Here is a 55,370-nt window from a genome sequence, read left to right as displayed (position 1 = left end):
TATCCTCAACCTGGTTGGTCGCCCGTCGTCAATTGACGCGGTGGCGGATATGGTGGGTAACGCCCAGCAAAAACTGCAGCAGGTACAGATGCTGCCGGTGTTTATCGGCATCGGCCTGGGCGTGCTGCTGGGCTCCATTCCACTGTACGTGCCGGGCTTCCCGGTGGCGCTTAAGCTGGGCCTGGCAGGCGGGCCGCTGATTATGGCGCTGATCCTCGGGCGCATCGGCTGTATTGGTAAGCTCTACTGGTTTATGCCGCCGAGTGCCAACCTGGCGCTGCGCGAGCTGGGCATCGTGCTGTTTCTGGCTGTGGTCGGGCTGAAATCCGGCGGGGATTTTGTCGATACCCTGATCAAGGGCGAAGGGATGAGCTGGGTGGGTTACGGCATATTTATCACGGCAATCCCGCTGCTGACGGTAGGCATTCTGGCGCGGATGTTCGCCAAAATGAACTACCTGACGCTGTGCGGCATGCTGGCGGGCTCCATGACCGATCCCCCTGCGCTCGCGTTTGCCAATAACCTGCATGCCACCAGTGGTGCAGCGGCACTCTCCTATGCCACCGTCTACCCGCTGGTAATGTTCCTGCGCATCATCACGCCGCAGCTACTCGCGGTGCTGTTCTGGGGGATGAGCTAGCAGCACTTCCGGGTGGATGCGCCGCAGATGGTAGTCCACCTGGTAATCACTGGTATTACGGAACATCACGGAATAATTGAGGAACTCGCCGCTGTCGCTGTAGGAAAGTGACGTGATTCGCAGCAGTGGCGTCTGTTCCGGCAGGTTCAGGTAACCGGCCAGCTGTTTATCTGCCAGCACCGGCGTCAGGCTCTCATAGTTGCCGCTGATGGTGATCCCGCACTCTTTCTCGATGTAATCAAACTTTGACCCTTCCAGATGCGCCAGCGAGAGGTTGCGAAACAGCTTCACCGGCATAAAGCTGTCCTCCAGCATCAGCGGCTTCCCGTCCACGTAGCGTACCCGCCGGGAAAAGTAGATCCGCTCATCGACCTGAATCCGCAGCTGGCTGGCGATGGCGGGCGGCGCGGGCATCACTTCAAACTGCAACACTTTACTCTGCACCTCTTTTCCCTGCTGACGCAGCACCTCCACCAGCCCGGTCAGATTCGTGGTTTCGTGGTGAACGTCCTTACGCGAGACAAACGTGCCGCTGCCGTGCCGTCGCTCAACCAGCCCCCAGCTCACCAGCAGATCCAGCGCCTTGCGGATGGTCATGCGCGCCACGCCGAACTCCTGCGCCAGCGCTTTCTCACCCGGTAGCGGGCTGCCGATGTTGTAGTCCGACGAATTCAGCCGCAGCCGCAATCTGTCGGCAATAGATTTGTAGATCACCAGTAGACCTCTCTGCCCGCATCATGGCGTTGGTTACGTCTTCACATGTCCATATTTACAACGAAAAGTAGACCTCACTGGTCAAAATAAAACCATGAATGCGATCACGAATCGCAACGGCACGCCATGTTCGCGTATCAGTAAGTTCTTATGCTCACCTCAGGCCAGCAAAAAACCATAACGGCCTCTACCCCCTACAGGTTGTTACGTGAGGATTTAAAAATGCTCAGTCAAATACAACGTTTTGGCGGTGCCATGTTTACCCCGGTGTTGCTATTTCCGTTTGCCGGGATCGTGGTGGGAATCGCCATTATGCTTCGCAACCCGCTGTTTGTCGGCGAAGCCTTAACCGCCCCTGATAATCTTTTCGCGCAGATCGTTCACATTATTGAAGAGGGCGGCTGGGCGGTATTTCGCAATATGCCGCTGATTTTCGCCGTCGGTTTACCGATTGGCCTGGCAAAGCAGGCGCAGGGCCGCGCCTGTCTGGCGGTGCTGATTAGCTTCCTGACCTGGAACTACTTCATCAACGCGATGGGGATGACCTGGGGTCACTTCTTCGGCGTCGATTTCTCCGCCGAACCCACGGCGGGAAGCGGGCTGGCGATGATTGCCGGGATCAAAACGCTCGATACCAGCATCATCGGTGCCATTGTGATTTCTGGTATCGTGACCGCTATCCACAACCGCTATTTCGACAAGCCGCTGCCGGTTTTCCTGGGGATTTTCCAGGGCAGTTCGTTTGTCGTTATCCTCGCGTTTTTCGTCATGATCCCCTGCGCCTGGCTGACATTGCTGGGCTGGCCGAAAGTGCAGATGGGCATTGAGTCCCTACAGGCGTTCCTGCGCTCAGCCGGTGCGCTGGGCGTGTGGGTGTACACCTTCCTGGAACGCATTCTGATCCCAACCGGATTGCACCACTTCGTCTATGGCCCGTTCATTTTCGGCCCGGCGGCGGTGGAAGGCGGTATTCAGGTCTACTGGGCGCAGCATCTGCAGGAATTCAGCCAGAGTACCCTGCCGCTGAAAACCCTCTTCCCCGAAGGCGGGTTCGCGCTCCACGGCAACTCCAAGGTGTTTGGCTCGGTCGGGATTGCGCTGGCGATCTGGTACACCGCCTCAGCGGAAAACCGCGTCAAAGTGGCGGGGCTGCTGGTCCCGGCGACGCTGACCGCCGTGCTGGTGGGCATTACTGAACCGCTCGAATTTACCTTCCTGTTTATCTCGCCGCTGCTGTTTGCCGTTCACGCCGTGCTGGCGGCCACCATGGCAACGGTGATGTACACCTTTGGTGTGGTCGGCAACATGGGCGGCGGCCTGCTGGACCAGTTCCTGCCGCAAAACTGGATCCCGATGTTCCATAACCACGCCTCAACGGTCTTCACGCAAATTGGCATCGGCGTCTGCTTTACCGGCCTCTACTTCGTGGTCTTCAAAACGCTGATTGTGCGTCTGAACCTCAAAACGCCGGGCCGGGAAGAGAGCGAAATCAAACTGTACAGCAAGGCCGACTATAAGGCGGCACGCGGGCAAACCACTGCCACGGCGGCGGCCAGCCAGCAGGTCGGACAGGCCGCCGGATTCCTGCAGGCGCTCGGCGGTGCGGCCAATATCGAAAGCATCAACAACTGTGCCACCCGATTGCGTATCGCGCTGGTGGATATGGCGAAAACCCAAAGCGACGACGTCTTCAAAGCCCTGGGCGCACACGGTGTGGTGCGACGCGGCAACGGCATTCAGGTGATTGTCGGTCTGCACGTTCCTCAGGTGCGTGACCAGCTGGAATCGCTGATGAAAACCCCTTTAACGAATGAACAAACCACCCTGACAGAGGCTATATCATGAAAAAATTCTCAGTTGTCATTGCAGGCGGCGGCAGCACCTTTACGCCTGGTATCGTCCTGATGCTGTTAGCCAACCGTGATCGTTTCCCGCTGCGCGCCCTGAAGTTTTATGATAACGACGGCGCACGTCAGGAGACCATCGCCGAAGCGTGCAAAATCATCCTTAGAGAGCAGGCACCGGAGATTGAGTTTAGCTACACCACCGATCCTAAAGCGGCGTTTACCGATGTGGATTTCGTGATGGCGCATATCCGCGTCGGCAAATACCCGATGCGTGAAAAAGATGAGAAAATCCCGCTGCGCCACGGCGTGCTGGGCCAGGAAACCTGCGGGCCTGGTGGGATTTCCTACGGCATGCGCTCGATCGGCGGCGTGCTGGAGCTGGTAGATTACATGGAGCAGTACTCCCCGAATGCGTGGATGCTGAACTACTCCAACCCGGCGGCGATTGTCGCGGAAGCCACGCGCCGCCTGCGTCCGAATGCCAAAATCCTCAATATCTGCGATATGCCGATTGGCATCGAAGGACGCATGGCGCAGATCGTTGGCCTGAAAGACCGCAAAGAGATGCGCGTGCGCTACTACGGTCTGAACCACTTCGGCTGGTGGACCTCGATTGAAGATCTCAACGGTAACGATTTAATGCCGAAACTGCGCGAATACGTGGCGAAATACGGCTATGTTCCGCCTTCTGAAGATGCGCATACCGAAGCAAGCTGGAACGATACCTTTGCCAAAGCAAAAGATGTGCAGGCGCTGGATCCGGACACCATGCCGAACACCTATCTGAAATACTATCTGTTCCCGGACTACGTTGTTGCGCACTCTAACCCGGAACGGACCCGCGCCAATGAAGTCATGGATCACCGCGAGAAACATGTGTTCAGCTCCTGTCGGGCGATCATCGAAGCGGGTAATTCCGCCGCCGGGGAGCTGGAAATCGACGAACATGCGTCGTACATCGTCGATCTGGCGACCGCGATTGCCTTTAACACCCAGGAACGCATGTTGCTGATTGTGCCAAACAACGGTGCTATTCATAACTTTGATGCCGATGCGATGGTGGAAATTCCGTGTCTGGTGGGCCATAACGGACCGGAGCCGCTCACGGTTGGCGATATTCCACACTTCCAGAAAGGGTTGATGAGCCAGCAGGTGGCGGTGGAAAAACTGGTGGTGGATGCCTGGGAGCAGCGTTCGTATCAGAAACTCTGGCAGGCGATTACCCTGTCGAAAACCGTGCCGAGCGCGTCAGTCGCGAAAGCGATTCTGGATGACCTGATCGAAGCCAACAAAGAGTACTGGCCGGAACTGCACTAACCTTCCTGACCGGCATCCCCCGATGCCGGTCTCCTTGTCCTGGTCGATTTACGCTATGCTGAAGCCTGCCCGTAGCTCGACAAGGAACCTCCATGAAAATTTCCCGCCTCGGTGAAGCGCCGGATTATCGCTTCTCTCTGGCTAATGAACGCACGTACTTAGCGTGGATCCGCACGGCGCTGGGCTTTCTGGCTGCAGGTGTCGGCCTCGATCAGCTCGCACCTGATTTCGCCACGCCGTTGATCCGCGAAGTACTGGCGCTGCTTCTGTGCCTGTTCGCAGGCGTGCTGGCGATTTACGGCTATCTGCGCTGGTTGCGCAATGAGAAGGCGATGCGTCTGAAGCAGGATTTACCCTATACGCGCGGGCTACTCATCATCAGCGCGATCCTGCTGACGGTGGCAGGCGTGGTGATGGTGCTGGTGTTCTATGGCGGATAGCCGCAAAGCGCGACGCGAAGCGGACCCTGGCCTGCAGCCGGAGCGGACGTCGCTCGCATGGCTGCGCACGTTGCTGGGGTATGGCGCGCTGATTGCTCTGGCGATCAAGCACAACTGGCACCGGACCGGGGTGCCATTCTGGATCTCGATTGTTGTGCTGGCGCTGGTAGCCTTCATTTTGTGGCGCTATACCCGCAGCCGTAACCTGATGGACGTGGCGCAGGATGATTTTGTGCAGCCGAAAGCGGTGCGGGATAAGTTCCTGATCGCGCTCGCTGTGCTGTCTCTGTCTTTACTCTTTGCCGTTACTCATATTCAGCAAATGGTGAGCTTATAAGCCCGGTGGCGGCTCCGCCTTACCGGGCCTACGATTAACGGCTTTTTGCTAAATACTTCGCCATCTCGTCTTCCGGCACCATGCCGCCCCCGGTTGCCCATACCAGGTGGGTGACGTTGGCATCTGAATGCACACGCAGCGGCCCGGCCATGCCCGCCAGCGCGGACGGTTCCAGACGAATGTCTTCCTCCTGCGCCAGCCAGCCGAGCATGTCATACATGCTTTGATCGGAAAGCGTGTAGAACCCGTCCAGCAGGCGCTCCATCGCGCGGCCCACGAAGCCGGACGCGCGCCCGACCGCCAGGCCGTCTGCCGCCGTCACGTTGTCGATACCCAAGTCCTGCACCGCAATCTCGTCGTGCAGGCCGGTGTAAACGCCGAGCAGCATGCACGGCGAGTGCGTGGGTTCCGCAAAGAAGCAGTGGACGTTATCACCGAAGGCCAGCTTCAGGCCAAACGCCACGCCGCCAGGGCCGCCACCGACACCGCAGGGCAGGTAGACGTACAGGGGATGCGCCGCATCCACCACGCGGCCCTGTTCGGCAAACTGCGCCTTCAGCCGCTCGCCTGCCACCGCGTAGCCCAGGAACAAGGTGCGGGAGTTTTCATCATCAATGAAGAAGCAGTTCGGATCGCTTTCTGCCGCTTTGCGCCCCTGTTCCACCGCCACGCCGTAATCCTGCTCATACTCCACGACGATGACGCCGTGGCTGCGGAGCTTGGCTTTCTTCCACTCGCGGGCATCGGCGGACATGTGCACCGTCACCTTAAAGCCGATGCGTGCGCTCATAATGCCGATGGACATCCCCAGGTTGCCGGTTGAGCCCACCGCAATGCTGTACTGGCTGAAGAAGTCCTTAAAGCGCGGCTCCAGCAGGACGCTGTAGTCGTCTTCGATGCTCAGCAAGCCGGCGTCCAGCGCCAGTTTCTCCGCGTGGGTCAACACCTCGTAGATGCCGCCGCGTGCTTTAATCGAGCCGGAAATCGGAAGATGACTGTCTTTTTTCAGCAGCAGGGTGCCGGGAATGGTCTTGTCATATTCTTTCCCCAGTCGCGCCTGCATGGCCGGAATGGCGACCAGTTCGGATTCAATAATCCCCTTCGTGACGGCCGTTTCCGGAAAGGCTTTCGCCAGATACGGCGCGAAGCGGTTAAGGCGCGCGTGCGCGTCGTCCACGTCGGCTTTGGACAGCCCGACGTAAGGCAATCCTTCCGCCAGCGTGGTGGTACGTGGGTTAAGCCAGGTGGTTTCTTTCAGGGCAATCAGATCCTCAACCAGAGGAAACTGTGCGGTTAAAGTAGTGATAGTTGCGTTTTCCATAGTACGTCTCTTCGCGCTCAGATAATGAAAGAAAGCAGGAATGTGCCGCCAAGTGCAAGCACCGAGGCGATAAACGTCGCCGTCGTATAGTATTTGAAGGTCTCATTCAGGGTTGCGCCGCAGTATTGCTTCACCAGCCAGAAGAGAGAATCGGTGACGATCGTGCAGCCAATGGCGCCGGAACCGATAGCAATGGTGATGATCTCCGGACTCACGTTCGGATAGAGCGGCAGCATCGGCGCGACTATTGCCGTGGCGCCCATCATCGCGACCGTGGCGGAGCCTACGGCGGCATGCAGCACCAGCGCCACCAGCCAGGCGAGAAGGATAGGATGCATGTGCAGATTCGAGAGAATATGCGCCAGTGAGTCCGCCAGTCCGCTGGTTTTGAGGATGGCGTTGAACGCGCCGCCCGCGCCGATAATCAGCAAAATATTGGCGATAGAGCCAAAACCGTGCTCGGTGTGCGTCAGCATCGCCCCCATGCTCATATGCTGGCGGATCCCCAGCAGGTAGTAGGCGACAAACACGGCGATAAACATCGCGGTGATCGGGTTGCCGATAAATTCGAGGAGCGTATACAGCGAACCTTCTTTTGCCATATTCAGCTCGGCAATGGTCTTCACCAGCATGAGGCCAATTGGCAGCAGAACCGTAAACAGCGTGGCGCCCAGCGATGGGAGGGTGTGTTCTTCCCGCACCTTGAGGTCTGAAAATTCTGCCGGAACCGGTTTAAACGGCAGACGATTGCCGAGCAGTTTCAGGAACAGCGGGCCACCGACCAGAGACGCCACCAGTCCTACCATCAAACCATAAACAATTACCGTTCCGACATCCGCGCCTAACTTATTGGTCACAAACAGTGCGGCTGGATGCGGAGGCACCACGCAGTGGACCGCCATCAGCGCGGTACAGAGCGGAATGGCCAGCTTGAGCAGCGACGTGTTGGTCTTTTTGGCGATGGAAAACGCCAGCGGGATCAGCAGTACCACGCCCACTTCCACGAACAATGTAATGCCGCAGATCAGGCCCACCAGCACCATAATCACGTCTGCTGACAGCCAGCGGCAGCGCTGCAGCGTGATCCCGATGCGCTCTGCCGCGCCGGAGACTTCCATCATTTTGCCGAGAATGGTGCCCAGACCAATCACCGCCGCCAGGAAGCCCAGCGTACCGCCAATCCCGCTCTCAATGGCGTTCACCATATCCAGTGGGCTCATTCCCATCATCGCACCGACGAAAAAGCTCGCCAGCAGCAGCGCGAGGAACGGGTGAAACTTCAGCTTAACGATGGTTAAAACAATTAACACAATGCTGACCAGCAGCGTTGCCACAACCCAGACCTGAGATCCCATATCTCACCTCACCCTTATGTCATCTGTGGGTATTGGACGAAAAAACGGCGGGGGCTGACAAACGATATAAATTGGCATTCAGGTGAGCCAGATTGGATCAACTGAGTGACTATGCTCTAAAAAACGCACTTAACTTGCATTAGGTTCACATAAATTCACCCTTAAACGGTATGCTGAGCGCAGAAACCACGCGTGAGAATTGTGATGACCGATGCGAATGAAGCCAGAAACCGGCTGTTAAACGGCTGGCAGCTGTCGAAAATGTACACCTTTGAAGTGGCCGCCCGGCATGAGTCCTTCGCGCTGGCCGCGGAGGAGCTCTCGCTCAGCCCCAGCGCGGTGAGCCACCGCATTAATCTGCTGGAAGAGGAGCTGGGTATTCAGCTGTTCGTCCGCTCGCACCGTAAGGTTGAGCTGACGCAGGAGGGGAAGCGCGTTTACTGGACCCTTAAATCCTCCCTCGATACCCTGAATCAGGAGATCCTGGACATCAAAAACCAGGCGCTCTCCGGTACGCTAACGGTGTACTCCCGGCCATCGATAGCGCAGTGCTGGCTGGTTCCCATGCTGGGAGATTTTACCCGCCGCTATCCATCGATTTCACTCACCGTCCTGACCGGAAATGATTACGTCAATATGCAGCGAACGGGCATCGATCTGGCGCTCTATTTCGACGATACCCCGGCAAACCACCTTTCCCAACACTTCCTGATGGATGAGGAGATTTTGCCCGTTTGTTCGCCCGCGTACGCCCGCGAACATCAACTGGTTAAAAACCCCCATAACCTCAGCCACTGTACGTTGCTGCATGACCGTCAGGCCTGGAGCAATGATTCCGGTACGGATGAATGGCAAAGCTGGGCGCAGCATTTTGCGGTAAATATGCCGTCATCGTCGGGGATTGGTTTTGATCGTTCTGATTTAGCGATTATTGCGGCCATCAATGATGTGGGGGTGGCGATGGGCAGAAAGCGGCTGGTGCAGAAACGGCTCGAGAAGGGAGAGTTGATTGCACCGTTTGGTGAAAAGACCCTCAAATGCCATCAGCATTACTATATCTCAACGCTTCCGGGCCGCCAGTGGCCGAAAATTGACGCCTTTATTAGCTGGCTGAGAGAACGGGCAAGGTGAAGAATTATTACGCTTTGACGCTACACCAAATGTGAAAAAGCGTGCTAAATACAGGTAATGCTTTCGATTTATCCAGGGTAAACCGTGTTAAAGCCTTTTATTGCCTCTGCGTTACTGATCTCTTCCGGCTGGGCGATTGCCGCTGAGCCGGCGATGACGGCTGCCCGCTATGCTCAGCAGCTGGGTGTGGGGATGGATGTAGACTGGGCGCGTACCGAGCGCGGTATACGTGAATTTGACCCGCTGGTGGTACGCGATTTTCGTGCAAAAGGCATTAGCCATGTGCGCATCCGCGTCGCCGATGAGCCGACGGAAGCGCGGCTCATCCATCTGCGCAAGCTGGTGGAAGCCTGCGAGCAGTATGGTGTCATCCCGATTATTGCTTATCAGGCAGATGAATATAAAAACGACCCGAAAGCCGATAATGAGAAAGAGACAATCAACTGGTGGATTGCCGTCGCCCACTATTTCGGCCAGAGCTACCCGCAGTTGGGTTTTGACCTGATTTACGAGCCCGCCGACAAGCTCAACCACAACCTCGCGTCGTTAAATCGCGTGTATGAAAAAACCATAAAAGCGATCCATGACATTGACCCGCAGCGCATGATTTTCATCGCACCGCGCCTGCGCGCCGCGCCGGAGGATTTAACCAGCCTGAAGCTGCCTGCGCACAGCCAGAACTTCCTGCTGGCGGAGTGGCATATTTTCCCGTGGGGGCCGCTGAAAAATAACGGTAAATACCCGTGGACGTCCGGCACGGCGGTAGAGAAAGCGGCTATCCATAATCGCATCAATACCGCGCTGCGCTGGCAGCAAAAAACCGGGCACGTCAGCTGGGTCGGAGGCTGGGGCGTGGGGGAGTCAAACCACCTCACGCCAACCGCTTCGCAAATGGCCTTCGCCACCTTTATGGCCTGCGAGCTGCAAAAGGCGAAAATTCCGTATGCGCTTAACGCGGATTTCCAGTTTTACGACGGGGAAGAGGGCGCCTGGCGACCTGCGCCAGAGCCGTTATTACAGGCGATGATTGCTCCCGTCTGTGAAAAACCCGGCGACAAGCCGGGCCATCATGCGGTTAAACCGGCTGCTCGTGATGCGGGACACGCGACGCCAGCGGCAGCCAGCACAGTAAAATCAGCAGTCCCATCAGCGTCATCAGCAAACCCAAACTAGCCTGCCCGGTCTGCGGCATCATGGCCGAGAGCCAGGCGAGCGCGCCGGAGCCGATGTTTTGCAAACCGCCCACCAGCGCGCCCGCCGTGCCCGCGAGGAACGGGAACGGCTCCATCGCGCCGCTGGTGGCGAGAGGGAACAGCATCCCCGCGCCGAAGAAGAACAGCGCCGCCGGGATCAGCAGCGTCCAGACGGTCATCACGCCAAACAGCCCCGGGATCCACATCATCAGTCCCGCCAGCAGACAGCTAATCACTGCCTGCCACATCAGGGTGGAGAAACGCTTGTTCTGACGTCCGGCAAACCAGGCGCCGAAGAACGCCGCCGGGATAGGCAGAATAAACAGAATACTCACCACCATGCTGCTCAGGCCAAGCCCAGCGCCCAGCAGCACGCCGGAGCAGGCTTCGAACACCGCTATGCCTGCCAGGCCGCCGATCAGCATCAGCAGGTAACAGGTAAACGCACCGTTGCCGAACAGCGTTTTGTAGCTGGCGATAAGCTTCGTGCGCGGCGCGTCCTGCGGGCGCGTTTCCGGCATCCACCGTGCCATGCTGAAGGTCACTATCACGCAGAGCACCAGCAGGAAGGCGTAACAGGCGCGCCAGGACCACATTGTGTCTAGCAGGCCGCCAATCAGCGGTGCCAGCAGCGGGCTGACCAGAATCCCCATATTCAACAGGCTGTTGGCATGGCGGAGCTGGGTGCCCTGGTACATATCGCGCGGTAAGGTTCGCGCCATCACCCCGCCGACGCCGGTTCCGACGCCTTGTAGGGCGCTGGCGGCAATCAATACGGTCAGGCTATGGGTGGTGATGGCAATCACCGTCGCCACCATGAATATGCTCATGCCGACCAGGATCACCGGGCGACGCCCGACGCGGTCGGACAGCGGGCCATAGACGAGTTGTGAAACGCCGTAGGTTAGCAGGTAGGCGGCCATTACGCTTTGTACCGCGCCCTCGCGGACGTTTAATTCCTTTGCCATGTCGGCGATCGCCGGAATGTAGATGGTTTGCGCCATCTGACCGACGGCCACCAGTAACACCAGCATCAACAATAAGTTAACGTTCCTTTGTTTTTTCATGTCGCTGAATACTTTTGCCAAAAGAGAAAAATGAAGAATAAGTGACTGCGCATTCCCATAAATGCGCGAGGAATCTACCACAGTGAGATGACAATTTAATCATTGTGATGGTGAATGGATGAACGTAAAAAGGCAGGATTTGTAAACAAAAACGGCAACTAATGTTGCCAGTGATTTATGCGAGGCGCAGGAGAATAGCGCCGCCAGCAATACCCAGCGCCGCAGCGATGCGCAGGCCCGCAACCTTCTCTTTTAAAAGCACAAAGGCAATCAGCGCCCCGAAAAGAATCGAGGTTTCACGCAGCGCCGCGACTACGGCCAGCGGTGCCTGCGTCATCGCCCACAGTGCCAGGCCATACGAGCCCATGGTGCCGACGCCGCCGAGCAGCCCCTTTTTCCAGTGCAGACGCAGGTAGCCAAAGGCTTCACGCCGACGCGCCACCATCGCCCAGCTCAGCAGGCAAAAACCGTTCATAAAGAAGGTCCACAGCGTGTAGCCCAGCGCAGTGCCCGAGAGCCGCACCCCGGTGCCGTCCACCAGCGTATATCCGGCGATAAAACAGGCGTTCAGTAGCGCCAGCCAGATCCCTTTTCGGGACTGCATGCGCCCGTTCATCGCCATCGCCAGAATCGACAGGCAGATCACTCCGATGCCGGACCAGGCCAGCCAGGAGAGACGATCGCCAAGTGCCAGGACGCTGATCAGCGCCACCAGCAGTGGGGCGGTGCCGCGCATCAGCGGGTAGGTTTGACTCATATCGGAGACCTGATAGGTCTTCGCCACCAGCACGGTGTACACCACCTGTAAGGCGCAGGAGACGATTAAAAACGGCCAGCTTGCAGCAGAAGGCTGTGGAGAGAAGGGGAGCAACACCAGCGCAATCAGCGTAGCGGAGCCGCTGACGCTTATCGCAGAATAGAGCTTGTCCGTTCCGGCCTTAACGATAGCGTTCCAGCTGGCATGCAGCAGCGCGGCAAACAGCAAAATGCAGAATACGGTGATGGTCATGGCGTATCGGGTGGTGAATTGTCACTCAACTGTAACATTCACGTCCTGATGCTGCCAGTCGGTTACACCGCACAAAACAGGCGGTGCGTCACCCGCGGCTCATCCGAGACCAGCGTGAAACCCGCCCGGCGGTAGAACCCATACGCGGTATCCGGCGCGTGGGTATTCAGGAAATCAAACCAGATGCTGGCATCGGCCATCACCACGGTTAAAAGCTGTTTGCCGATGCCCAAGCCGCGACACTTCTCGCTAACATAGAGATGGCGAATGCGCCCGGCGCGCGGTTGCTGGCTGAAGGGATCGCGGTTGAGACCGCATACGCCTACCAGCTTACCGTTAAGAAACGCCCCCAGCAGCTTTTCGCCCGGCGCGTTAAAGCGGTTTTCACCCCGCTGCCAGTTCTCTTCCAGCCTGCGCAGCATGTTGAAATTCAATGCGATACTTTCCGCCTTCAGGGCGATATAGCCCGGTTCATCAGGCGTAACAGGCTCAATTAACAGACGCGACATAGCATTCCCTCGTTATTAAAGAGGGGCGGTTGCCCGCCCCTCTCAGGTGCGACTTGAACCTGACTTACCGAACGTATTTCAGGACAGCATCAAGCAGTTGCAATACTGCAACAATGAGTTTGAGGATAAGTATCACCATATCCACGATGCCCATACGCGTCTCCTTTTGGTAAAAAGGAGCACGATGCTGGCGTACCTTTCCGCCGCCTGTTGCCAGCACCTGGATTGACGTAACACAGTGTGCTCACTTCAGGGGTTAAGGCACTGACGGCACCACCCGTTTCAGCCAGGACTTCATTGCGCCGGTAGAACTGCGGCCCCCTCGCTCACTGCGAACACCCTCAGTATAGATAAATACTGTATGTATGAACAGTATTTTTTGGACAAAAATCAAAAGGCGACCCATACTCAAAAACGTCAAAATCCGTGCCGGAATTGCGCGTTCGTCCTCGATCGCGTATACTTTTTGCGTTGACGTAACACAGTGTGTTCTGCGGCGACCAACCGCAAAACCCTGATAAAAACCTCGCTCCGGCGGGGTTTTTTGTTTTCTGGCTGCGTCCAAAGCAAGTCCGTCGTTGACCAATTGGCAATATGTGATATTGTTGCCATAATGGCAACGGACGCGGCAGGTATGCAGTATGCATTTAATCTCAATGAAGGCAATTTTGGATGCGGTGATCCAATTTCCGCAACACAGAGAGGAGCTTCTCTTTCTGGGGCGAACCATCGAAAAGAGCCATTGCCCGACGCCTGTTGCGCTAAGTAAAATCTTTCCAACGCTAGATAATTTGAAGTATCTCGATAAGCATTATGTTATTGATATTGCTAACAACAACCTCAGAGTAGTGGCTCTCATATTCTTTGAAAGCCAAAAGTTTTATGTGCGCCATGTTTTTACTCATAAGGAATATGACCGTTTTACGGAGAAACATCGCACTAAGGGGAAGAAATGATGATCGTAGCTGATGCAATGAAAGCAACGCATGCCCTTGTCGCGGCGGTTCCTTTATTGGGTGAACATCCAAACGAGAAAGATTACCAGGACGCACTTGAGCTGGTTGAGTATTTACTGATGAACGAACCTGGCAGCCCTTTGCTGGATATCGTATGTGCAAGAATTCGTCGTTACGAAGCCAATCGGCCCGAAATTGTCGCCTTACGCCAGGAGATGGAATCTGTCCCAGTGGGCATTGCCGTTTTAAGAACCCTTATGGATCAATACAAACTGACTATTTCGGATTTTCAGGATGAAATTGGCAGTAAATCAATGGTTTCAAGGGTGTTGAACGGTCAACGTCAGCTGACGTTGAACCATATAAAAAAACTGGCTGCTCGCTTTAGGGTATCGCCTGCGCTGTTCATTGAATGAAATACTCACGTCCGACTACTGTTTTCATCACCCAACAAACGAAACGTGATCCCTGACGCATTTTTGCGCAGATGAAAATATTTCCATTGTCACGCCAGAAAACCTGTGTTTGTATAAATTCAATCAATGATTCCAAACACAGGTTCCTAATGACTCCATCTCTGTTCACCTCGACCCTACTAAAAACTGCGCAACCAGCCGCAGTGGTCGTCGTGCGTGTGGTGGTCGTCGTCGGCAATGCGCCGTAGGGACTGGATCAACACACGAATCCAAAACCCCGCCGGCGCAAACCGGGCGGGGTTTTTCGTTTAGGACCCTCCCCGGAAGGCTGGCTCAGAAGAAAAGGACTGGAGCATGGCAAGTTCGGGCACAACATCTACTAAGACGCGTTTTACGGGCGCGCAGCTGATCGTTCATTTGCTGGAACGACAGGGCATCACCACGGTTGCGGGCATCCCGGGCGGCACGGTGCTGCCGCTGTACGATGCGTTAAGCCAAAGCACAAAAATCCGCCACGTGCTGGCTCGCCACGAGCAGGGCGCGGGCTTTATCGCGCAGGGCATGGCGCGTACCCAGGGGAAACCGGCGGTTTGTATGGCGTGTAGCGGGCCGGGGGCAACCAACCTGGTAACGGCCATCGCCGACGCGCGCCTCGACTCCATTCCGCTGATCTGCATTACCGGCCAGGTGCCGTCTTCGATGATCGGTACCGATGCGTTCCAGGAAGTGGATACCTACGGCATCTCTATCCCCATCACCAAACATAACTATTTAGTTCGCGATATCAGCGAGCTTCCTCAGGTTATCAGCGATGCGTTTCGCATTGCGCAGTCTGGCCGCCCGGGCCCGGTGTGGATAGACATTCCTAAGGATGTCCAGACCGCAGAGATCGAGATTGACGTGCTGCCAGAGCCGGGCGACCGTGCCCCCGCGCCGGAATTCAGTGCTGAGAGCGTGCGTGACGCCGCGGCGATGATTAATGCCGCCAAACGCCCGGTGCTCTATCTGGGCGGTGGGGCGATTAACGCCGCGAATGAAATCCGCCAGTTCGCTGAAAAAGCCAGCCTGCCCACCACTATGACCCTGATGGCGCTCGGCATGCTGCCTAAAGCGCACCCGCTCTCTCTTGGCATGCTGGGCATGCACGGCGCGCGCAGCACCAACTACATCCTGCAAGAAGCGGATTTGCTGATTGTAATGGGCGCGCGTTTTGATGACCGGGCGATTGGCAAAACCGAGCAGTTCTGCCCGAACGCCAAAATCATTCACGTGGACATCGACCGCGCCGAGCTGGGTAAAATCAAGCAGCCGCACGTGGCGATTCAGGGCGACGTGGCTGAAGTGCTGGCGCAGCTGATCCCGCAGACGGACGCGACCGACCGCGCCGACTGGCGTCAGCTGGTCGCCGATTTGCAAAAAGAGTTCCCGGGCGCCATCCCAACCGAAGGTGACCCGCTGAGCCACTACGGCTTGATCAACGCTGTGGCCGCCTGCGTGGACGACAGCGCGATTATTACTACCGACGTGGGCCAGCATCAGATGTGGACCGCCCAGGCCTACCCGCTGAACCGTCCGCGCCAGTGGCTGACCTCCGGTGGCCTCGGCACCATGGGCTTTGGCCTGCCTGCTGCCGTGGGCGCGGCGCTGGCGAATCCGGACCGCAAAGTCATCTGCTTCTCCGGTGACGGCAGCCTGATGATGAACATTCAGGAAATGGCGACCGCGGCCGAAAACCAGTTAGACGTCAAAATCATTCTGATGAACAACGAGGCGCTGGGGCTGGTACACCAGCAGCAGAGCCTGTTCTACAAGCAGGGCGTATTTGCCGCGACCTATCCGGGAATGATTAACTTTATGCAGATTGCTGCCGGTTTTGGCCTTCACACCTGCGATCTGAACGCCGAAGAGGATGCCCACGCGGCGCTGCAGGCGGCGATTTCGCGTCCCGGCCCGGCGCTGATCCACGTGCGTATCGACCCTGAACAAAAAGTGTATCCGATGGTGCCGCCGGGTGCGGCAAATACTGAGATGGTGGGGGAATAAGCCATGCAGAAACAACATGATAACGTCATTCTGGAACTCACCGTCCGCAACCATCCTGGCGTCATGACCCACGTCTGCGGGCTGTTTGCCCGCCGGGCGTTTAACGTGGAAGGCATTCTCTGTCTGCCGATTCAGGGCAGCGAGCACAGCCGCATCTGGCTACTGGTCAACGATGACCAGCGTCTAGAGCAGATGATGGCGCAGATCGACAAGCTGGAAGATGTCACCAAAGTGGCGCGCAACCAGTCCGATCCCACCATGTTTAACAAAATTGCGGTGTTTTTCGAGTAGATCGCTTAAGGTAAGCGTCTTTCGCTCTTGTAGGCCGGATAAGCGCAGCGCCATCCGGCGTTTTCAGACCGCAGGATCAAACATGACCACCATCGCTCTCATCGACGACCACCTTATCGTCCGCTCCGGCTTTGCCCAGCTTCTCAACCTCGAACCCGATTTTCAGGTCGTGGCCGAGTTTGGCTCCGGTCGTGAGGCGCTGGCGGGCCTGCCGGGGCGTGGAGTGCAGGTCTGTATCTGCGATATCTCAATGCCGGATCTCTCCGGTCTGGAGCTGTTAAGCCAGCTGCCGAAAGGGATGGCGACGATCATGCTCTCGGTCCACGACAGCCCGGCGCTGGTCGAGCAGGCGCTCAACGCGGGCGCACGCGGGTTCCTCTCAAAACGCTGTAGCCCGGACGAGCTGATCGCCGCCGTGCGTACCGTCTCCACCGGCGGCTGCTATTTAACACCGGATATCGCCATTAAGTTGGCGGCCGGACGTCAGGATCCGCTCACTAAACGCGAACGTCAGGTTGCAGAGAAACTCGCACAGGGAATGTCGGTGAAAGAGATTGCGGCCGAGCTGGACCTGTCGCCAAAAACCGTCCACGTTCACCGCGCCAATCTGATGGAAAAACTCAACGTCAGCAACGATGTCGAGCTGGCGCGCCGCATGTTTGATAGCTGGCAATGAACCCGCTGTTTTCGCGGCTGATCGCCGTCGTCGCCAGCTTTTTTATCTTTTCTGCCGCATGGTTCTGCCTGTGGAGCATCAGCCTGCATCTGGTGGAGCGACCCGAGCTGGCGGTATTGCTGTTCCCCTTCGGCCTGCGTCTGGGGTTGATGCTGCAATGTCCCCGCGGCTACTGGCCCGTTTTGCTGGGCGCAGAGTGGCTGATGCTGGTCTGGCTGGCGCAGGAAGTTGCGCTCACGCAGCTGCCATTATTGATGACCGGAAGCCTGCTCACGCTTATCCCGGTTGCGCTCATTTCCCGTTATCGTCACCAGCGTGACTGGCGCACGCTGCTGCGTCAGGGGGCGGCGCTGATTGCCGCCGCGCTGCTGCAATCGCTGCCGTGGGCTGGCGACAAGGAGATGCTCAACGCCCTGCTGCTGACCCTCACCGGCGGGCTGACCCTTGCGCCGACCTGTCTGGTTTTCTGGCACTACCTCACCAGCACCGTCTGGCAGCCGCTGGGGCCTGCGCTGGTCTCCCAGCCCGTCAACTGGCGCGCCCGGCATCTCATCTGGTATCTGCTGCTGTTTGTGGTGAGCCTGTGGCTACAGCTCGGCCTGCCCGCAGAGCTTTCACGTTTCACACCGTTTTGTCTGGCGCTGCCGATCATCGCCCTCGCCTGGCACTACGGCTGGCAGGGCGCCTTAATTGCCACGCTGATGAACGCCATCGCGCTCATTGCCAGCCAGACCTGGCACGACCATCCGGTGGACCTGCTGCTTTCCCTGCTGGCTCAAAGCCTGACCGGGCTGCTGCTGGGGGCGGGGATCCAGCGTCTGCGCGAGCTGAACCAGTCTCTGCAAAACGAGCTGGCGCGTAATCGCCGTCTGGCGGAGCGTTTGCTGGAGACGGAAGAGAGCGTGCGGCAGGAGGTCGCCCGTGAGCTGCATGATGACATCGGCCAGACCATCACCGCCATCCGCACCCAGGCGGGCATTGTCCAGCGTCTGGCGGCGGAAAATGCCGGTGTGAAGCAGGGCGGGGCGCATATCGAACAGCTTTCGCTGGGGGTTTATGACGCCGTTCGCCGCTTGCTGGGACGGCTGCGTCCGCGCCAGCTTGACGACCTGTCACTTGAGCAGGCGATACGCTCCCTGATGCGCGAGATGGAGCTGGAAAGCCGCGGCATTGTCAGCCATCTCGACTGGCGAATTAATGAATCTGCGCTGAGTGAAGGCCAGCGCGTGACGCTGTTCCGCGTCTGTCAGGAAGGGCTGAATAATATCGTCAAACACGCCAATGCCAGCGCGGTCACCATTCAGGGCGGCCAGCAGAACGATCGCCTGACGCTGGTGATTGAAGACGACGGCTGCGGCCTGCCGCCGGGCTCCGGCCAGCAGGGTTTTGGCCTGGCGGGCATGCGCGAGCGCGTGAAGGCGCTGGGTGGCACGCTGGCTATCTCCTGTACTCACGGGACGCGCGTTAGCGTCAGCCTGCCGCTAAGGAACCACCATGTTTAAAATGCCTGCCAACGCCTCACCGCTAGGCGACAAAGCGGAAATTGACGCGCGCTACCGCTACTGGCGTCGCCATATCCTGATGACCATCTGGCTTGGCTATGCGCTGTTTTACTTTACCCGCAAAAGCTTTAACGCCGCCGCGCCGGAAATCCTCGCCAGCGGCGTGATGACGCGTACCGATATCGGCCTGCTGGCGACGCTGTTTTACATCACCTACGGCCTGTCGAAGTTCTTCTCCGGCATCGTCAGCGACCGCTCCAACGCGCGCTACTTTATGGGCGTCGGGCTGATTGCCACCGGCGTGGTGAATATCCTGTTCGGCTTCTCCACCTCGCTGTGGGCCTTTGCCCTGCTGTGGGCGCTGAACGCTTTTTTCCAGGGCTGGGGAGCGCCGGTTTGTGCCCGTCTCCTCACCGCCTGGTACTCGCGCAACGAGCGCGGCGGCTGGTGGGCAATCTGGAACACCGCGCATAACGTCGGCGGGGCGCTGATCCCGATGGTGGTCGGTGCAGCGGCGCTGCACTACGGCTGGCGCGCAGGGATGATGATTGCCGGGGGCCTGGCGATTGTTGCCGGGCTGTTCCTCTGCTGGCGCCTGCGCGACAGGCCGCAAACCGTTGGACTGCCTGCGGTAGGCGACTGGCGGCACGACGAGATGGAGATTGCCCAACAGCAGGAAGGGGCGGGGCTGACCCGCAAAGAGATCCTGACTAAATACGTGCTGAAAAATCCCTACATCTGGCTACTCTCGCTCTGTTACGTGCTGGTTTACGTGGTACGTGCGGCGATCAACGACTGGGGCAATCTGTACATGTCGGAGACGCTCGGGGTGGATCTGGTCACCGCCAACTCGGCGGTCACGATGTTCGAGCTGGGCGGATTTATCGGCGCGCTGGTGGCAGGCTGGGGCTCGGACAAGCTGTTTAACGGCAACCGAGGCCCGATGAACCTGATCTTCGCCGCCGGGATATTGCTCTCCGTCGGCTCGCTGTGGCTGATGCCGTTCGCCAGTTACGTGATGCAGGCGGCATGCTTCTTCACCATCGGCTTCTTCGTGTTTGGCCCGCAGATGCTGATCGGCATGGCCGCGGCGGAGTGCTCGCACAAAGAGGCGGCGGGTGCGGCGACGGGGTTTGTCGGGCTGTTTGCCTATCTTGGCGCATCGCTCTCCGGCTGGCCCCTGGCGCGGGTGATCGACACCTGGCACTGGAGCGGTTTCTTCGCGGTCATCGCCATCGCGGCGGGGATCTCTGCCCTGCTGCTGCTGCCCTTCCTGCACGCGCAGGCCCCGCGCGAAGCGTGACACACTTCACCTTTTACTGCCGAGTGGCGCAAAACTAAGAAATTTTCCCGGTTTTACCTGGACGCTGTCTCAGGCATCTCTCCCGGCTGATTTTTACAATGCCTGCCATTCGCAGGTAAAAATCAGCTCAGGAGCAAACCATGCTGGCCTTCCTCAATCAGGTGCGCAAGCCGACCCTGGATCTGCCGCTCGACGTGCGGCGCAAAATGTGGTTCAAACCGTTCATGCAGTCGTATCTGGTGGTCTTCATCGGCTACCTGACCATGTACCTGATCCGCAAAAACTTTAACATCGCGCAGAACGACATGATCTCGACCTACGGGCTGAGCATGACGCAGCTGGGGATGATTGGCCTGGGATTCTCCATCACCTACGGGGTGGGGAAAACGGTGGTTTCCTACTATGCGGACGGTAAAAATACCAAGCAGTTCCTGCCGTTTATGCTGATTCTCTCCGCCATCTGTATGCTCGGCTTCAGCGCCAGCATGGGCGCAGGCTCCGTGAGCCTGTTCCTGATGATCGCTTTCTATGCCCTGAGTGGTTTCTTCCAGAGTACCGGCGGATCGTGCAGCTACTCCACCATCACCAAATGGACCCCGCGCCGCAAGCGTGGTTCGTACCTCGGCATGTGGAACATCTCGCATAACCTCGGCGGTGCGGGCGCGGCAGGCGTGGCGCTGTTCGGCGCGAACTATCTGTTCGATGGCCACGTGATCGGCATGTTTATCTTCCCGTCGATTATCGCCCTGATTGTCGGCTTTATCGGCCTGCGCTTCGGCAGCGATTCCCCGGAATCTTACGGCCTCGGCAAAGCCGAAGAGCTGTTCGGCGAGGAGATCAGCGAAGAGGACAAAGAGACCGAAGAAAACGAGATGACCAAATGGCAGATCTTTGTTGAGTACGTGCTGAAAAACAAAGTGATCTGGCTGCTGTGCTTCTCAAACATCTTCCTGTACGTGGTGCGTATCGGCATCGACCAGTGGTCGACGGTGTATGCCTTCCAGGAGCTGAAGCTTTCTAAAGAAGTCGCGATTCAGGGCTTCACCCTGTTTGAAGTGGGCGCGCTGGTCGGCACGCTGCTGTGGGGCTGGCTCTCGGATCTCGCCAATGGCCGCCGCGCGCTGGTGGCCTGCGTCGCGCTGGCGCTGATTATCGCCACGCTCGGCGTCTATCAGCATGCCAGCAACCAGTACGTTTACCTGGCGTCCCTGTTTGCGCTCGGCTTCCTGGTATTTGGTCCACAGCTGCTGATTGGCGTGGCGGCGGTCGGGTTTGTACCGAAAAAAGCGATCGGCGCAGCCGATGGGATTAAAGGCACCTTCGCTTATCTGATCGGCGACAGCTTCGCCAAGCTGGGGCTGGGGATGATTGCCGACGGTACGCCAATTTTCGGCCTCACCGGCTGGGCAGGCACCTTTGCGGCGCTGGATGCGGCAGCCATTGGCTGTATCGTCCTGATGGCGATGGTTGCGGTGCTGGAAGAACGTAAAATTCGTCGCGAAAGGCGAGTGCAGAAATTGAAAACAGCCTGAGTGTGCAGGTAACTTCTTTGCCCGGTGCGTTTTGCCGGGCTTTTTTGTTTTGTACGTCCTGCCTTTACCCCGCTTTACACTCTCCCTCCTCTGTATGCTCTACAGTATTTTTGCTGCCGCCTTTTGTGCAGCCTTAGAACGGAGAGCCTGCATGTTAACCCGACGATTATCCTGCCTTGCGTTGCTGATGGCGCTGGCGTCACCCGCAATGGCCGCGGATACCCCTTCCTACGGCGAGAAGCTGGAAGGTTTCGATTACGGCTGGCCGGTAAAACACTTTACCTTTACCTCGCAAAACCAGTCTCTGGATATGGCTTATCTGGACGTTAAGCCGGAAAAACCCAACGGTCGCACCGTGGTATTGATGCACGGCAAAAACTTCTGCGCTGGAACCTGGGACGGCACGATCCGCGCGCTCTCGGCCAGGGGTTATCGCGTGGTGGCACCCGACCAGATCGGTTTCTGTAAATCCACCAAGCCGGAGCGGTATCAGTACACCTTCCAGCAGCTGGCGGACAATACCCATGCGCTGCTCGCATCCCTGGGTGTCGATCGCGTGACGGTTATCGGGCATTCGACCGGCGGCATGCTGGCGACGCGCTACGCGCTAATGTGGCCGCAGCAGGTGGAACAGTTGGTGATGGTCAATCCGATTGGGCTGGAAGACTGGAAAGCGCGCGGTGTGCCGCATATTACCGTCGACCAGTGGTACCAGCGCGAACTGAAAGTCAGTGCCGACGGTATTCGTCAGTACGAGAAAAACACCTACTACGCTGGGGAGTGGAAGCCGGAATACGAGCGTTGGGTGACCATGCTCGCCGGGCTGAACAACGGGCCGGGCAAAGCGCGCGTGGCCTGGAACTCGGCGCTGCTCTACGACATGATCTACACCCAGCCAGTTATCTACGAATTTAGTGAGCTGAAGATGCCGGTATTATTGATGATCGGCACGAAGGACAACACCGCCATCGGGAAAGATCTCGCCCCGCCGGAGATCCGCAAGACGCTCGGCAACTATGCGGTGCTGGGGAAAGAGACGGCAAAACGCATTCCGCACGCGACGCTGGTGGAATTTAACGATATGGGTCATGCGCCGCAGATGCAGGATCCTGCGCGCTTCCACGAGGCACTGCTGAAGGGACTTCAGCGCGGCGATCCGCTTTCAGAATGATTTTCCACCTCTTTTCACTGCACTAATAGCATTTTGCCCGCTGTCGAGGCCTTGCGTTTCCCGCTATGATAAGCGGCTAGTCTAAGGAGAACGCATGGTCTGGATAATGCTGGCAACGCTTGCCGTGGTGTTTGTGGTGGGATTTCGCGTCCTGACCTCAGATTCCCGCCGCGCCATCAAACGTTTAAGCGAACGGCTGGGGATCACCCCGATGCCGGTTGAGTCGATGATCGATCAGTTCGGTAAAACGCCGGGCAATGAGTTTATCCGTTATCTTGAACGCCCGGACGAGGCGCATCTGCAAAACGCGGCGCAGGTATTGCTGATCTGGCAGGTCTGCATTGTCGACGGCAGTGAAGAGAACCTGCATACGTGGCACCGTCTGCTGCGTAAAGCCCGCCTGGGTGCGCCGATAACCGATGCGCAAATTCGTCTGGCGCTCGGCTTTATGCGCGAGATGGAGCCCGACCCGCAGGAGCTTAATGCCTTTCAGCTACGCTATAACCATCTTTTCCTGCCGGAAGAGGGCGTGTTTTACCTGCATTAATTCCCTCTAAAAACCACAAAAGTTGTCTAAACGTTAAATCCGTCACACTTTTGATGATAAACTGCGCGACTTTTCCGCACGTTTTTATCTTCAGGTGACGCCATGACAGAACATATCCAGCCCTCGACCAGACCGCAGACCAAAGAGGTTTCACGCCCCAACTGGTCGGCGGTTTTCTCCGTGGCGTTCTGCGTTGCCTGCCTGATCACCGTCGAGTTTCTGCCGGTCAGCCTGTTGACGCCGATGGCGCAGGATCTCGGCATTTCCGAGGGCGTGGCGGGGCAGTCCGTTACCGTGACCGCCTTTGTGGCGATGTTCGCCAGTCTGTTTATTACGCAGGTGATTGGCGCCATTGACCGCCGCAAAGTGGTTATTCTTTTCAGCGTCCTACTGACGCTCTCCTGCCTGCTGGTCTCCTTCGCGGAGAGCTTCACCCTGTTGCTGCTGGGGCGCGCCTGTCTGGGACTGGGTCTTGGCGGTTTCTGGGCGATGTCCGCCTCGCTCACCATGCGCCTGGTACCCGCGCGTACGGTGCCGAAAGCGCTGTCCGTCATCTTCGGTGCGGTCTCCATCGCGCTGGTGATTGCCGCACCGTTGGGCAGCTTCCTCGGCGGGATCATCGGCTGGCGTAACGTCTTCAACGCGGCGGCGGTGATGGGCGTGCTCTGTATTCTCTGGGTATGGAAGGCATTGCCGTCCCTGCCGGGCGAAGCGGCGCATCACAAACAGAATATGTTCAGCCTCCTCAAGCGTCCGGGTGTGCTGGCGGGGATGACCGCCATCTTTATGGCCTTTGCCGGGCAGTTTGCCTTCTTCACCTATATCCGTCCGGTGTATATGACCATGGCGGGCTTTGACGTGGATGGTCTGACGCTGGTGTTGCTGAGCTTTGGTATCGCCAGCTTTGTCGGTACGTCGCTGTCGTCCCAGTTCCTGAAACGTTCCCTGAAAGTGGCGCTGGCTGGCGCGCCGCTGGTACTGGCAGTGAGTGCCACGGTGCTGGTGCTGTGGGGTAGCGATAAGTGGGTCGCCTCGGCGATTGCGGTTATCTGGGGCTTTGCCTTTGCGCTGGTGCCGGTGGGCTGGTCGACGTGGATTACTCGCTCGTTGGCCGATCAGGCGGAGAAAGCCGGGTCGATTCAGGTGGCCGTGATCCAACTGGCAAACACCTGCGGCGCGGCGGTGGGCGGCGTTGCACTGGACCATCTGGGACTGACGTCACCGCTGGTGATTTCCGGTACGCTGATGTTGCTGACAGCGCTGCTGGTGGCCGGGAAGGTTAAGGCGAAGTAAACCAAATGTCCCCTCTCCCCTATGGGGAGAGGGGACATCAGGCTACGCCGATGCCTTAACCCTTCTACGCGAATCCATCGAAATCAACACCACCGACGACACAATCAACAGCGTCCCCAGCCAGTCCGGCAGGGTGAACGCCACACCCAGCAAAACCACCGACAGTAATGCGCTGCTCAGCGGCTCGGCGCAGCTCAGAATGCTTGCCTTCGGCCCGCCAATCATCTGTGCGCCTTTCAGATACAGGCTAAATGTTAGCGCCGTACCGATTACCACCAGGTAGAAGAAGGCCAGCAGCAGGCCGCCGTCAATCACAAAGGTGGTCCCGCGTCCGGCGTAGAACGGCGTCAGCATGAGCCCGGCAATCAACATACTCCAACCGACAATCGGCAGCGTGCCGTAGCGGGCAATAAGTGTTGAGGGATACGTGGTGTAAAACGCGGCAGCAAAGGCCGAGGCGATACCGAAGAACAGCGCGGCAGGGGAGATGGAGAGCGAGGTCGGGTCGCCGTGAGTCACCAGCAGGAAAGTACCGATCAACGACGTAAAAATCGCTGACAGGACAAACACGCCGGGACGCTTTTTCCGCGCCAGCGCAAACCAGGCCACGATAATGGTCGGTGACAGAAACTGCAGCACGGTGGCGGTAGCCGCGTTGGATTTTTCAATCGTCAGCAGGAAGGTGAGCTGCACGGTGAGCGCGCCAACCAGAGAGAAGAACAGCAGGCTGAGGGCATCTTTGCGATGCTTGATGACCGAGAAAATCTTGTCGCCGTGAACGAAAGAAAGCGTCAGCAGGATCACGCCGGTAAACAGCAGGCGAACCATGGTCAGGTAAGGCGAAGAAATGTGGCTTTTCTCCATGATGTACTGCGCGCAAACCCCTGAACTTCCCCATAAAACGGCGGCGATCAGGACGTTTAACATCCCTTTGCGTGTGGAACCCATGTTCTCCCCTGCTATGTTGATTTTTTTGTAGCATAACATGGGATCTTGCCGGGTTGTGTGCGGCCTGATGCCCTCACCCCAGCCCTCTCCCACGGGGAGAGGGAGAAAACACTAAAAACGGCAACGTTGCGTTGCCGTTTTGCGTTTACCTTGCTAGAACCACGCCTCCCACATCGCGCCGACGTTGAAGTCGTCCAGCGTTTCGTCTTTGGTATTGTTCACGCGGGCGGTGCGTTCGTTATCTACTTTGCCGCCAGTCACGTAGAAGCGCAGCATTGGACGGAACTCCGGACCCATGGCGATAGACATGTTCTGCGACAGGGTCAGCTTCCAGCCCTTGTTATCGCCGCCGTTGTCATAATCAACGTGCTGCCAGCCCGCTTCGAGCCAGGTGGAGTGAACGTCGTTCCACCAGTGCATTGGGCGCACGATGGCGTTGTAGTTCTTACGGTTGTCGGTCTTATCACGACTGTTGTCGTAGTCGTGGAAGGCGAGGATGTACTCTACCTGCGTGGCCTGGGTGAATTTGTATAACCCTTCGAAGCTGGCGTAAACCGTGGTCAGATCCTCGGTTTTGTTGAACACGCTGTTGTCCGCATTATCGGAGTAACGCGCGATCACCTTGTTCACGCCGCTGTCGTTGGTGTGGCTCAGCACCACGCCGCCCTGCCAGGCGTTCAGGCGCTCGTCGCTTTCAACCGCTTTGGAGTCAAAGCCGTAGTTAGCGTACAGCTCCATGTCGATCGGGCCGAGCTTCATGCCATGAATTTTTGACGTCGCGGCGTAGTTGCCTTTGTCGCCCGTGCCGGAACCGCCGGTACAGGTGATGCGCGATGGGTTGGCTTCATCCTCCATCACTTCCGGGCTACAGGATTCCACCGCCGCCACGGCAGCGACGTCAAACTGCACGCCGCCGATGTCGAAGTTTTTCACACCGGCACCCTGGCCGTCGTGGTTCATCCAGAAGTAATCGTTAATGCCCTGCTGTGGACGCTGATGGAAGTCACGGCCCGCCCAGAAATAGGCGTTCGGGTTGGAGGCCATAATGTTGGTCACGCCCGCGTAGGCTTTTTTAAGGTTAACTTCGTCGCCCCAGTGGTCAATCATCACGTTGATGTCCCAAATGGCGCCGTTATCACCCTTGAAGGCTTTAGAGAGCTGGAATTCCCCACCGTTGCCCTCGTTACCCAGACGACCAATCGCGGAGGCGCCGTTGTAGGAACCGTCCACCGCTACGTATTTCTGATCGGCGGCCTGGAAGTGCGCGCCGTAGCGGGCGTAACCGGTAAATTTCACCCCGAATGGGATCGCCATATCCGGGGATTGCGCCGCGCTTTGCGGCTCGGTCACCACGTCTGCCTTTTTCGCGACCGCAGCATCCATTTTGGCCTGCCGCTCGGCCAGCGCTTTGTCCACCGCTTTAGCCACAATGGCGTCGATTTGCTCCTGCGTAAATTCTTGTGCGAGTACAGAAATTGGGCAAAGCGCGGCGATAACCGCCATGGTTAATGGAAGTTTTTTAATCGTATTCATGGTTATCTCAATATAGTTTAATTTTATTCAGACAATAACCATCCCGCTCCGATCTGACAGAGTATGTCGCTATCATCAGAACAAGTGGATCTCTATTTAGGGTACAGAGGTATTACATTAATTATTTCGCCATAGACTATCTCTGATATAAATGAATAATTTCTTCGGATAATTCACGCGCTAATAAGGAGTTCATTAAATGATCCTGGGCATGAACCATAATTAAGGTCATCGGCTGGCGGCCTTCGCCAGCATCCTGCTCAATCAGTTTGGTTTGCATCTTGTGCGCCTGGCGCGCGTAGCCATCGGCTTCGCGCAGCAGACTTTTGGCCTCGTCAATGTTGCCCTGACGCGCCGCGTGCAGGGCTTCAAAGCACAGGCTGCGGGACTGTCCGGCATTGACGATAATTTCCATTACGGCTTCTTCTAGTGCGATCATCATCATTACTCTTGTTCAAAACTATTATTTAAGGCGGTGGCGGCAAACCACTCTCCGCTTTTCTTAATGGTGCGCTGCTGCGTCTCTACATCGAGCTGAATAAACCCGTAGCGATTTTTATACGCATTACACCATGACCAGTTATCAATAAACGTCCACATATGGTAGCCAAGACAATTGCAGCCCTCGCTAATCCCTTTATGCAGCCACGTTAAATGCTCAGAAATAAACTCGATACGGTATTTATCGTTAATCTGGCCATTTTCAATAAAGCGCTGTTCATTTTCGACACCCATGCCATTTTCCGAAATAAAGCAGCGCGGGTTGCCGTAATTATCACGCAGGTTAACCAGAATATCGTAAATACCCGGCGCGTAGATTTCCCAGCCGCGGTACGGGTTCATCTTGCGGCCCGGCATTTCGTAGTTATCAAAGAACCACTCCGGCATAAACGGCGCCTGCGGGTTCACCGCGCTGTCACGACACTTAACGCGGCGCGGCTGATAGTAGTTCACGCCGAGCAGGTCGATTTTCCCTTCCGCGATCAGGGCGCTATCTTCCGGCTTACAGGCAGGCAGCTGATCGTATGCCTTCAGCAGCGCAACCAGGTCCGCCGGGTATTCGCCGCGCAGGACCGGGTCGAGGAAGCTGCGGTTAAACATCAGATCCGCAATGTGTGCCGCCTTCACGTCCGCCGGGTTTTGCGAGCGCGGATAGGACGGCGTCAGGTTTAATACGATGCCGATTTCCCCCGCGTAGTGACCGGCGCGGTAGGCCTGAACCGCCTTTGCGTGGGCCAGCACGGTGTGATACGCCACGGTGGCTGCCCGACGAAAATCCACCACGTTCGGGTAGTGGAAGTCGTACAGATAGCCGCCTTCCACCGGGACGATCGGTTCGTTGAAGGTAAACCAGTGCAGCACGCGATCGCCAAACAGCTCGAAGCAAATCTGCGCATAGCGGGCGTATGCGTCCACGACTTCTCGGTTTTCCCAGCCACCGATCGCCTGCATCGCCATCGGCATGTCGAAATGGAACAGGGTAATAAACGGCGTGATGCCCTGTTCATTCAGCTCATCAATGACCTGATGATAAAAATCGACCGCTTCCGGGTTCACTTCACCGATACCGTCAGGGATCAGGCGCGCCCAGCTAATCGAGGTACGAAAGCTGTTGTGGTTCAGCTGCTTTAACAGCTGAATGTCCGTTTTCCAGTGCTGATAAAACGTGGAGGTCTGCTGCGGCCCCACGCCGTTGTGAAAACGGTTTGGCTCGCGGGCAAACCAGTAATCCCACGTGGTTTCGCCCTCTCTTGCCCCTTCCGTCTGGAGAGCGGAGCTTGCGCTGCCCCACCAGAAGTTATCGGGAAATGCGTATTTCATGACCTTTCCTCTTTGACTTAATTGCTTGCGGTTTCGGCAGCACCGACGGTCGCCTGCGCTTTCTGCTCTTCGTTTTTCATCAGCGTACGCTCATAGGCACGCAGGAAAGGCAGATACATCAGCGCGGACATCACCATACACACAAGGCACATCACCACCGGGCTCAGCGCCCAGTTCGCCGCCCACGAGGCGCCAATCGGTGCCGGGGTGGTCCACGGGGTTAACGAGACGACCTGCGCCAGCCAGCCGAGTTTGGTTGCCGCATACGCCAGACAGGCGTTGATCAGCGGAACGCACACGAACGGAATGAACAGCATCGGGTTCATGATGATCGGCGCGCCGAACAGAATCGGTTCGTTGATGTTAAAGAAGCTGGGCACCACGCCCATTTTGCCGATGGTACGCAGATGGGTAACGCGGCTGCGCAGCAGCAGGAACGCCAGGGGTAACGTGGAGCCTACGCCGCCAATCAGCAGGTAGTGATCCCAGAAGCCCTGCAGGTATACGTGCGGCAGCGCCGCGCCGGCCGCCAGTGCCGCCTGGTTTGCCGAGAGGTTCGCCATCCAGAACGGGTTCATGATGCCGGTGACAATCAGCGAGCCGTGGATACCGGCGAACCAGAAGATCTGGCACAGCAGCACGGAGAGCAGAATAGCGGGCAGGGAGTCGGAGGCAGAGACCAGCGGCTCCAGCAGGTGCATGATCGCCTGCGGGATAATCATGCCGGTTTCCGCTTCGATGAACAGGTTCAACGGGTGCAGGGTACCGATCACCACCATCACCGGGATCAGGATCTCAAACGAACGCGCCACGCCGGTCGGTACTTCTTTCGGCAGGCGGATGGTGACGTTGTTCTGCTTCAGCCACGCATAAACGCGGGTGGCGTAGATGGCGGTGATCAGCGCGGTAAAAATGCCCTGGCCGGAGAGATACTGGGTCGAGATTTTACCGTCGGCATACGGCGCGGCGACCAGCAGGAAGGCCATAAATGCCAGCAGGCCGGACATCACCGGGTCGAGGTTAAACTGGCGCCCCAGGCTCGCCCCAATCCCCACCGAGATGAAGAAGGTCATCACGCCCATGCTGAGGTTAAACGGCAGCATCAGCTGTTCGCGGTAAGTCTGGGAGAAATCCAGCCAGCCGCGCGCAAAGCTATTGGTAGTATCCGCCGAAAACGGCGGGAAGATGAACACCAGCATAAACGAGCCGATGATCATGAACGGCAGCGCGGCGGTAAAGCCGTCGCGGATAGCAATCACATACTTTTGCTGACCAAGTTTGGCGGCCAGCGGGGTAATTGACTGCTCAATCACCGCGACCATGGATTGATATAACGAACTCATGTGAACACCTTTTAGTGTGCCGCTTCGATGAGCGACAGAGCATAGTCCAGTACTTTATCGCCACGCTGCATGCCGTAGTCCATCATGTCGATGGGCTGGACCGGAATGCCTTTCGTAGCCGCCTTGTCTGAGAGTGTCTGTAACATGTATTTCACTTGTGGTCCGAGAAGCACCACCTGGTATTGCGGAAACTGCGTATCAAATTCGGAAACACCGTACGCATCTATTTTCACCGGCAAACCACGTTCTTTCGCGACATCGACCATTTTGCTGACCAACAGGCTGGTGGACATCCCGGCAGAGCAGCACAGCATAATCTTGAACATCGACAACCATCCTCTAAATGTAAAAAGTTATTGCGGGAATGATTGGACATTATACGGAAACCGGTTTCCATTCATAAAAGACAGAAGTGTGACAACCATCAAGATCCCTTACTTATGAGGCTAATTAACCGGATGTAAGTCACATAATTTGGCTGTTTTGACATCATTTTGAGTGGAAACGGAAAATCGGTTTCCATGGAAAACGGAAACGGATATACTCCGTTCTGGCTATAATATGAGCCGAAGCGGTCATGGAATTTGCAGGCGCGAGGTAAGCCTGTCAGGGGAAAGAGATGTCGACAATCAATGATGTATCACGTCTTGCCGGGGTATCTAAAGCCACGGTATCGCGAGTGTTGAGTGGGTCGCGTGGCGTAAAGGAAGCCAGCCGTCAGGCCGTTCTGAAGGCAGTGGATGAGCTTAACTACCGGCCTAATGTGATTGCCCAGTCGCTGCTGAGCCAGTCGACGGGATGTATCGGCGTCATTTGCGCACAGGAAAATATTAACCAGACCACCGGTTATTTGTACGCGCTGGAAAAACATCTCAGCCAGCATCAAAAACACCTGCTGCTGCGCTTCGCGCATAGCAAAGCCGAAGTAATGAATGCGCTCGAAGAGCTCTCCTGCGGTTTGTGTGATGACATCCTCGTCATCGGCGCGCGTTTCCCGCTGGACGTGGATATGGACAACGTCATCCTCGTGGACTGTATGGAGTCCGATAATTCCAACAGCATCCAGTTCGATCACGCCTTTGCCGCTGAAACCGCCTGTAACTACCTGACCAGCCAGGGTCGTCGCCAGATTGCCCTGATCCACCCGCACGGCAGCGGTTTTGCCGATCAGGTGCTGCTCGGCTACAAACATGCGCTGGAGAAAAATTTCCTGCCCTTTAATCGCAACCTCGTCTTTATGGACGCGACCTCCTCGTCCGTTGCGCTACAGGAGCTGCTTAACAACGCCAGCACGCTGAATTTCAACGCATTACTGGTGGCGGACGAGCAAGAAGCCCAGCGAGTGATCCCACAGCTGCAGGCGTTTAATAAATCCGTGCCGGAAGACATTATGGTCTTCAGCCTTGCTGGATCCCTGCACCTGCCGGGTATTCCGGTGATCCCGGCCATTGAATATTCCATGGATGCCATGGCGGCGCGTATCGTGAGCTGGCTGACGGAGAAAACGCAGATGCTGGGGTCCTACGTTCTGCGTGGGGATTTAATTATTCCGGATGTGCGTAAGCGTTAAAAATGTTGTGTAGGCCGGGTAAGGCGCAGCCGCCACCCGGCGAGAAGCACGTTTCCAGCCCTCAATAATCTTCCATACAATCCACCTGACCAATCGCCGCCCAGTAAGCATCCAGATTGTCGCGCTTGACGGCGGTAACGGCATTTTTGATCAGCAACTGATTGGCCTCGGACGACAAAATCATCTCCTGCCAGGCTTTATCGCTCTGCTTTCTCTGTGGCGTACAGGTTTTCTTAATATCTTTAAGGACCTGCTGCTTTATTTGCGCCTCTTTCGCGGGGTCATCCTTTTCCTGAGCATGGACAAACGCGGCGAAGAGCAGACAAACCAGCAGGCAGACCAGGTGCGCAGCTTTCATCAAAACCCCCTTTAGAAGTCACATGCTTCCCATGAAATATATCGTTACATTCAGTGTAGCGACGCCAGTCGAAAGTATGAATTTTCTCCACGCCACCGGTGTGCGATAGTGAGACGGCACAGAAAACAAGGAGAGAAAATATGCACTTGAGCATTACCGACGCCGTCACGCCGCAGGAAAAAGAAGAGCTACTTGTGGGTCTGAGAGCCTATAACGGACGGTTCCTCGATTTGACGAACTTTAGCGGTGACATAGGCGTTTACGTTCGAGACGAAAAGGGCGTCATGCTGGGCGGCTTAATCGGCGTACGTAAAGGCGACTGGCTGAATATCGACTATCTCTGGGTGAGCGATACCGTACGGGGCAGCGGTGTGGGCAGCCAGCTTATCAACACGGCGGAAAATGAAGCCAGGCGTAAAGGCTGCAAGCACGCGCTGGTGGATACCGTTAGCTTCCAGGCGCGCCCGTTCTATGAAAAACAGGGCTACCAGCTGCAGATGTCTTTGCAGGATTACCCATACCCGGGTATGCAGCGTCATTACCTGACGAAAGCGCTTTAAATTCTGATTCTGCGGGCCGGGGAAGCGCAGAGCCACCCGGCGATACCCGCATATAACTTATCCTTCTTATTGATTCTTTTTCGTTTTTTATTTCCCCGCCTCGTTGTCGATATAGTCATTGAAACATTCAGCAAAAGGAACTGTCTCGTGAAACGTCGATTGGGTGCGCTGGTCCTCGCTGGCCTGCTGCTGGCAGGGTGCGATCAAAATGGCAGCGATGCCAGACACATTAAAGTAGGCGTCATCAACGGCGCCGAGCAGGACGTGGCGGAAGTCGCCAAAAAGGTGGCGAAAGAGAAATATGGTCTGGACGTGGAGCTGGTCGGCTTCAGCGGCTCGCTATTGCCTAACGATGCTACCAACCAGGGGGAGCTGGATGCCAATGTCTTTCAGCACCGTCCGTTCCTTGCAGAAGATAACAAGGCGCATGGCTACAAGCTGGTTGCCGTGGCGAATACCTTCGTGTTCCCGATGGCCGGTTATTCACGCAAAATCAAATCCGTTTCGGACCTGAAGAACGGTGCGACCATTGCCATTCCAAACGACCCAACCAACCTTGGCCGCGCGCTGTTGCTGCTGCAAAAAGAGAAGCTCATTACCCTGAAGCCAGACACCGGCCTGCTGCCGACGGCGCTGGATATTACCGCTAACCCTAAACATCTGAACATCATGGAGCTGGAAGGGGCACAACTGCCGCGCGTGCTGGACGATCCCAAAGTGGATGTCGCCATCATCAGCACCACCTATCTTCAGCAAACCGGGCTGTCGCCGGTGCATGACAGCGTCTTTATAGAAGATAAAAATTCGCCGTACGTGAACATCGTGGTGGCACGCGAAGACAACAAAGACGCGGAGAACGTGAAGGAATTTATCCAGTCGTATCAGTCACCGGAAGTGGCGAAAGCGGCTGAGACGATCTTTAACGGCGGAGCGGTACCGGGCTGGTAAATTCTGCCTGAAAACGCGGGGTTTAAATTGGCCCGATTCCATCGGTAATCGCCCTTTAACCCACAGCGTGACCTGCGACGTCGGGCTATCCTCCTTATCACACCAACCGGAGGATAGCCCATGAACATTACCCAAATTCGCAACGCCACCCTGCTGATTACCTACGCCGGGAAACGTCTTTTAATCGACCCGATGCTGGCCTCGAAAGATGCTTATCCGGGCTTTCCCGGCACGGCGCATGCCGAACGCCGTAACCCAATGGTTGAGCTCCCCGTTAACGTCAACACGCTGCTGAACGCCGATGCAGTGATTGTCACCCATACCCATGACGATCACTGGGATCGCGCCGCGGCGGAGCTGATCGCCAAAGACAAGCCGATCTACGTGCAAAACGACCGTGACGCCGCGCTGCTGCGCAGCCAGGGGTTTAGCAACCTGACGGTCATGACCGACGCGACCTTCTTCGGCGATATTCAGATTACGAAAACCCACGGGGGGCAGCACGGTACCGACCGGGCCTACGCCGTGCCGGAGCTGGCGGAGCGGCTGGGCGAGGCCTGTGGCGTGGTGCTGCGTCATCCCGATGAGAAGACGCTCTATCTTGCCGGGGATACCGTCTGGCGTGACGCGGTGGCGGCCGATCTGCAAAAGCACCAGCCGGACGTGGTGGTACTTAATGCCGGATATGCCCACGTGCTTGGTTTTGGGCCCATCATTATGGGCCAGGAAGATGTGCTCAACGTTCATTTCCTGCTCCCACAGGCCAAAATAGTGGCGAGCCATATGGAGGCGATTAACCACTGCCTGTTGACCCGCAGCGCGCTGCGTGAGTACGTTGAAGCCAATCAGGTGGGTGACGCAGTGACCATTCCCCAGGATGGCGAAACCGTTATATTCTGAGTGCGTTAAAGGGAAAGGAGAGACAGATGTCGCTAATCAACGTCGCGATTGTCGCGGTAGACGGGTTCAGCCCGTTCCACTACTCCGTTCCCTGCATTCTGTTTGGCGATTCCGTCTCCGGCGAAAAGCGCTTTAACGTGACGATCTGCGCCGAAACGCCGGGGTTCCTCACCTCAAAAGACGGGTTCGCCCTCAACGCCACGCAGGACTACACCGCCATTGGTCGGGCCGATATAGTCGTTGTTCCCTACTGGCAGCACGTCCTCGAACGCCCGCCTCAGACGCTGCTCGACAGCCTGGTGCAGGCGAGAGACAACGGCGCGGAAATCGTCGGGCTGTGTCTGGGGGCGTTTGTGCTGGGCTATGCGGGCATTCTCGACGGCAAGCGCGCTGCCACCCACTGGGAGTTCGAAAATCAGTTCCAGTCGCTCTTTCCGCACGTCCAGCTGGATATCAATGCCCTCTATGTGGATGACGGCAATATCATCACCTCTGCCGGTACCGCCGCCGCGCTGGACTGTTGCCTGTATATCATTCGTCAGCGCTTTGGCAGCGTGGTCGCCAACCAGATTGCCCGGCGGATGATTGTGCCGCCGCACCGCGAGGGCGGTCAGGCGCAGTTTATTGCTCAGCCTGTTCCGAATGACACCCGCGATGCACGTATCAATTGCCTGATCGACTATCTACAGCAGCACATCACCGAACCGCATAGCCTGGACTCGCTGGCGGAGGTGGTTTCGATGAGCCGCCGCACGCTGACCCGTCACTTTATTAAAGCCACAGGAATGAGCGTCGCCGACTGGCTTACCGCCGAACGCCTGCGGCGTAGCCAGATCCTGCTTGAAGCCGGAAATATGCCGATTGAACGCGTGGCCGAGCTGGTGGGATTTAATTCTGCCGTCACCTGGCGACAGCAGTTTAAGGCGCGTTTTGGGGTAAGTCCTGCGGAGTGGCGAAAGACGTTTCGTCTGCATAGCTAGCGTGGAAGTTCCACCCCGGTAAGTTGGGTATGAAGAGATTGAGCTACCCCAGCCTCTCCACCTTCGTCTCCCCCTCCGCCATCGACAGCTGGTACAGCGAAAACGATCTCTGTTTCTCAATCAACTTCGCCAGCTCCGGCGAGTGGCTGGTGAGCCAAATCTGCGAGTAGCGGCTGGCCTCGGCGATTAAGCTCGCCAGCGCGGGCAGCATCTGCGGATGCAGGCTGTTTTCCGGTTCGTTCAACGCGATAAACGCCGGTGGGCGCGGGCTTAACAGCGCCACCGCCAGGCACAGAAAGCGCAGGGTGCCGTCGGAGAACTCCGCCGGTTCCAGCGGCCTGCTCAGCCCCTCGCGCTGCATCATCATGCGAAAACGTCCGCCGGTGTTGTCGCTGTAAAACACGCAGCCGGGGAAGGCCTGGTCGAGGATGCGCATCAGGAGCAGTTCGTCGCCAATCTCCACGATGGTCTGAAACGCCGCCGCCAGGTTGGCACCGTCGCTGGCCAGCACCGGGGAACGGAACCCGACCTGCGGGGCACGCATCGCCGAGCCGGATGAGACGGAAAACTCATGATAAAAGCGCCAGTTACGCAGGGACTCGCGCATCTGCGACACTTCCGGGTAAAGATGCGGTTCGCCGAGCTGCCCGAACACCGATTCGTTCTCGTACAGCGTGCCGCTGTGGGTCACTTTCTCGTGATGCACGTTATTCAGAAACACCGCCTGATTCTTACGCTTCATCAGCTGTGACGACGGGCGTCGATGCTGGCCGCTCAGCCAGATGGACTCCTCTTTGATCACCGGGTCGAGCTGAAACTGCGAGGGATAGGGCAGTCTCTCCACAAACCCGACCTGCAGCTCGTATTCGTAGGTCTCGGTTTCCACCGCCAGGTTCATCCGCCGCAGCTGGTCGCTGCGGGTTTTGCCTGCCCAGAACACCTTCAGAATGCCGCCCTCGTTCGCCAGCGCCTGGGAGAACTGCCCCTGAGCGGCGCTGTGCATCAGGTGTATCGCCTTGTAAATATTGGATTTCCCGGTGCCGTTCGGGCCGAAGACGATGTTTAGCTGCTCCAGCTCAAGCGACATCTCGCGGATGGAGCGGTAGTTTTGAATGTGCAGGGTGTTGATCACGGGCAGGCCCTTTTTTGCAGAATAAGCCTGTATATAATCACAGTCTTTGAGGTTAAATGCAAAAAAGAGACGACAGTGAGGATGTCGTCTAAACGGGGTACTGCTTTGGGCCTCTACGGGTCAATGGGGCCTTCGCATTTTTGTGATCACTTGACTGCCAGACGCAGACCCAAATCATCAGGATAGGGATCAAAGTAGTTTTGCGTCATCAGATACTGGTCAGGATATTCGGCCAGGTAGTGCTTCAGCAGCGTGATCGGGGCGAGAATAGGCAACTGCCCGTTGCGATAGTGCAGGATCACGTCGCGCAACTCACCGCGCTGGCGGGTGTTTAGCTGGTTGCGGAAATACCCCTGAATATGCATCAGCACGTTGGTGTGGTTCTTACGCGAAGCCGGTTTTTTCAGGATGGTCATCAGCTTTTCCCGGTACGCCACAAAGAAGGCGTCCAGGTCTTCCCACTCGTGCAGCGAGGCAACGAACGGACCGATTTCACGGTAGCCCGCCTGATGGTGCGCCAGCAGCTGCAATTTATAGCGGCTGTGGAAATCCAGCAGCCCACGTCGCGTCAGACCTTTAGCGCGCAGCGTGTTTAGCTCGTGCAGGGCAAATACCCGCTCAATAAAGTTTTCCCGCAGCACAGGGTCGTGCAGCCGACCATCTTCCTCGACGGGCAGCCACGGGTAGGTTTCAAGAAGGGCGGCGGTGAACAGCCCGACGCCCTCCTTGCGGCCCCGGTTGCCGTTTTCATCGTACAGCCGCACGCGTTCCAGGCCGCAGCTTGGGGATTTTGCACAGACGATAAATCCCGAAAGATCGCCGATTTTTGGCAGATATTCCCCCGTAAAGTCGGCCATTTTCTGCGTGAGGTCATCATGAGGCGGCTTGCTGAAACGGAGCTGCGTCTCGCCGCTGTCCGTCAGCGTCAGGCGTATGGCCGGGCGAGGCGTCGGCAGGCCGATCGCCATTTCCGGGCAGACTGGGCGGAAATTCACCCACTGGGCCAGCTCATCCATAACGAAGCCCATACGCTTGTGTCCGCCGTCAAAGCGTACGGCGGAGCCGGTCAAACATCCGCTAATACCGAGCACAGGTTTCGTTGTCATGGTGTGGTTCTCCCGTTCATATAATTAAAACTTACACAACATGACTAATTTGTCCAAGTATTCGCGGAACTATTTTTTTTATTCCTTTAGAATCAATGCGTCTTAACTGCCCTTGTAGGTCGAGTAACCGTACTGACTCAGCAGAAGCGGGATGTGCAGCTTTTCGTTGGTGCGGGTCACGGTAAACAGCACCGGGATCTCCGGGAAGAAGGTGTCCAGCTTTTTGCCGTGGAAGTACTCTGCGGTTTTAAAGGTCACTTTATACACGCCAGGCTGCATGTCCTGGTCCTGCGGATAGAGCGATTTGATACGTCCGTCGTGGTCGGTTTTGCCGCTGGCAACCGGGGTCCATTTGTCCTGCTGCTGCTTCTCCAGCGTAACGGTCACGTCTGATGGCGGCATCCCGGTTTGCTGGTCGAGAATGTGGACGCTCAGCGTGCCGGCAGGGGCGCTAAAGGCGGCAGGGGCAAAGGCCATGGCGGCCAGGAACAGCAGAGGGGTTGTTTTTTTCATGGTGTTTTCCTGTGGAGTTATTCGTCACAGGAAAACGTTAGCATCTGCGGCGCGGGAAAATATTCAACTTTTCGTGAAGATTCCCACAGCAGAAAATGATCAGAGGATAATCACTTCAAGCGATACCTGCTGCTGCCACTGCTCCAGCTGCTTTTTCCGTCCGGCGGTAAGTTTGCCGCTGGTGACCAGAAGCCATTTCCGCTCCGGGAAAATCTCCGGAGCCAGCGTGGCAGGGGGAACCGGCAGGATGTCGATCCGGTGACCCTGACCGGTGCGCGTTAGGGCTTCGAGCCAGATCTCGCACGGGTCGTTGAGATGCCAGCCGCTGAGCAGAATATTGTCGCCCGGCGCTTTCTTATCACCTTCGAGACAAAACGAGGTGTAGGCGATGATGATGCCGTCGAGGATCGCGCGCAGGGTCATGGCGGCGGCAACGTTAGCCGAGACCTGGCTGCGCAGCGGACGCAGCACGTTCGCGACCAGCTCTGGTCTTGGGTACTCGCGTCCGGCGTCGTAAATCATCTGGCGCAGGGATTCGACTTTGCCGTCCTGCAGGCGCTGCAGCATGTTCTGCTGCAGGGTTTGCCAGTTGTTGGTCCGCCCCAGCGTCGGGCGCTCCAGCAGCGGTTTGACCTGGCCGATTGGGACGCCTTTTTTGACCCAGTCGAGGATTTTCAGCGCCTGCTGGACGTCCTCATCGCTGTACTGGCGGTGACCGCCTTCCGTGCGCTGTGGCTTGAGTAAACCGTAGCGACGCTGCCACGCCCGGAGGGTGGTGGCGGTAATGCCGCTGAGTCTGGCGAATTCGCCGATGGAGTAAGCCATGTCCGTGTCCAGAGTAGAGGAATACTCTCAATATACTACGAATTTTCCCGAACGGGATGAAGCGCCGAAACGGTGCACTACACTTAACATCCAACCGTGCAAATGAAAGGAATTCTCATGAAGCTATGGCCTGTTGTGACCGGTGTTGCCATTGCGCTGACCCTGGTTGCCTGTAAATCCCCTACGCCGCCGAAAGGCGTGCAGCCTATTACTCATTTTGAAGCCAGCCGCTATCTCGGCAAATGGTACGAAGTCGCGCGCCTTGAAAACCGCTTTGAACGCGGTCTGGAGCAGGTGACCGCCACCTACGGCAAGCGCAGCGACGGCGGTATCAGCGTGCTGAACCGGGGTTACGATCCGGTGAAAAACAAGTGGAATGAAAGCGAGGGGAAAGCGTACTTCACCGGCGAGCCGACCACCGCCGCGCTGAAGGTGTCGTTCTTCGGTCCGTTCTACGGCGGGTATAACGTAATCAAACTGGACGACAAGTACCAGTACGCGCTGGTCAGCGGCCCGAACCGCGATTATCTGTGGATTTTGTCACGCACGCCGACCATCCCGGATGCGGTGAAGCAGGATTACCTGAACACCGCGCGCAGTCTGGGCTTCCGGGTTGACCAACTGGTGTGGGTGAAGCAGTAAAGATCGTGCTTTCTTCGTAGGGTATTACGGACTCGCCTGGATAGACTTCCGTTAAAAGCCCAACGGAGGGAAGACGTTATGATCTGGCAGCCTTTTCGTGGTGACGCACCGAAAAACATGATGATTTTCAGTGCGTCCTTTCCCGACGTCAGCGACCAGTGGCCGATGAAAGACGATGCTGCCCGTGAAATCGCTGCGCTCGATCGGGCGCTGAAAGCCGAGCCAGCGCTTCGCCCTCCGCAGGTCGAATATCAGGAAGGGGGGCAGGCCGTGCTCGTCCCGCAGAACCGCTATTCCGAGCAGGCTTTCCGCAACCGTCCGGCGCTTACCGCATGGCGAACCCGGCTGGTGCCTTCCGCGCTGGCGCTGTTTGTGGTGCAAAACCCGCTTGAGGATCGCCTGCCGGACGGCACAAAGATGGACAGCGACAGTCGCCAGTGGTTTATCCACGCGAACGATGCCATCGGCGTGCGCGCCCGCGCCCGGGTGCTTGCCGCGCTGGTGGAGAAGTACATTCACAATGAGAGCGAGAACAACTGGCTAAGCCTGGCAAGCGGCGCCGCCATTCCGGTGCTGGAGGCGCTGCGCGAAGCAAAGTTCGATGGTCAACAGGTCTATCTCACGCTGGTGGATAAAGACCCCGTGGCGCTTAGCTGGGCCGAAACCATGGCGGCGCAGGAAGGCATTGTGGTGGGCGAACAGCTGACCCTGCTCAGGCGCAACCTGGTGCACACGCTGGTGCGTAACGAGGACCTGCTGCTGGAGCTGGGCGAGCATCAGGCCGAACTGGTCGACGCGCTGGGGATTTTCGAATACTTCAACGACGCCGACGCGGTGATTTTTCTCCAGCGCGCGCTGCGGCTGGTCAAGCCCGGCGGGGCGGTGATTGTCTCAAACATGCTGACCAGCAGCCCGCAGATTGACTTTGTGCTGCGCGGTATCGGCTGGGAAGATATCCACCCGAGGACGCTACAGCAGCTGCAGGATATTCACCTGGCGGCGGGCGTACCGGTGGAAAACGTCACCGTGGTCGTGCCGAAGGATGGGGTGTATGCGGTGATGGAAGTGAGGGTGTAGCACTGTTTATTCCCTCTCCCTGAGGGAGAGGGTTAGGGTGAGGGGGGACAGACCGCAAGGAGTGGCTTGAAATTGTTCGGTTTTCCAATCATGATCCCCCCATGAAAATCGAAACCGCACACCCCTCCCACTTCGAACGCCTGGTCGCGATCTGGGAATCCTCCGTCCGCGCCACTCATCACTTTTTACAGGAAAGCGATATTGCGGCGCTGCGTCCGCTATTGCTCAACGCGTATCTCCCCAACCTCAAGGTCGTGATAGCCCGCGATGACGCAGGCGTTATTCACGGCTTTTTAGGCGTGGATGAAAACCGCATTGAAATGTTGTTTGTGGATGATGCGAGCCGCGGGAAGGGTGTCGGGAAACTGCTGCTTAAACACGCCATCGCAGAGTTCGGCGCGAACGAAGTGGACGTGAATGAGCAGAATCCGCAGGGAGTCGCGTTTTATCGGCATATGGGATTCGAGCAGGTCGGGCGCTCGGAACTTGACGGGCAGGGGGATGCGTTTCCGTTGCTGCATATGCGGTTGGCTAAGTAAATATTTACTTAACGCAGGAATCACACTTGTTAGATATGAAACGCAACGCGTTTTCCTGTTGGAAGTTCAACGTCAATACAAAGTTTCCCACCCATTGCCTCAATGTAGCGCTTAAGAGTGGCAATTTTTAGTTCATTTCCACGTTGCTCTATTTGTGTTACTGCGGGCTGGCTCACCCCCATTAGCTCGGCAACATTTTTTTGCGAAAGTCTGAGCTCTTCACGTAAAAGTTGCAGACCCGTTTCAAGGATCATTTCCTCTGCCATTTCTTTAATTCGTTGTTGGCTTTCCGGTGAGCGTGATGTAATTAATTCATTTAGGGTTTTCACTTGGCTGTCTCCAGGCTTGTCAAATGCCGGGTAAATTCATCATCTGCAATGCGAATGAGTTTTTCATAAAATGCCTTGTCGTTACTCTTGTTGCCTGCGCAAAGCACAATCGCCTGACGTTCGGGGTCAAATGCGAATAAAGCACGAATCGGACGGCCAGCGTATTGAATACGTAACTCTTTCATATTGTTATATTGCGAGCCTTTTACAGTATCGGCATAAGGACGAGGAAGACGAGGTCCATAGTTTTGTAGATTTAGCATGTCTGCCAGTACCTTTTCCTGTAACCCTTCTTCCTGTTCAAGCAACCATAGCTCAAACACCTTTCCGAACAGTACCGTCCACATGCTCTCTTCCATGATAAGCTGTAGCTTATATACAGGATATAAGCTGTAGTTAATAAATGCAATGGCTGTCATTGGCAACCAGGTAGCGAGTGGCAGAAGTATGACAAATACGGTGCATCTAAATGATTGTATTTGTGAGAAATTGCGAGGCGTCTTCCAGTGTTTTTTCGAGTCATGCTGGCAAGGAAGGTAGGGGGCAGTATGACTATGGCTACTCTTTAGATTCTTTTTCCATTTACCAGCCACTTTCTTGCTGAACTTGTAAGTAAGCCTTACATGTTGTTTTTTTATTTAAGCTTAACTTCTTCGCAAACGGCTTTAATATGCCCAGTAATGGCTTGAGGAGAGACTTGTTAAAGAGCCGCAATGGCTGCTTGCGACAGCCAAAGCGTTTCATGTTCAAATCGACATGGGATGCGAACCTTACCGTCCTCACTGGCAACATAACAAATTCACCAGCCGGAAATTAGATTTTGTTTTTATCAACCATGTCGGCTCCGTCTTCTTAACGAATAACCTTGCCTGCCTTCAGGAAGCCAGAAACCGCCGCTAAGCCAGGTGGTTTGTATTTGATTTTACGAGGCGCTTTCCAGGATGCTGAATTTGAATCGCTGCGAGTGCATTCTCTATCTCAACGAGCTTTGCTTTCGTCCGTTTATAATCGTCCTGTAACCGCTGCTCCTGCTCGCTATACGCCACCAGAACGATGCACCCTTTCATCACCTTGACGGTGACCTGCTGTCCGGTATCAAAGCCTGCGGCACGCAGCCACTTGCCAGACAGAATGATATTGGGCGTGGATTTGTCGAAAACATTCGGGCGGTATCCCACAATTAACGAACGCTCGGTTCCGGATTGGTCGGTGTCTGGGGTAGAATGCGAATCAGCCATAATCAACTCCTTGATAGTTGGTGAGGTTAGACGCTCCGGCTGTGTTCCCGCACATCGGGGCGTTGTTAGTAGAGGAGGTTTAGGTGGCCTCCTATATATGGCAGAGTAGATGGATAGGTGGCCTCATGTCAATCATATCGCGCGAAAAAAAACCAAAAGGCGGTGGGCAGTCTCCGCAGTTTAAGATGCGTATTGATCCGGCATTGAAAGAACAGCTGGATACTGTGGCGGCTGAGGAAGGGGTGAGTTTGGCTAGTTGGTTAAAAGGGTTAGCTAGGGAAGCATTACTTGGCCGAGGAATTACCCCAAAAGGTTAAATCGAAAAAAAATGGCATAACTTTTTGCAAGTTATGCCATCGGTCACAAGCGATTTAGTGTGTGTAGACAGAGTTAACAAACTCAGTATTCATGCGACCTCTTTAATCATATCAGTTTCCATAGGGTGTTCTCAATTCCTTTTTTTGTAGCAGTTTTTCAATAATAGATGCCTCATTATCCCATTCTACAAACCAAGAACGAGATGAGAGTATTTCGTATATTTGAAGTATTTCATCAAGTGGGTAATTATTTTTTTCTAAAGTGATAGATATTACTTTAAGTTTGTCTTTTTTCGTTATGTATGGGCAAGAAATAGAATCAAAGAAAATGTGTGATTGCTCTGAATAAATTAGAGAGCTGCTTTCGCTCATCATTGTTTTAATTCTAGAAACAATTTTATTTTTAATTTTGAGGTATTTTTTATCATTCTTGATATAAAAAAGACCTACCATCATTTCGAAGTAATGGCATGTATCGTCACTTATGCCGAGTATATCAAGTAATTTATCGCAAGATATTTTTGTATTTTCAGTAAAAGATCCTAGTGTGATTATTAAATTTAAAATCTCTAGACTGTAAACTGGTTTGTTCTTGATAAAGAAATTAAGTATTGACGTTGATTCATCACTTATTTTTTTTAAAATTCGCTCTTTTTTTTCTTCCCGTATATTATCTGATAATCGCTTTAATATGATAATTATTTGGCTGACTAAATATGTGCTTCGGACGCGCAAATCCATCGAGTAAATGAAAAATGTCAGTTCAAGTAAAATTAAAATGAATCGACATAATCTTTCTTCTTGTGTTTCATTTTCGATATTTTTCAGGTCGCGATCCAAAGCGGATACCTTTATTTTTATTAATGTAAATAAATATCCAGTAATGCTGTTGAAATCGACATTTGAATCTTTAATTAAGCACTTGATATCTCTAATAGTTCTATTAGCTAGAAGATCGTAGCGATTTAGGTTTTTAATTATAGAAATGTTATGATGTGGAGTTGATTCTTCATCATTAATATTAACAGTTGTTTCTGATTCTAGGACATCGAAAAGTGTCTCCAATCTTTCCTGGATTTTTATTTTTGCAGATGTTACAGATGTTATTATGGGGGTTTTATATTCTAAATATTTGGATTCATTGCAATAAAGTTTGTATTTCTCTAATTCTTTTTTTATAACTTGTAAGACATTATCTCGAATGTTTTCTTTGTTGAAAAATAAAAAATAATCATCAACATATCTTTTTATTACATAATCATTTCCTTCATGTAATTTATCTATGGATAATGATTTCTTAATCTGTATGTCAATTGATTGAAGTATGATCTCTGCAAAAATCCTAGAGAATTCAGGGCCGATAACAATACCATGAGTTCTTCCATAGTTCGCTTGTTCTAAAGCTGAAGAGAAAGCATTTTCAAAATTATTATGTTTCATTGCTTCTTTTGCTATATCTTCACTTCTTAAACTAGTCATAAGCATTGAGGTTGTAATTGAATCAAAGCACTTTGAAATGTCTAGTTTCAATAATGAATGGAATTTTTTTTCAATCTTATGAAATTCATAACTATCATAAAATTTATATAAAAAATCATATCTTTTATATTTGAAAAAGGAGCTGGCGTATTTAGGTGGAACATTTTCGATGTCACCCTCTACACCTTCATCTTTATATTTATCATGAGCTCTAAAACTAGATTTTTCGTAGTATAAGCTTGCTACACTGTTAGCTGCTCTTAAGCTATAAGAACTTCTTGAGCATAAATGTGTAATTAGCGTTGCGTATTTTTTATATACCTCAGTGAACTTAATTTGGCTTGATGGATGTATGAGATATAACTTTCTGTCAGAATTTTTATCTTTTTTAATATAATATTCATATGGTTTTTTATCAGTATACTGTAAAAGTATTTTAGATAGAAAAGGTGAGTTTTTTATTGTCTTGTTTTTTAAAGAATTATAAAAACCTTCATTTGTAAAAATAAACGGAAGTTCATAAGGTAGGACATCAGTTAATATAACTCTATTAAAGTCACTTTTAGTTAGTTTAATATATCTAGACACATTCAACTCCAGCACTGTTTGATTTTTTGAATATCGTTTTGCGAGAATTCATGAAAAATAGCTTTACTATGACCATTTATAAAGCAATGGGAGATCAGTTTTCTTCTCGTTGATAATGGGATTTTTTGAACGGCTTTTCCAATAGAGTTCGTTTTTTTACAAAATAGCAATTTCTTAAGATAGTCATTTAGAGTTGATAAGTTATCATATGTATTTATAAATTTATTGTTGTAATAAACCCCCCCTTTCAATGAATGAGGATCTTCTTCAGAATATTGTTTTTGATAATTAGTATCTATTTTTACAGTGTAATTTCCAGTGAGGAATTGTATTCTTTTAGTAAGTAAAATTTCATCAGGATCTTTACTATATGAAAGTATTGCATGTATAATTCTTGTTTTTATTTTCTTTATTTTTTTTTCTGACATATCAATGGTTAACTTACGTAGTTTATAATTGTTATTAATTTGATGTATGCAGTAGTCATAGCCAAGGAAGTTGAATTTAATGGTTTTATCCATAGCATCTATTGCTGCTATTTTATAACTATTTGACTTGCTGTTTAGCGATAAACCCTTTTCGGAGAATATATTTATCAAATAGTTCATGTCGAGCTTTTCATCATGAGTTATGATGATTATATCATCTACATAGCGAGCATAAAAGTAAACGCCAGCTTCCGAGCGAATATGACTATCGATTTCTTCCATGTAAATCTCTGAAAGAACTGAGCTTATTGAAAGCCCACGAGGCAATCCCTTTGTAGTAGGTGCTATATTTGATCTAAGAGATTTTAGTATTTTTAAACTTATATGAGATAATATATTATCTGCTTCTAATTTGTTTATTAAACATTCAAAGTTGATTGTTTCAAAAAAATCCTTTACGTCCAGTCTTATTAAATTATATGATGATGTATCTGAAAGAATATTGGTTACCTGAGATATTATGTCTTCTTTATGTGAATATTTTATTCTATACAATCTTTTTATATTATCCGAGATTTTTCGAAGAGCATAGTATTCTTCAGGTGAACTTACTCTGTATACTGTTTTATTATTATAAGTGAATGTGTTAAGAGTATGAAAGGTGAAGGTTTTATTTGTTATCCTGCTAGCTATCGTTGAAAGTGAAGCTGTATATTCAGAAATGTTTCTTCCTAGTTTGAAGTCTATTATCTCTTTTTTTGTGGTTAATTTTAAAAGTGTTTTATCGTCAAACGATTGATTCAGCATTTTAATATATCCTTATAAACTTTTTAATAAAAAATATATTTTAAAAAACCATAAAAGAATAATACTACCGAGAATGACGAGATGATAATATAAGGTATAAATGGTAAATAATTATCAAGACGCGAGCTGAATTTTATTTCATTATCAATGAGGATATTATTTTGTGATTCTTCTCTTTTTTTCTCTGTTTTACCATATATAAATTCGAAATTTTTGTGATTTAGTGATTTAGATTTTAAAATCTCATATTTTGCTCTAATTTTCTTAGTCTTATTGATACTTTCAAGATTCCAAGGAAGATCAGAGATATGATCGATCTTAGATATTAGTTCATTAATTTCTTCACCGCTAACTCTCATTTTTTCTGACTTAATTGAATATGATGAAAATGCAACTACGATTGATAGTGTTGCAATAGTAATAGATGATAATAGTTGGACCAATTCCAGGTCGTTAGCATCAAAGATTTTTCCATTCGAATACTTTTGTATTAGGGTGATAAAAATTAAAATAAAGGAAGATAGCGATAATGAAAATAAGGAGTGGTTATTTAATCGGTCATAGCGACGGGCAGAAAAAAAACGTGCATAAGCAGTGGACTTCATTCTTTTTCTAAGTAACATTAAACTCGAGTGCATTTGAATTATCCATTGTTATTTAATCTATTTACTATAGCAAATGAAATACGAATTCATCAAATTGATAAAATGATAATTAATAAAAGTTTGGGGAACTAAATGAATTTTGGCGGAAGATCACAGGAGTCGAACCTGCCCGGGAACGCTGGCGTCCCCAACTGGATTTGAAGTCCAGCCACCTCACCGGAGATGACGATCTTCCGCGCCTGCATTGCTACATGGAGGCGGGGCGCATTATAGCTACTTTCAGGCATTTACCACATACCCCGACACACTTTTTTCACCTCTCTTTTGACCTGTACCCCCCTGTTTCAGTTAATTCTTAAGAAAATCCTCAGGTTAGCGTTTTGTGCTCTCCGACATTTACCGCGATCACAAAAAACAAGAAACGTAATCTGCTAACCAGAAAACGCAATACCCGCTCATGAAACAATGGTTTAAAACCAATGTAACCGGTCTCAGCGCCCCCTACAGCGTGAAGGATGAATAAAAGATGAGCGAAGTATTGTCAGTAAAAGAGAAGATTGGCTACGGCATGGGAGACGCCGCCAGCCACATCATTTTTGATAACGTTATGTTGTATATGATGTTTTTCTACACCGATATTTTCGGCATTCCCGCCGGGTTTGTCGGCACCATGTTCCTGCTCGCCCGTGCGCTGGATGCAATCTCCGACCCATGTATGGGGCTGATTGCCGACCGCACCCGCAGCCGCTGGGGCAAGTTCCGCCCGTGGATTTTGTTCGGCGCCATCCCGTTCGGCATCGTCTGCGTGCTGGCCTATACCACGCCGGATCTCAGCCTCAACGGCAAAATGGTGTATGCCGCCATTACCTATACGCTGCTGACCCTGCTCTATACCGTGGTTAACATCCCGTACTGCGCATTGGGCGGGGTGATCACCAACGACCCGACGCAGCGTATCTCCCTGCAATCCTGGCGCTTCGTGCTGGCGACGGCGGGCGGCATGCTCTCCACGGTGCTGATGATGCCGCTGGTGAACCTGATCGGCGGCGACGATAAAGCGTTCGGCTTCCAGGGCGGGATCGCCGTCCTGTCGGTGGTCGCGTTCCTGATGCTGGCGTTCTGCTTCTTCACCACCAAAGAGCGCATCCAGGTGCCGCCGAGCACCACCGCCATGCGGGAAGATCTGCGCGACATCTGGCGGAACGATCAGTGGCGCATCGTTGGCGTGCTGACCATCCTCAACATCCTCGCCGTCTGCGTGCGCGGCGGCGCGATGATGTACTACTGCACCTGGATCATGGGCTCGCCGGAAGTGTTCGTCGCGTTCCTCACCACCTACTGCGTCGGCAACCTGATCGGCTCCGCGCTGGCGAAACCGCTCACCGACTGGAAGTGTAAGGTCAGCATCTTCTGGTGGACCAACGCCGCGCTGGCGGTGGTGAGCGTAGCGATGTTCTTTGTGCCGATGCATGCCACCGTGGTGATGTTCGCCTTTATCTTCGTCATCGGCGTGCTGCACCAGCTGGTGACGCCGATCCAGTGGGTGATGATGTCCGATACCGTCGACTATGGCGAATGGACCAACGGCAAACGTCTGACCGGGATCAGCTTTGCGGGCACGCTGTTCGTGCTGAAGCTTGGCCTGGCGCTGGGCGGGGCGATGATCGGCTGGATGCTGGCAGGCGGCGGCTACGACGCGGCAGCCAAAACCCAGAACAGCGCGACCATCAGCATCATTATCGGCCTGTTTACCCTTGCCCCGGCGGTCTGCTACGTGTTGAGCGCCATTATCGCCAAACGCTACTACACGCTGAAAACCCCCTTCCTGACCAAAATCCTGGGCGAGCTGGCGCAGGGTGCGCGCCGCAATCAGCAGGAGTTTGAAAACCTGCCGGTCAGCAAAGAATTGCAGAACTAAGAGGACGAAAGCATGAAAATCAGTGATGGAAACTGGCTTATTCAACCGGGTCTGAACGTGACGTATCCGGTTCAGGTGTTCGACGTGGAGCAGCAGGGCAATGACCTGGTGGTGTACGTTGCGCCGCGCGACGTGCGTGAGCGCACCTGGCAGCTCGACACGCTCATGTTCACGGTGCGCCTGTTTGCCCCGCAGGAGGGGATTGTCGGGGTGCGCATCGAGCACTTCCAGGGCGCGCTGGACAACGGCCCGCACTATCCGCTGAACGTGCTGAAAGACGTGAAGGTCGAGATTGAAAACAACGCGGAATTTGCCGAGCTGAAAAGCGGAAGCGTCAGCGTGCGCGTCACCAAAGGGGAATTCTGGGCGCTGGACTTCCTGCGCAACGGCCAGCGCATTACCGGCAGCCAGCTGAAAAACAACGGTTACGTGCAGGACACCAACACCGAACGCAACTACCTGTTTGAACGTCTCGACCTCGGCGTGGGCGAAACGGTCTACGGTCTGGGCGAGCGCTTCACCGCCCTGGTGCGCAACGGCCAGACGGTCGAAACGTGGAACCGCGACGGCGGCACCAGCACCGAGCAGTCCTACAAAAACATCCCGTTTTATCTGACCAACCGTGGCTACGGCGTGCTGGTGAATCACCCGGAAAACGTCTCGTTCGAAGTGGGTTCGGAGAAAGTCTCCAAAGTGCAGTTCAGCGTCGAAGGGGAATATCTCGAGTACTTCGTGATCGACGGCCCGACGCCAAAAGATGTGCTCAACCGCTATACGCGGTTCACCGGGCGTCCGGCGCTGCCGCCCGCGTGGTCGTTCGGCCTGTGGCTGACCACGTCGTTCACCACTAACTACGACGAAGCGACGGTTAACAGCTTTATCGACGGCATGGCCGAGCGCGATCTGCCGCTGCACGTCTTCCACTTCGACTGCTTCTGGATGAAGGCCTTCCAGTGGTGTGATTTTGAGTGGGACCCGGTGACCTTCCCGGATCCGGAAGGGATGATCCGCCGCCTGAAGGAGAAAGGGCTGAAGGTCTGCGTGTGGATTAACCCGTACATCGGCCAGAAGTCGCCGGTATTTCGCGAACTGAAAGAGAAGGGCTATCTGCTCAAGCGCCCGGACGGCTCCCTGTGGCAGTGGGACAAGTGGCAGCCGGGGCTGGCAATTTATGACTTCACTAACCCGGAAGCGTGCCGGTGGTATGCCGACAAGCTAAAAGGCCTGGTGGACATCGGCGTCGACTGCTTTAAGACCGACTTCGGCGAGCGCATCCCGACGGACGTGCAGTGGTTTGACGGATCCGATCCACAGAAGATGCATAACCATTACGCCTACATCTACAACGAACTGGTGTGGAACGTGCTGAAAGAGACCGTGGGTGAGCAAGAGGCGGTGCTGTTTGCCCGCTCGGCGTCCGTGGGCGCGCAGCAGTTCCCCGTTCACTGGGGGGGTGACTGCTACGCCAACTATGAGTCGATGGCGGAAAGTCTGCGCGGCGGGCTGTCGATTGGCCTGTCCGGCTTTGGGTTCTGGAGCCACGATATCGGCGGATTCGAAAACACCGCCCCGGCGCACGTCTACAAGCGCTGGTGCGCGTTCGGGCTTTTATCCAGCCACAGCCGCCTGCACGGCAGTAAATCTTACCGCGTGCCGTGGGCGTACGATGACGAATCCTGCGACGTGGTGCGTCACTTTACGCAGCTGAAGTGCCGGATGATGCCGTATCTGTACCGTCAGGCGGCGCTGGCGCGCGAGTGCGGTACGCCGATGCTGCGGGCGATGATGCTGGAGTTCCCGGACGATCCGGCGTGCGATTATCTTGACCGCCAGTACATGCTGGGGGATGCGGTGATGGTCGCGCCGGTGTTCTCAGAGGAGGGCGATGTACAGTTCTGGCTACCTGAAGGACGCTGGACGCACCTGTGGCATAACGACGAAATTCAGGGTAGCCGCTGGCATAAGCAACAGCACGACTTCCGCAGCCTGCCAGTCTATGTGCGCGATAACACCCTGCTGGCGCTGGGCAATAACAGCCAGAAACCAGACTATGCGTGGAACGAGGGCACGGCCTTCCAGCTGTTTAACCTGGAGGATGGCGCAACGGCGGTGAGTGAAGTGCCTGCGGCGGACGGCGCGGTGGCGTTTACGCTGAAAGCGTCACGAGAGGGCGATACCGTGACCCTGACCGGCGTGGGTGAGGCGCGAAACTGGTCGGTGTGCTTGCGCAACGTGCAGAAGGTGGGCGGCGTGAAAGGCGGTTCACATGCGGGAAGCGAGTGGGGCGTGGTGGTAAAAGCGGAGGGGAATGAGGTGGTGGTTCACCTCTGAGCGATAAAAATGCCCGGTGGCGGCTATGCCTTACCCGGCCTACGATCCCATGTAGGCCCGGTAAGGCATAGCCGCCACCGGGCTATTTACTGTACCGGAGCCACCGTCGACACCACACCGCCCGTCATCGTCTGCTCTACCTGCTGTTTATCCATATTCACCGCGCTCAGCTTGCCGTTCACCGTCGGCTTCAGCGGCGCATTGGCCTGCACGCTGCCGCTGGCGGTGAGTTGAATATTGCCGTCGCCCGTCACCGGTAGCGCTGGCCAGCCCCACTGCTGCAGCACGTTGAGCGGCACGCCGCGCCCGTTAAGGCTGACGGTGGTTTGCCGTTGCGGCAACTGCGAAACCGTCGCCGTCGCTTCCAGAATGCCTTTCTCGGTAAATGCGCTCAGGTCGGTAATGTTCACCGTGGCGGCGTTGGCATTCAACGCCAGCGACGGACGGCGCACGTCCACGCGGTTAAAGGTCGCCGCCGCGCCGTTCAGGGTTGCGCTGCCGCTCCACACGCCCCACTGGCGGTCTTTCACCAGCTGCAGGTTGGCACCGTAGCCATCCAGGGAGGTGATCTGCCACGGGAAGGCGGGATCGATGTCGATCACCAGGTTGCGGCTCAGGCCGAATTTTTGCAGCGTGACGCTGTTCAGCCATTCCGGTAGCGGCTCCATCCACAGCGTTTTCCAGTTCTGCGGCAGGGTGTATTCCAGACCGGCGATGGCGACATCGTCCAGCACCAGCGCTTTGCCGTCGCGCAGCCAGTTGCCGGAGGTGCGCACCATGCCGCCTTCCCAGCGGGAGGTAAACTGGCGCAGCGCCATACCCTGCGGGGAAAACTCTGCGTTCAGGATCGGGTCAAACAGATGCAGCGAGCCGTAGATAAACTCGCTGGCGTTCATGGACAAACGCCCGTCCTGACTTTGCCAGTCGCCTTTGCTTATCGTCAGGTTGCGCAGGCTTAAATCGAGGTCGGTCACCGCCCAGTCCGGGCCCTGCAGCCGGGCGTCGGTGACCTCCAGACGGCCTATTTGCAGAGAAGGGAGGGTGGCCAGCGGGGCAAAGAAGGCTGTCAGCGTGTTGTCGCTCTGCAGGCGGATCTCATTCAGACGCAGGGTGTCGATAACCCAGCTTCCGTCGGCGTTACGCAGGGCGGAGCCGGTGAGCGAACCGCGCGCCATATCGGCCCCGATAGTGTTCAGCACCACCTCCTTGCCGTTAAGCTGGCCCTCAATTAACACGTTGGTGGCCGGGACGCCGTTAAGGGTCAGCGAGCCAGCGCTCATCTGTATCTGCGCATTTTTCCCCAGCACGTTGCCGGCTTCCGGCTGCCATGGGCTGACGCCGCCCGTCACCTTCTGCGCGCTCAGATCCCATTCGGTATTCGGGCTGTTAAAGGCCATGTTGCTCAGTTGAAGACGATCGGCCTGCAAGGGCAGCGGTGCCGTCTGCGGCGAGAGGTTCAGCGTGCCATCGAAAAGGGTAATGGCGTCCATATGCAGCGGATCGGTCACCTGACGGCTGCTCAGGCCGATATCAACTTTTTTGGCTACCAGCGTGGCAGGTTTACCGTCCCGCCCGAAGGTGACGTTTTCCAGAATAAGATGGGAAGGCGACGAAAAGCGGTGATTCATCTTGTCGAAACTGAGTTCGTAATCGGTATTCACCGTCACCCAGCTGCTGACCTGAGCCGCGCCCCAGCGGGTCTGGAGCAGAATATAGAGCGCCAGTATCACAATGAGCAGGGCTACCAGAAGATAGACGAGCAGCTTTCCAATAAATTTCATGGTCTTCCATCCCGCAAACGTACATAAGGGAGTTATGCACGATTTATGCGCAATCCTCAAGGCGGGAATGGTGTAAATAGATGTCACGGCAGGCATTGACTGCCTGCCGTGAAGGGGATCAGTTCTTTTCAGGCGGGAAAACGAGGTTCAGCACAATAGCGGTGATACCGCCCGCGGCGATGCCGGAAGAGAGCAGGTTTTTCACCCAGTCAGGGGCAAACTGCAGGATCAGCGGCTGCTGAGAAACGCCCAGACCCACGGCCAGCGACAGCGCGATAATCATGATTGCCCGGCGGTTCAGCGGTTCGCGGGAGACGATACGCACCCCGGACGCTGCGATAGTCCCGAACATCACCAGCGTTGCGCCACCCAGCACCGGCTCAGGAATGTGCTGCACAAAGCCGCTCACCGCCGGGAACAGGCCGAGGACGATCAGCATCAGCGCCACCACAAAACCCACGTAGCGGCTGGCGACGCCGGTCAGCTGGATCACGCCGTTGTTCTGGCCGAAGCAGGAGTTCGGGAAGGTATTGAATACCGCAGAAACAAACGAGTTCAGGCCGTTCGCCAGCACGCCGCCTTTCAGGCGCTTCATGTACAGCGGGCCGGACACCGGCTGCTCGGAGACGTCGGAGGTAGCGGTGATATCGCCGATGGTCTCCAGAGAGGTGATCATAAAGACCAGCATCAGCGGCAGGAGCAGACCCCAGTCAATGCCCAGACCGTAGTACAGCGGCGTGGGGACGGTGATCAGCGCGCTGTTGGTCGGTGCGGTGTTCTCCGGCAACATGCCCAGCGCCCACGCCAGCAGATAACCGGCTGCCATGGCGATCACCAGCGAAGCCACGCGCAGGTAAGGGTTACGCTGGCGGTTCAGCAGAATAATGATCGCCAGCACGACGCCCGCCAGCAGCAGGTTTTTCGGCGCGCCGAAGGTATGGTCGCTCATTGCGGCATAGCCGCCGCCGATGGAGGTGAGGCCGACCTGAATTAGCGACAGGCCGATAATCATCACCACCACGCCGGAGACCAGCGGGGTAATGACGCGGCGCGCCAGATGCAGCACGCGGGAGATGACCATTTCCGTGCAGCTTGCCAGCATCAGGGTGCCGAACAGCGCCGCCATCATGGTCGGGACATCCGCACCGCCGGTTTTCAGGGCTGTGCCGCCCATGATCAGCGGCGCCACGAAGTTAAAGCTGGTACCCTGGATCGACAATAATCCCGACCCCACCGGACCCCACGCTTTAATTTGAATAATTGAGGCCACGCCAGAGGCGAAGAGGGACATACTGATGATGTGCTGCGTATCCTGCGCCGGTAAACCGAGCGCCTGGCAGATCAGCAGCGCCGGGGTGATCACCGCGACAAACATCGCCAGAAGATGCTGGCAGGCCGCGAAAAGCGTCTGAGGCAGTGGCGGGCGATCTTCAAGGCGGTAAATCAGTTCGCTATTTTGCTTCTGCGCAATCGGTTGCGCATCAGGCGACTCTATGGTGTTAACGGACATCGGCGGCAATCCCACGGTGGAAAAGCGGGCATTTTATCTGACCACCTGGTAAAAGCAAACGATTGCCAGCAAAAAAAGGGAAGAAAATCTGCCGTTGTGAGCAGGTTTTCTACAACCCGTCGGGAAAAAAAATTACACTTTTTGCGCCGGTGGCTCATGAAGAGCGCAAACCGGCCAGGATAACGCCGCGTGTGTATGGAACACGCGCATAACAGGAGCCTTTTATGATTCATCTCGATACGTTGTCGACCCTTGTTGCCGCAACGCTGGTTCTGCTGCTTGGTCGCAAGCTGGTACACAGTGTTTCCTTTCTGAAAAAGTACACCATTCCTGAACCTGTCGCCGGTGGTTTGCTGGTGGCGCTGGCCCTGCTGGTACTGAAAAAAAGCATGGGCTGGGAAATTGATTTTGATATGTCCCTGAAAGATCCGCTGATGCTGGCCTTCTTTGCCACCATCGGCCTGAACGCCAACCTGGCGAGCCTGCGCTCTGGCGGTAAGGTGCTCGGCGTATTTCTGATTGTCGTGGTGGGACTGCTGCTGATGCAAAACGCCATTGGCATCGGCATGGCGACGCTGCTGGGGCTGGATCCGCTGATGGGTCTGCTGGCGGGTTCGATTACCCTGTCAGGCGG

General features: G+C 55.0%; 57 protein-coding genes and 1 tRNA gene (2 of these 58 only partly in view). 31 read left to right on the top strand and 27 right to left on the bottom strand.

Features of this window, described 5'->3' with window-relative positions; all coding sequences use genetic code 11:
• A protein-coding gene (locus tag ACOTY9_RS18710) for a putative transporter (RefSeq protein ID WP_014881916.1) crosses the window boundary here: on the top strand, positions 1 to 640 show its 3' end. It extends 1,022 nt beyond the left edge of the window; 640 of the gene's 1,662 nt are visible here — the last part of the coding sequence; its start codon lies beyond the left edge, outside the window; its stop codon occupies positions 638 to 640.
• On the opposite strand, the gene ACOTY9_RS18705 is transcribed toward ACOTY9_RS18710, so the two are convergent.
• Complete coding sequence (locus tag ACOTY9_RS18705) at positions 608 to 1,354, bottom strand: GntR family transcriptional regulator (protein WP_014881917.1); 747 nt, start codon at positions 1,352 to 1,354, stop codon at positions 608 to 610. The genes ACOTY9_RS18710 and ACOTY9_RS18705 overlap by 33 nt on opposite strands.
• A 222-nt stretch (positions 1,355 to 1,576) precedes the next feature.
• Between ACOTY9_RS18705 and ACOTY9_RS18700 the strand changes: the two genes are divergently transcribed.
• The 4 genes from ACOTY9_RS18700 (at position 1,577) to ACOTY9_RS18685 (ending at position 5,295) form a co-directional block, all read left to right on the top strand.
• Complete coding sequence (locus ACOTY9_RS18700; RefSeq protein WP_348566030.1) at positions 1,577 to 3,199, top strand: alpha-glucoside-specific PTS transporter subunit IIBC; 1,623 nt, start codon at positions 1,577 to 1,579, stop codon at positions 3,197 to 3,199.
• Complete coding sequence (locus ACOTY9_RS18695; RefSeq protein WP_058690212.1) at positions 3,196 to 4,518, top strand: 6-phospho-alpha-glucosidase; 1,323 nt, start codon at positions 3,196 to 3,198, stop codon at positions 4,516 to 4,518. Before ACOTY9_RS18700 ends, ACOTY9_RS18695 begins: the two co-directional genes overlap by 4 nt.
• Positions 4,519 to 4,610: 92 nt before the next feature.
• Positions 4,611 to 4,958, top strand: coding sequence for a YidH family protein (locus ACOTY9_RS18690; RefSeq protein WP_048997358.1), 348 nt, complete (start codon positions 4,611 to 4,613; stop codon positions 4,956 to 4,958).
• Positions 4,948 to 5,295 (top strand): DUF202 domain-containing protein, encoded by a 348-nt coding sequence (locus ACOTY9_RS18685; RefSeq protein ID WP_023331677.1) that lies wholly within the window; start codon positions 4,948 to 4,950, stop codon positions 5,293 to 5,295. The genes ACOTY9_RS18690 and ACOTY9_RS18685 overlap by 11 nt, the downstream gene beginning before the upstream one ends.
• A 34-nt stretch (positions 5,296 to 5,329) precedes the next feature.
• Here ACOTY9_RS18685 and dsdA read toward each other — a convergent pair whose 3' ends face one another.
• Together dsdA and dsdX are read right to left on the bottom strand one after the other, a co-directional pair.
• Positions 5,330 to 6,616 carry a D-serine ammonia-lyase gene (gene dsdA, locus ACOTY9_RS18680; protein WP_058690213.1) on the bottom strand — a complete coding sequence of 429 codons (1,287 nt, stop codon included), beginning with the start codon at positions 6,614 to 6,616 and terminating at the stop codon, positions 5,330 to 5,332.
• Between the two features lie 17 nt (positions 6,617 to 6,633).
• Entirely contained in the window at positions 6,634 to 7,971 is a 1,338-nt protein-coding gene (dsdX, locus tag ACOTY9_RS18675) for a D-serine transporter DsdX (protein WP_063434502.1), read from the bottom strand.
• Positions 7,972 to 8,175: 204 nt separating this feature from the next.
• On the opposite strand from dsdX, the gene dsdC reads away from it, so the two are divergent.
• Together dsdC and ACOTY9_RS18665 are read left to right on the top strand one after the other, a co-directional pair.
• Positions 8,176 to 9,102: a DNA-binding transcriptional regulator DsdC gene (gene dsdC / locus ACOTY9_RS18670; protein ID WP_050862197.1), complete on the top strand. Its 927-nt coding sequence runs from the start codon at positions 8,176 to 8,178 to the stop codon at positions 9,100 to 9,102.
• An 84-nt stretch (positions 9,103 to 9,186) separates the two neighbouring features.
• Complete coding sequence (locus ACOTY9_RS18665) at positions 9,187 to 10,275, top strand: cellulase family glycosylhydrolase (protein ID WP_348566029.1); 1,089 nt, start codon at positions 9,187 to 9,189, stop codon at positions 10,273 to 10,275.
• Here the strand turns inward: ACOTY9_RS18665 and emrD are convergent.
• The 4 genes from emrD to tisB all read right to left on the bottom strand — a co-directional run bounded on the left by emrD (position 10,178) and on the right by tisB (position 13,034).
• Complete coding sequence (gene emrD, locus ACOTY9_RS18660) at positions 10,178 to 11,362, bottom strand: multidrug efflux MFS transporter EmrD (protein WP_045269345.1); 1,185 nt, start codon at positions 11,360 to 11,362, stop codon at positions 10,178 to 10,180. The genes ACOTY9_RS18665 and emrD overlap by 98 nt on opposite strands.
• Positions 11,363 to 11,537: 175 nt before the next feature.
• Entirely contained in the window at positions 11,538 to 12,371 is an 834-nt protein-coding gene (locus tag ACOTY9_RS18655) for an EamA family transporter (RefSeq protein WP_045134488.1), read from the bottom strand.
• 62 nt (positions 12,372 to 12,433) lie between these two features.
• Positions 12,434 to 12,880, bottom strand: a complete 447-nt coding sequence (locus ACOTY9_RS18650) for a GNAT family N-acetyltransferase (RefSeq protein WP_014881927.1) — start codon at positions 12,878 to 12,880, stop codon at positions 12,434 to 12,436.
• Positions 12,881 to 12,944: 64 nt separating this feature from the next.
• The gene (tisB, locus tag ACOTY9_RS18645; protein ID WP_023331685.1) at positions 12,945 to 13,034 is read right to left on the bottom strand and encodes a type I toxin-antitoxin system toxin TisB; all 90 of its coding nucleotides are present in this window, start codon (positions 13,032 to 13,034) and stop codon (positions 12,945 to 12,947) included.
• A gap of 487 nt (positions 13,035 to 13,521) precedes the next feature.
• Here tisB and ACOTY9_RS18640 point away from each other — a divergent pair, with 487 nt between their 5' ends.
• The 12 genes from ACOTY9_RS18640 (at position 13,522) to nepI (ending at position 24,610) form a co-directional block, all read left to right on the top strand.
• Positions 13,522 to 13,836 (top strand): type II toxin-antitoxin system HigB family toxin, encoded by a 315-nt coding sequence (locus ACOTY9_RS18640; RefSeq protein WP_348566028.1) that lies wholly within the window; start codon positions 13,522 to 13,524, stop codon positions 13,834 to 13,836.
• Positions 13,833 to 14,252: a helix-turn-helix domain-containing protein gene (locus tag ACOTY9_RS18635; protein ID WP_248197478.1), complete on the top strand. Its 420-nt coding sequence runs from the start codon at positions 13,833 to 13,835 to the stop codon at positions 14,250 to 14,252. The genes ACOTY9_RS18640 and ACOTY9_RS18635 overlap by 4 nt, the downstream gene beginning before the upstream one ends.
• 149 nt (positions 14,253 to 14,401) lie before the next feature.
• Positions 14,402 to 14,500: an ilvB operon leader peptide IvbL gene (gene ivbL / locus ACOTY9_RS18630; protein WP_023331688.1), complete on the top strand. Its 99-nt coding sequence runs from the start codon at positions 14,402 to 14,404 to the stop codon at positions 14,498 to 14,500.
• A 106-nt stretch (positions 14,501 to 14,606) separates the two neighbouring features.
• The gene (gene ilvB, locus ACOTY9_RS18625; protein ID WP_032635253.1) at positions 14,607 to 16,295 is read left to right on the top strand and encodes an acetolactate synthase large subunit; all 1,689 of its coding nucleotides are present in this window, start codon (positions 14,607 to 14,609) and stop codon (positions 16,293 to 16,295) included.
• A 3-nt stretch (positions 16,296 to 16,298) separates the two neighbouring features.
• Positions 16,299 to 16,586: an acetolactate synthase small subunit gene (gene ilvN / locus ACOTY9_RS18620; protein WP_010426528.1), complete on the top strand. Its 288-nt coding sequence runs from the start codon at positions 16,299 to 16,301 to the stop codon at positions 16,584 to 16,586.
• 82 nt (positions 16,587 to 16,668) lie between these two features.
• The gene (gene uhpA / locus ACOTY9_RS18615) at positions 16,669 to 17,262 is read left to right on the top strand and encodes a transcriptional regulator UhpA (RefSeq protein WP_014881931.1); all 594 of its coding nucleotides are present in this window, start codon (positions 16,669 to 16,671) and stop codon (positions 17,260 to 17,262) included.
• Positions 17,259 to 18,764, top strand: a complete 1,506-nt coding sequence (uhpB, locus tag ACOTY9_RS18610; RefSeq protein ID WP_045134486.1) for a signal transduction histidine-protein kinase/phosphatase UhpB — start codon at positions 17,259 to 17,261, stop codon at positions 18,762 to 18,764. Before uhpA ends, uhpB begins: the two co-directional genes overlap by 4 nt.
• Positions 18,757 to 20,067, top strand: coding sequence for an MFS transporter (locus ACOTY9_RS18605; protein ID WP_032635256.1), 1,311 nt, complete (start codon positions 18,757 to 18,759; stop codon positions 20,065 to 20,067). Before uhpB ends, ACOTY9_RS18605 begins: the two co-directional genes overlap by 8 nt.
• Positions 20,068 to 20,207: 140 nt before the next feature.
• Entirely contained in the window at positions 20,208 to 21,599 is a 1,392-nt protein-coding gene (gene uhpT, locus ACOTY9_RS18600; protein WP_045269323.1) for a hexose-6-phosphate:phosphate antiporter, read from the top strand.
• Positions 21,600 to 21,750: 151 nt separating this feature from the next.
• On the top strand, positions 21,751 to 22,770 hold the full coding sequence (locus tag ACOTY9_RS18595; protein ID WP_248197476.1) for an alpha/beta fold hydrolase: 1,020 nt from the start codon (positions 21,751 to 21,753) through the stop codon (positions 22,768 to 22,770).
• Between the two features lie 94 nt (positions 22,771 to 22,864).
• Positions 22,865 to 23,317: a DUF1198 domain-containing protein gene (locus ACOTY9_RS18590; protein WP_047625373.1), complete on the top strand. Its 453-nt coding sequence runs from the start codon at positions 22,865 to 22,867 to the stop codon at positions 23,315 to 23,317.
• A 102-nt stretch (positions 23,318 to 23,419) separates the two neighbouring features.
• Positions 23,420 to 24,610, top strand: a complete 1,191-nt coding sequence (gene nepI, locus ACOTY9_RS18585; protein WP_045281341.1) for a purine ribonucleoside efflux pump NepI — start codon at positions 23,420 to 23,422, stop codon at positions 24,608 to 24,610.
• Positions 24,611 to 24,652: 42 nt separating this feature from the next.
• Here nepI and ACOTY9_RS18580 read toward each other — a convergent pair whose 3' ends face one another.
• The 6 genes from ACOTY9_RS18580 to ACOTY9_RS18555 form a co-directional block, all read right to left on the bottom strand.
• Positions 24,653 to 25,558, bottom strand: a complete 906-nt coding sequence (locus tag ACOTY9_RS18580) for an EamA family transporter (protein ID WP_014881941.1) — start codon at positions 25,556 to 25,558, stop codon at positions 24,653 to 24,655.
• 153 nt (positions 25,559 to 25,711) lie between these two features.
• Positions 25,712 to 27,091: a carbohydrate porin gene (locus ACOTY9_RS18575; protein ID WP_014881942.1), complete on the bottom strand. Its 1,380-nt coding sequence runs from the start codon at positions 27,089 to 27,091 to the stop codon at positions 25,712 to 25,714.
• A 136-nt stretch (positions 27,092 to 27,227) separates the two neighbouring features.
• Positions 27,228 to 27,530, bottom strand: a complete 303-nt coding sequence (locus ACOTY9_RS18570; RefSeq protein ID WP_029741865.1) for a PTS lactose/cellobiose transporter subunit IIA — start codon at positions 27,528 to 27,530, stop codon at positions 27,228 to 27,230.
• 5 nt (positions 27,531 to 27,535) lie between these two features.
• The gene (locus ACOTY9_RS18565; protein ID WP_023336505.1) at positions 27,536 to 28,912 is read right to left on the bottom strand and encodes a glycoside hydrolase family 1 protein; all 1,377 of its coding nucleotides are present in this window, start codon (positions 28,910 to 28,912) and stop codon (positions 27,536 to 27,538) included.
• Positions 28,913 to 28,929: 17 nt separating this feature from the next.
• Complete coding sequence (locus ACOTY9_RS18560) at positions 28,930 to 30,255, bottom strand: PTS sugar transporter subunit IIC (protein WP_348566027.1); 1,326 nt, start codon at positions 30,253 to 30,255, stop codon at positions 28,930 to 28,932.
• A gap of 11 nt (positions 30,256 to 30,266) precedes the next feature.
• Positions 30,267 to 30,581: a PTS sugar transporter subunit IIB gene (locus tag ACOTY9_RS18555; protein ID WP_014830072.1), complete on the bottom strand. Its 315-nt coding sequence runs from the start codon at positions 30,579 to 30,581 to the stop codon at positions 30,267 to 30,269.
• A gap of 293 nt (positions 30,582 to 30,874) precedes the next feature.
• Between ACOTY9_RS18555 and ACOTY9_RS18550 the strand changes: the two genes are divergently transcribed.
• Positions 30,875 to 31,825, top strand: coding sequence for a LacI family DNA-binding transcriptional regulator (locus ACOTY9_RS18550; RefSeq protein ID WP_014881946.1), 951 nt, complete (start codon positions 30,875 to 30,877; stop codon positions 31,823 to 31,825).
• Between the two features lie 61 nt (positions 31,826 to 31,886).
• Here the strand turns inward: ACOTY9_RS18550 and ACOTY9_RS18545 are convergent, their stop codons facing one another.
• Positions 31,887 to 32,183, bottom strand: a complete 297-nt coding sequence (locus tag ACOTY9_RS18545) for a YicS family protein (protein WP_014881947.1) — start codon at positions 32,181 to 32,183, stop codon at positions 31,887 to 31,889.
• A gap of 140 nt (positions 32,184 to 32,323) precedes the next feature.
• Between ACOTY9_RS18545 and ACOTY9_RS18540 the strand changes: the two genes are divergently transcribed.
• The 4 genes from ACOTY9_RS18540 (at position 32,324) to ACOTY9_RS18525 (ending at position 35,571) form a co-directional block, all read left to right on the top strand.
• The gene (locus tag ACOTY9_RS18540) at positions 32,324 to 32,743 is read left to right on the top strand and encodes a GNAT family N-acetyltransferase (RefSeq protein ID WP_014881948.1); all 420 of its coding nucleotides are present in this window, start codon (positions 32,324 to 32,326) and stop codon (positions 32,741 to 32,743) included.
• Between the two features lie 147 nt (positions 32,744 to 32,890).
• Positions 32,891 to 33,691, top strand: coding sequence for a lipoprotein NlpA (gene nlpA, locus ACOTY9_RS18535; protein ID WP_014881949.1), 801 nt, complete (start codon positions 32,891 to 32,893; stop codon positions 33,689 to 33,691).
• A gap of 120 nt (positions 33,692 to 33,811) precedes the next feature.
• Complete coding sequence (locus tag ACOTY9_RS18530; RefSeq protein ID WP_348566026.1) at positions 33,812 to 34,591, top strand: MBL fold metallo-hydrolase; 780 nt, start codon at positions 33,812 to 33,814, stop codon at positions 34,589 to 34,591.
• Positions 34,592 to 34,617: 26 nt separating this feature from the next.
• The gene (locus ACOTY9_RS18525) at positions 34,618 to 35,571 is read left to right on the top strand and encodes a GlxA family transcriptional regulator (RefSeq protein WP_110820503.1); all 954 of its coding nucleotides are present in this window, start codon (positions 34,618 to 34,620) and stop codon (positions 35,569 to 35,571) included.
• A 43-nt stretch (positions 35,572 to 35,614) separates the two neighbouring features.
• Here the strand turns inward: ACOTY9_RS18525 and ACOTY9_RS18520 are convergent, their stop codons facing one another.
• From ACOTY9_RS18520 to ACOTY9_RS18505, 4 genes are all read right to left on the bottom strand, one after another.
• Complete coding sequence (locus tag ACOTY9_RS18520; RefSeq protein ID WP_014881952.1) at positions 35,615 to 36,703, bottom strand: AAA family ATPase; 1,089 nt, start codon at positions 36,701 to 36,703, stop codon at positions 35,615 to 35,617.
• A 146-nt stretch (positions 36,704 to 36,849) separates the two neighbouring features.
• Positions 36,850 to 37,809 (bottom strand): DUF523 and DUF1722 domain-containing protein, encoded by a 960-nt coding sequence (locus ACOTY9_RS18515; protein WP_348566025.1) that lies wholly within the window; start codon positions 37,807 to 37,809, stop codon positions 36,850 to 36,852.
• A 102-nt stretch (positions 37,810 to 37,911) separates the two neighbouring features.
• Complete coding sequence (uraH, locus tag ACOTY9_RS18510; RefSeq protein ID WP_014881954.1) at positions 37,912 to 38,322, bottom strand: hydroxyisourate hydrolase; 411 nt, start codon at positions 38,320 to 38,322, stop codon at positions 37,912 to 37,914.
• 99 nt (positions 38,323 to 38,421) lie between these two features.
• On the bottom strand, positions 38,422 to 39,147 hold the full coding sequence (locus tag ACOTY9_RS18505) for a MerR family transcriptional regulator (RefSeq protein ID WP_014881955.1): 726 nt from the start codon (positions 39,145 to 39,147) through the stop codon (positions 38,422 to 38,424).
• A gap of 117 nt (positions 39,148 to 39,264) precedes the next feature.
• Between ACOTY9_RS18505 and ACOTY9_RS18500 the strand changes: the two genes are divergently transcribed.
• The 3 genes from ACOTY9_RS18500 to ACOTY9_RS18490 all read left to right on the top strand — a co-directional run bounded on the left by ACOTY9_RS18500 (position 39,265) and on the right by ACOTY9_RS18490 (position 41,405).
• Positions 39,265 to 39,789 (top strand): lipocalin family protein, encoded by a 525-nt coding sequence (locus ACOTY9_RS18500; protein ID WP_014881956.1) that lies wholly within the window; start codon positions 39,265 to 39,267, stop codon positions 39,787 to 39,789.
• A gap of 78 nt (positions 39,790 to 39,867) precedes the next feature.
• The gene (locus ACOTY9_RS18495; protein WP_348566024.1) at positions 39,868 to 40,866 is read left to right on the top strand and encodes a class I SAM-dependent methyltransferase; all 999 of its coding nucleotides are present in this window, start codon (positions 39,868 to 39,870) and stop codon (positions 40,864 to 40,866) included.
• Positions 40,867 to 40,967: 101 nt separating this feature from the next.
• Positions 40,968 to 41,405, top strand: a complete 438-nt coding sequence (locus ACOTY9_RS18490; protein ID WP_063614464.1) for an acetyltransferase — start codon at positions 40,968 to 40,970, stop codon at positions 41,403 to 41,405.
• Between the two features lie 29 nt (positions 41,406 to 41,434).
• On the opposite strand, the gene ACOTY9_RS18485 is transcribed toward ACOTY9_RS18490, so the two are convergent.
• From ACOTY9_RS18485 to ACOTY9_RS18475, 3 genes are all read right to left on the bottom strand, one after another.
• Complete coding sequence (locus tag ACOTY9_RS18485) at positions 41,435 to 41,734, bottom strand: helix-turn-helix domain-containing protein (protein ID WP_063614463.1); 300 nt, start codon at positions 41,732 to 41,734, stop codon at positions 41,435 to 41,437.
• A complete protein-coding gene (locus ACOTY9_RS18480) occupies positions 41,731 to 42,081 on the bottom strand; it encodes a type II toxin-antitoxin system RelE/ParE family toxin (protein ID WP_063434484.1) in 351 nt (116 codons plus the stop codon). The genes ACOTY9_RS18485 and ACOTY9_RS18480 overlap by 4 nt, the downstream gene beginning before the upstream one ends.
• Positions 42,082 to 42,630: 549 nt before the next feature.
• Entirely contained in the window at positions 42,631 to 42,972 is a 342-nt protein-coding gene (locus ACOTY9_RS18475; RefSeq protein WP_213783223.1) for a SymE family type I addiction module toxin, read from the bottom strand.
• A gap of 125 nt (positions 42,973 to 43,097) precedes the next feature.
• On the opposite strand from ACOTY9_RS18475, the gene ACOTY9_RS18470 reads away from it, so the two are divergent.
• Positions 43,098 to 43,289, top strand: a complete 192-nt coding sequence (locus ACOTY9_RS18470) for a hypothetical protein (protein WP_213783222.1) — start codon at positions 43,098 to 43,100, stop codon at positions 43,287 to 43,289.
• 111 nt (positions 43,290 to 43,400) lie between these two features.
• Here the strand turns inward: ACOTY9_RS18470 and drt3b are convergent, their stop codons facing one another.
• From drt3b to ACOTY9_RS18450, 4 genes are all read right to left on the bottom strand, one after another.
• Positions 43,401 to 45,356: an antiviral reverse transcriptase Drt3b gene (drt3b, locus tag ACOTY9_RS18465; RefSeq protein ID WP_213783221.1), complete on the bottom strand. Its 1,956-nt coding sequence runs from the start codon at positions 45,354 to 45,356 to the stop codon at positions 43,401 to 43,403.
• A gap of 2 nt (positions 45,357 to 45,358) precedes the next feature.
• Positions 45,359 to 46,591: an antiviral reverse transcriptase Drt3a gene (gene drt3a, locus ACOTY9_RS18460; protein WP_213783220.1), complete on the bottom strand. Its 1,233-nt coding sequence runs from the start codon at positions 46,589 to 46,591 to the stop codon at positions 45,359 to 45,361.
• A gap of 23 nt (positions 46,592 to 46,614) precedes the next feature.
• A complete protein-coding gene (locus ACOTY9_RS18455) occupies positions 46,615 to 47,229 on the bottom strand; it encodes an SLATT domain-containing protein (protein WP_348566023.1) in 615 nt (204 codons plus the stop codon).
• A 107-nt stretch (positions 47,230 to 47,336) separates the two neighbouring features.
• Positions 47,337 to 47,431 (bottom strand) — tRNA-Sec (locus tag ACOTY9_RS18450).
• A 291-nt stretch (positions 47,432 to 47,722) separates the two neighbouring features.
• On the opposite strand from ACOTY9_RS18450, the gene ACOTY9_RS18445 reads away from it, so the two are divergent.
• Together ACOTY9_RS18445 and yicI are read left to right on the top strand one after the other, a co-directional pair.
• Positions 47,723 to 49,114 (top strand): glycoside-pentoside-hexuronide family transporter, encoded by a 1,392-nt coding sequence (locus ACOTY9_RS18445; protein WP_023331710.1) that lies wholly within the window; start codon positions 47,723 to 47,725, stop codon positions 49,112 to 49,114.
• Between the two features lie 12 nt (positions 49,115 to 49,126).
• A complete protein-coding gene (yicI, locus tag ACOTY9_RS18440) occupies positions 49,127 to 51,445 on the top strand; it encodes an alpha-xylosidase (RefSeq protein WP_348566022.1) in 2,319 nt (772 codons plus the stop codon).
• An 86-nt stretch (positions 51,446 to 51,531) separates the two neighbouring features.
• Here the strand turns inward: yicI and ACOTY9_RS18435 are convergent, their stop codons facing one another.
• Together ACOTY9_RS18435 and xanP are read right to left on the bottom strand one after the other, a co-directional pair.
• Positions 51,532 to 53,226: an AsmA family protein gene (locus ACOTY9_RS18435; protein WP_421637391.1), complete on the bottom strand. Its 1,695-nt coding sequence runs from the start codon at positions 53,224 to 53,226 to the stop codon at positions 51,532 to 51,534.
• 118 nt (positions 53,227 to 53,344) lie between these two features.
• Positions 53,345 to 54,736, bottom strand: a complete 1,392-nt coding sequence (xanP, locus tag ACOTY9_RS18430) for a xanthine/proton symporter XanP (RefSeq protein ID WP_014881972.1) — start codon at positions 54,734 to 54,736, stop codon at positions 53,345 to 53,347.
• 224 nt (positions 54,737 to 54,960) lie between these two features.
• Between xanP and gltS the strand changes: the two genes are divergently transcribed.
• Positions 54,961 to 55,370, top strand: the 5' portion of a protein-coding gene (gene gltS, locus ACOTY9_RS18425) for a sodium/glutamate symporter (protein WP_014881973.1). It continues 793 nt past the right edge of the window; only the first 410 of its 1,203 coding nucleotides appear in the window; its start codon is at positions 54,961 to 54,963; the stop codon falls past the right edge of the window.

It is taken from the genome of Enterobacter cloacae complex sp. SHL012, from assembly GCF_049237505.1.
In the GTDB taxonomy this organism is placed as follows: Bacteria; Pseudomonadota; Gammaproteobacteria; order Enterobacterales; family Enterobacteriaceae; genus Enterobacter; species Enterobacter kobei.
The sequence above is the reverse complement of the archived record's forward strand: the minus strand, read 5'-3'. Positions and strand labels throughout refer to the sequence as shown.

What these genes read in the sequence shown, in the direction of transcription:
- dsdX (WP_063434502.1), bottom strand. Translation starts at nt 7,971, where the DNA reads ATGGGATCTCAGGTCTGGGTTGTGGCAACGCTGCTGGTCAGCATTGTG.
- uhpB (WP_045134486.1), top strand. Translation starts at nt 17,259, where the DNA reads ATGAACCCGCTGTTTTCGCGGCTGATCGCCGTCGTCGCCAGCTTTTTT.
- ACOTY9_RS18565 (WP_023336505.1), bottom strand. Translation starts at nt 28,912, where the DNA reads ATGAAATACGCATTTCCCGATAACTTCTGGTGGGGCAGCGCAAGCTCC.
- ACOTY9_RS18470 (WP_213783222.1), top strand. Translation starts at nt 43,098, where the DNA reads ATGTCAATCATATCGCGCGAAAAAAAACCAAAAGGCGGTGGGCAGTCT.
- ACOTY9_RS18540 (WP_014881948.1), top strand. Translation starts at nt 32,324, where the DNA reads ATGCACTTGAGCATTACCGACGCCGTCACGCCGCAGGAAAAAGAAGAG.
- ACOTY9_RS18515 (WP_348566025.1), bottom strand. Translation starts at nt 37,809, where the DNA reads ATGACAACGAAACCTGTGCTCGGTATTAGCGGATGTTTGACCGGCTCC.
- ACOTY9_RS18545 (WP_014881947.1), bottom strand. Translation starts at nt 32,183, where the DNA reads ATGAAAGCTGCGCACCTGGTCTGCCTGCTGGTTTGTCTGCTCTTCGCC.
- ACOTY9_RS18505 (WP_014881955.1), bottom strand. Translation starts at nt 39,147, where the DNA reads ATGGCTTACTCCATCGGCGAATTCGCCAGACTCAGCGGCATTACCGCC.
- drt3a (WP_213783220.1), bottom strand. Translation starts at nt 46,591, where the DNA reads ATGCTGAATCAATCGTTTGACGATAAAACACTTTTAAAATTAACCACA.
- ACOTY9_RS18480 (WP_063434484.1), bottom strand. Translation starts at nt 42,081, where the DNA reads ATGTGGACGGTACTGTTCGGAAAGGTGTTTGAGCTATGGTTGCTTGAA.
- ACOTY9_RS18700 (WP_348566030.1), top strand. Translation starts at nt 1,577, where the DNA reads ATGCTCAGTCAAATACAACGTTTTGGCGGTGCCATGTTTACCCCGGTG.
- ACOTY9_RS18640 (WP_348566028.1), top strand. Translation starts at nt 13,522, where the DNA reads ATGCATTTAATCTCAATGAAGGCAATTTTGGATGCGGTGATCCAATTT.
- nepI (WP_045281341.1), top strand. Translation starts at nt 23,420, where the DNA reads ATGACAGAACATATCCAGCCCTCGACCAGACCGCAGACCAAAGAGGTT.
- ACOTY9_RS18495 (WP_348566024.1), top strand. Translation starts at nt 39,868, where the DNA reads ATGATCTGGCAGCCTTTTCGTGGTGACGCACCGAAAAACATGATGATT.
- yicI (WP_348566022.1), top strand. Translation starts at nt 49,127, where the DNA reads ATGAAAATCAGTGATGGAAACTGGCTTATTCAACCGGGTCTGAACGTG.
- ACOTY9_RS18555 (WP_014830072.1), bottom strand. Translation starts at nt 30,581, where the DNA reads ATGTTCAAGATTATGCTGTGCTGCTCTGCCGGGATGTCCACCAGCCTG.
- ACOTY9_RS18595 (WP_248197476.1), top strand. Translation starts at nt 21,751, where the DNA reads ATGTTAACCCGACGATTATCCTGCCTTGCGTTGCTGATGGCGCTGGCG.
- ACOTY9_RS18530 (WP_348566026.1), top strand. Translation starts at nt 33,812, where the DNA reads ATGAACATTACCCAAATTCGCAACGCCACCCTGCTGATTACCTACGCC.
- ACOTY9_RS18655 (WP_045134488.1), bottom strand. Translation starts at nt 12,371, where the DNA reads ATGACCATCACCGTATTCTGCATTTTGCTGTTTGCCGCGCTGCTGCAT.
- ACOTY9_RS18695 (WP_058690212.1), top strand. Translation starts at nt 3,196, where the DNA reads ATGAAAAAATTCTCAGTTGTCATTGCAGGCGGCGGCAGCACCTTTACG.
- ACOTY9_RS18605 (WP_032635256.1), top strand. Translation starts at nt 18,757, where the DNA reads ATGTTTAAAATGCCTGCCAACGCCTCACCGCTAGGCGACAAAGCGGAA.
- dsdC (WP_050862197.1), top strand. Translation starts at nt 8,176, where the DNA reads ATGACCGATGCGAATGAAGCCAGAAACCGGCTGTTAAACGGCTGGCAG.
- xanP (WP_014881972.1), bottom strand. Translation starts at nt 54,736, where the DNA reads ATGTCCGTTAACACCATAGAGTCGCCTGATGCGCAACCGATTGCGCAG.
- ACOTY9_RS18525 (WP_110820503.1), top strand. Translation starts at nt 34,618, where the DNA reads ATGTCGCTAATCAACGTCGCGATTGTCGCGGTAGACGGGTTCAGCCCG.
- ACOTY9_RS18455 (WP_348566023.1), bottom strand. Translation starts at nt 47,229, where the DNA reads ATGCACTCGAGTTTAATGTTACTTAGAAAAAGAATGAAGTCCACTGCT.
- ACOTY9_RS18490 (WP_063614464.1), top strand. Translation starts at nt 40,968, where the DNA reads ATGAAAATCGAAACCGCACACCCCTCCCACTTCGAACGCCTGGTCGCG.
- ACOTY9_RS18550 (WP_014881946.1), top strand. Translation starts at nt 30,875, where the DNA reads ATGTCGACAATCAATGATGTATCACGTCTTGCCGGGGTATCTAAAGCC.
- ACOTY9_RS18560 (WP_348566027.1), bottom strand. Translation starts at nt 30,255, where the DNA reads ATGAGTTCGTTATATCAATCCATGGTCGCGGTGATTGAGCAGTCAATT.
- uhpA (WP_014881931.1), top strand. Translation starts at nt 16,669, where the DNA reads ATGACCACCATCGCTCTCATCGACGACCACCTTATCGTCCGCTCCGGC.
- ACOTY9_RS18435 (WP_421637391.1), bottom strand. Translation starts at nt 53,226, where the DNA reads ATGAAATTTATTGGAAAGCTGCTCGTCTATCTTCTGGTAGCCCTGCTC.
- dsdA (WP_058690213.1), bottom strand. Translation starts at nt 6,616, where the DNA reads ATGGAAAACGCAACTATCACTACTTTAACCGCACAGTTTCCTCTGGTT.
- ACOTY9_RS18590 (WP_047625373.1), top strand. Translation starts at nt 22,865, where the DNA reads ATGGTCTGGATAATGCTGGCAACGCTTGCCGTGGTGTTTGTGGTGGGA.
- ACOTY9_RS18690 (WP_048997358.1), top strand. Translation starts at nt 4,611, where the DNA reads ATGAAAATTTCCCGCCTCGGTGAAGCGCCGGATTATCGCTTCTCTCTG.
- emrD (WP_045269345.1), bottom strand. Translation starts at nt 11,362, where the DNA reads ATGAAAAAACAAAGGAACGTTAACTTATTGTTGATGCTGGTGTTACTG.
- ACOTY9_RS18570 (WP_029741865.1), bottom strand. Translation starts at nt 27,530, where the DNA reads ATGATCGCACTAGAAGAAGCCGTAATGGAAATTATCGTCAATGCCGGA.
- ilvN (WP_010426528.1), top strand. Translation starts at nt 16,299, where the DNA reads ATGCAGAAACAACATGATAACGTCATTCTGGAACTCACCGTCCGCAAC.
- ACOTY9_RS18575 (WP_014881942.1), bottom strand. Translation starts at nt 27,091, where the DNA reads ATGAATACGATTAAAAAACTTCCATTAACCATGGCGGTTATCGCCGCG.
- uraH (WP_014881954.1), bottom strand. Translation starts at nt 38,322, where the DNA reads ATGAAAAAAACAACCCCTCTGCTGTTCCTGGCCGCCATGGCCTTTGCC.
- uhpT (WP_045269323.1), top strand. Translation starts at nt 20,208, where the DNA reads ATGCTGGCCTTCCTCAATCAGGTGCGCAAGCCGACCCTGGATCTGCCG.
- ACOTY9_RS18580 (WP_014881941.1), bottom strand. Translation starts at nt 25,558, where the DNA reads ATGGGTTCCACACGCAAAGGGATGTTAAACGTCCTGATCGCCGCCGTT.
- ACOTY9_RS18650 (WP_014881927.1), bottom strand. Translation starts at nt 12,880, where the DNA reads ATGTCGCGTCTGTTAATTGAGCCTGTTACGCCTGATGAACCGGGCTAT.
- ilvB (WP_032635253.1), top strand. Translation starts at nt 14,607, where the DNA reads ATGGCAAGTTCGGGCACAACATCTACTAAGACGCGTTTTACGGGCGCG.
- tisB (WP_023331685.1), bottom strand. Translation starts at nt 13,034, where the DNA reads ATGGGCATCGTGGATATGGTGATACTTATCCTCAAACTCATTGTTGCA.
- ACOTY9_RS18475 (WP_213783223.1), bottom strand. Translation starts at nt 42,972, where the DNA reads ATGGCTGATTCGCATTCTACCCCAGACACCGACCAATCCGGAACCGAG.
- ACOTY9_RS18635 (WP_248197478.1), top strand. Translation starts at nt 13,833, where the DNA reads ATGATGATCGTAGCTGATGCAATGAAAGCAACGCATGCCCTTGTCGCG.
- ACOTY9_RS18500 (WP_014881956.1), top strand. Translation starts at nt 39,265, where the DNA reads ATGAAGCTATGGCCTGTTGTGACCGGTGTTGCCATTGCGCTGACCCTG.
- ivbL (WP_023331688.1), top strand. Translation starts at nt 14,402, where the DNA reads ATGACTCCATCTCTGTTCACCTCGACCCTACTAAAAACTGCGCAACCA.
- ACOTY9_RS18685 (WP_023331677.1), top strand. Translation starts at nt 4,948, where the DNA reads ATGGCGGATAGCCGCAAAGCGCGACGCGAAGCGGACCCTGGCCTGCAG.
- ACOTY9_RS18445 (WP_023331710.1), top strand. Translation starts at nt 47,723, where the DNA reads ATGAGCGAAGTATTGTCAGTAAAAGAGAAGATTGGCTACGGCATGGGA.